This is a genomic window from Lentzea sp. NPDC059081 (assembly GCF_042738015.1).
GTDB lineage: Bacteria > Actinomycetota > Actinomycetes > Mycobacteriales > Pseudonocardiaceae > Lentzea.
In genome coordinates this window covers 114,209-171,879 of the sequence record NZ_JBHYGW010000014.1, presented here as the reverse complement: position 1 = coordinate 171,879, position 57,671 = coordinate 114,209, and the positions used below count along the sequence as shown (strand labels likewise).

The window sequence follows — 57,671 nt, the reverse complement described above, 5'->3', positions numbered from 1 at the left end:
GAGCCAGGTCACCACCTCCAGCCCCGACCCGGACGGACAAGACAGCACCACGTGGTCGACGTCGTCCGCGGCCTCCGGCGCGACCGGAACCCACTGCACCCGCATCAACTGCTCACCGCCGGACACCTGGTCCGCGCTCACCGGCCGCGACCGCACGGCCGCCACCGTCGCGACCGGCGCGCCGGTGAAGTCGGCGAGATCCAGTGACACCTCGTCGGATCCGGTGCGCCGCAACCGGACCCGCAGCGCCGACGTGCCCTCCGCGTGCACGGAAACGCCCGACCAGACGAACGGCAGCCCGACGGACACGTCGTCCGCGACCGCGCCCGACACGTGCAGCGCGGCGTCGAACAGCGCCGGGTGCAGCGTGAACCGGTTCGGGTCGACCCCCTCCGGCAGTGCGACCTCCGCGAAGACCTCGTCCCCGCGCCGCCACACCGCCCGCAGTCCCCGGAACGACGGCCCGTACCCGTATCCGGCCTCGGCCAGCCGCTCGTAGAACCCGTCGATGCCGACCGCCTCGGCTCCGGCCGGTGGCCACTCGTCCAGTGCGACGCCGTCGGCACCGGCCTCCACCAACCGGCCCTCGGCGTGATGCGTCCACTCGATGCCGTCCGCGGACGAGTACACGCCGACGCTCCGGCCACTGGACTCCGCGGCACCCACCAGCACCTGCACGCCCACCGAACCACCGGTGGGCAGCACCAGTGGCCGGTGCAGCGTCAGCTCCTCGACCGTCGAGCACCCGACCTCGTCCCCTGCGCGGACCACCATCTCGACGAAAGCGGTGCCGGGCAGCAACACCCGGCCCGCCACCGCGTGGTCGGCGACCCACTCCGGCGATGTCGGCGACACCCGGCCGGACAGCACCACGCCGCCGCCGTCGGCCAGCGCGACCGACGAGCCGAGCACCGGGTGTCCCGCACCGCCACCACCGGCGGGCGCGGGGTTCAGCCAGAACCGGCGCCGGTCGAACGCGTACGTCGGCAGCTCCACCCGGCGGCCATCGGCCAGGCCGGGCCATGCCACGTCCACGCCGTGCACGAACGCCTCGCCCAGCGACAGCAGGAACCGGTCCAGGCCGCCGTCGTCGCGCCGGATCGACCCGAGCGCCACCACGTCGGCCGTCTCCTGCACCGACGACACCAGCACCGGGTGCGGGCTGACCTCGACGAAGACCTGGTTGCCGTCCTTCACCGCGCACAACGTCGCCTGGTCGAACAGGACCGTGCGCCGCAGGTTCTCGTACCAGTACTCGGCCGTCAGCCCGGCGGTGTCGAGCAGCTCACCGGTCACCGTCGAGTAGAACGGCACCTCGCACGACCGCGGCTCGATGCCGGACAGCACCTCCAGCAGCTCGTCCCGGATCGACTCGACCTGGACCGAGTGCGACGCGTAGTCCACCGCGATCCGGCGCGCCCGCACGCCTTCCCGTTCGCACCAGGCCAGTGCCTCGTCCAGCCCGGCCAGGTCACCGGAGATCACCGTGGACGCGGCGCCGTTGACCGCCGCCACCGAGACGCCGTCCCACCCGGCCAGCAGCTCGCGCACCCGCGCGGCCGGCAGACCGACCGACACCATCCCGCCCAGCCCGGACAAGCTCACCAGCAGCTTGCTGCGCGCGACGACGACCAGTGCGGCGTCCTCCAGCGACAGGGCCCCTGCCACGCACGCGGCCGCCATCTCGCCCTGCGAGTGCCCGATCACGCCACCCGGCGTGACACCGCTGGCCCGCCACAACGCGCCGAGCGACACCATCACGGCGAACAGCACGGGCTGGACCACGTCCACCCGTTCCATCTTCCGCGCACCGTCCACACCGGACAGCACGTCCAGGACCCGCCAGCCCAGCAACGGTTCCAGCACCCGGTCGCACTCGGCCAGCCGTTCCCCGAACACCGGGGACGCCTCGGCCAGTTCCACCGCCATGCCCGCCCACTGCGAACCCTGACCGGGGAACACGAAGACCGGCGCCCGGCCGGACTCGTCGACGACCGCCTGGACCAGGTTCGGGGCGGGCCTGCCCTCCGCAAGCGCTTGCAGCCCGGACACCACGTCGTCCCGCGAGCCCGTCACGACCGCGCGGTGCGTCAACGCGGTCCGGTCCCGCACCAGCGAGGCCGCCACGTCCGCGAGATCCTGTCCCTCCACAAAGGACGACAACCGCGACGCCTGCCCGCGCAGCGCCGCCTCCGACCGGGCGGACAACACCACCGGCACCACGGAGGCGGACCCGCCAGAGGGCACTTCCTCGACCTCGGGAGCCTCCTCCAGCACCACGTGCGCGTTGGTGCCGCTCATGCCGAACGACGACACGCCCGCCCGTCGCGGGTGGCCGTCGCGCTCCCAGGGCTGCGACTCGGTCGCCACCGACACCGCGCCCGCCGACCAGTCGACGTGCGACGACGGCGACCCGACGTGCAGGGTCCTCGGCACGAGGCCGTGGCGCATCGCCAGCACCATCTTGATCACACCGGCGACGCCCGCGGCCGCCTGCGCGTGCCCGATGTTCGACTTCACCGATCCCAGCAACAACGGCTTGTCGCGGCCCTGGCCGTAGGTCGCCAGCACCGCCTGCGCCTCGATCGGGTCACCCAGGCTCGTGCCAGTGCCGTGCGCCTCCACGACGTCCACATCGGACCCGACGAGCCCGGCGTTCGCGAGCGCCGCACGGATGACCCGCTGCTGCGAAGGCCCGTTCGGCGCCGTCAGCCCGCTGGTGGCACCGTCCTGGTTCACCGCGGTTCCGCGCACCACGGCGAGGATCCGGCGGCCGTTGCGCCGGGCGTCCGAGAGCCGTTCGAGCACCAGGACTCCGACGCCCTCGCCCCACGCCGTGCCGTCGGCGTCGTCGGAGAACGCCTTGCACCGGCCGTCCGCCGCGAGCCCGCGCTGACGGCTGAACTCCACGAACGCGTCCGGCGTCGACATGATCGTGACACCGGCGCTCAACGCGAGCGAGCACTCGCCGTTGCGCAGCGCGTTCACGGCCAGGTGCAACGAGACCAGCGACGACGAGCACGCGGTGTCGACGGTGACCGCCGGACCTTCGAGGCCGAAGACGTAGGAGACCCGGCCGGACATGACGCTGGCCGCGCTGCCGGTTCCCGCGAACCCGGCGAGGCCGGCCGCGGGGTCGCGCGCGAGCGTGGCGTAGTCCTGGCTGTTGCTACCGGTGTAGACGCCGACCGTGGTGCCGTGCAACGCGGTGCCGTCGAGCCCGGCGCTCTCGATCGCCTCCCACGACGTCTCCAGCAACAGCCGTTGCTGCGGGTCCATCGCCAGCGCCTCGCGCGGCGAGATCCCGAAGAACCCGGCGTCGAAGTCGCCCGCGCCGTGCAGGAAGCCGCCCTCGCGCACGTAACAGGTCCCGGCCCGGTCGGGGTCCGGGTCGTAGAGCGACTCGACGTCCCAGCCCCGGTCGGCGGGGAACGTCTCGATGGCGTCCCCGTCGCAGGACACCAGGTCCCACAGCTCGTCCGGGGTGCTCACCCCGCCGGGGAAGCGGCAGGCCATGCCGACGACGGCGACGGGCTCCCGCTGACGGTCCTCCAGCTCGCGCACCCGCTGACGGGTCCTGCGCAGGTCGGTCGTGACCTTCTTCAGGTACTCGACGACCTTCTCATCCTGGGTCATGGCACACCTTTTGTCTGGTCAGCGCGGAGAAGAGGGCACGCGGCGGCGGGGACCGATCGCCGTGACCGGTCCCCCGTCCCGCCCGTGGTCACACGCCCGCGCCGACTTCCCGCGAGGTGGCGAGGGTCCGCAGGCCACGTGCCGGAGCGCTGACGAGCGCGGCCATGTTGCCCGGCGGGTGGGCGTTCTCGTACATCAGCTGGTGGGCGTGCCCGACCTCGGACAGGTCGCCGCACCACGACAGGCACGGGTCGAGCTGCCCGGTCGCGACCAGCTGGGTCACCTCGCGGCACTCGCGGGTGTTGGCGTAGTGCGACCCCTGCAGGCGTTTCTGCCGCATCCACAGGTGCCGCAGGTCGACGTCGGCGTTGTAGCCGGTGGTGCCGCCGCAGATGACGACCATGCCACCCGCGTCGCACACGTACATCGAGGTCGGGATGGTGTCCTCGCCGACGTGCTCGAGCACGATCCGCGGCGAGCGCCGGGACCCGAGGACCTCCCAGAACTTCCTGCCGAAGTCCCGTGCGCCGCGCGTCCAGTGGGCCATCGCCTCGGCGTCCATGACCTCGGGCAGCCGGCCCCAGTGGTCGAAGTCCCTGCGGTTGATGACGCCTTTGGCACCGAGCCGCTCGCAGTACTCCGCGCGGGAGTCGTCGGACACGACCGCGATCGGGATGCCGCCGAACATGCGCACGATCTGGATGGCCATCGAACCGAGGCCGCCGGCGCCGCCCCAGACCAGCACCGGGTCGCCCGGCCGCACGACGTGCGGCGGCCAGCCCATCAGCTGCCGGTAGGCGGTGACGCCGGTGAGCATGAAGCACGCCGCCTCCTCCCAGCTGAGGTTCGCGGGCTTCGGGTGGCACTGGTACTCGTCCACGACGGTGAACTGGGCGAACGAGCCGTAGTTGTTCTGGTAGCCCCAGGCCGCCTGCGAGGACGACGAGATCGGGTCCGTGCCCAGCCGGATGTCGGCCGCCGACTCGTCCCACTGGCAGCCCGAGAGCACGACCTCGTCGCCGACGGACACGTCGTGGACGCCCTCGCCGACCGCCCAGACCACGCCGGCACCCTCGGAGCCGCCGATGTGGAACCCGGAGGTGTCGCCCGCCTTGGCGCGCGCGGCGATCACGTCGAGCGGCGACCCCAGCGCGGACCACACGTTGTTGTAGTTGATGCCGGCGGCCATCACGAGCACGAGCACCTGACCGCGGCCGACCTCGGGCACGTCGAGGACCTCGACCTCGAACGCCACGTCCGGCGGGCCGTAGCGCTCGGGACGGATGACCGACGCGTACATCCGCCGCGGCACCACCCCGAGCGGTGGAATTTCACCCGGTTCGTACAGGGTTTTCACCATCGCCGGATCCTTTTCACCTGAAGTCGGCTCCAGCGGCGTTCCCGAACGCGTTCTGGCCTTTGGGAAAACGAACCGGCGAGGGTCTGCCACCAGGACCGCCCCCGCGGGTCCGCGACCCCGATACCGCCGGAATCGCCTGCTGTCTCGGGATTCGACTGTATGGATCGCCCGCACACCCCAGAACCCCTAGATCGTCCCCCTAAACGAACGCCCCGGGAAGAGGTGTCACCAGCTGGGATGATTGTGCATTGACGTGCGGCGGAGGGCTGCGTGGTTGCAGGCCACGGCTAAGCGCGTGTACTGTCGGAAGAGGTTCGCTTGGAAGCGGATGAACGATCTGGGGGTCGTTCTCGTTCCTGTCCGTTTCGCGAATCCATTCCGGTCAGTCCGGTCGCAACGGGGCGGCCACCGTGGGACGTCAGGGGCAATGGGGGCTCTCTGACGGCCCCTGGAGAGGTTTGCCCACGCCCCCCGCCACCGGGTTGCGAGCAACCCGGCCCCAGGGACCGGAGGACCGTCACGCCCCAGCACATCGCGGTTGTCTGAGATTCTCACCCACTCACGCCGTCACCAGGCACACCCGGTTCGCGATCGCGGCGGGACTGGTCGGCGCGGGCATCCCGTCCCGCGCCGGGGCGCGCCTCGTCCTCACGGCACCGGTCACCCACCGGCGCCGCGTCGGCGCACGTCCTGATACCCGGCTGGGTCTCATTTTTGACTTCATGGGGGGTCAATTCTGATGTCATTGGTCGAGCGCGGAGAAGAGCTTTCCGATTTTTCCGGAATTTTCACCGACGTAACGCGGGGAAAAGGCCGGATCATCGTTGTCACCGGAGTGGTCGCCAGCGGCAAGACCGAGCTGATCGACACGTTGGTCGAGAAGGCGGCCGAGGCGGACGTCGACCAGATCATGGTCTCCAGTTCCGAACTCACCAGTAATCTCCCGCTCGCACTGGTCGTCCAGTTCCTGCAATGCCTGAAGCTGCCACCGGACCTGCGCCGAGAGGCATCCGCGCTCTTCGCCGAGTCAATGCTCTCCCCGGCACCGGGCGGCCTGGACGACAGCGTGCCGGAAACGTCCATCGCCCGATACGCCCATTTGCTCAACGAAGTGGTGCTGACGGCCGCCCGCCACCGGCCCCAGCTGATCGTGGTCGACGACGTGCACAACGCCGACGCGGCCTCGCTGCGGTGCCTCGCGCACCTGGCGAGGGCCATCGCGACCGCGCCCGTGCTGCTGATGATCACCTCGCGGACCGGTGCGCGGCTCGCCCACCAGTTCTTCTTCGACGACGTGCTGCGCCAGCCGTTGAGCACGCACCTGCGCCTCACGCCGCTGTCGCAGGACGGCACCCGGCAGCTGCTGGCCCTGCGGCTCGGCGAGCAGACCGCGGCGCGCGTGTCCGGCAACTGCCACGCGCTGACCGGCGGAAACCCGTTGCTGCTCAACGCCGTCGCCGAGGACCACCTGGCCGAGGAGCTCGCGCAGGTGCAGCACCCGCCGCGGCAGCAGACCTACCAGGTCGTCGTCGGCCCGCGGTTCATCGAGGCGTTCCTCACCTGCCTGCACCGGGTCACCCCGGAGGCGCTGCGGCTCGCCAGGGCGGTCGCCGTGCTCGGCGAGTGGGCCAAGCCGACGCTGCTCGCGTCGCTGACCGGGCTGGACGCCACGACGATGGCGGTGGCGTTCCGGTCGCTGAACGAGTCGGGGCTGCTGCGCGACGGCCAGTTCCGGCACGCGACCGCGCGCGCCACCGTGCTCGGCCACCTGAGCACCAAGGACGCCACGGCGCTGCACCTCAAGGCCGCCGCCGCGATCTACCACGAGGGCGGCTCGGTGACCGTGATCGCCGAGCACCTCGCCACCGCGGACACGTGCGAGTACGCGTGGGGCGTCCCGGTGCTGCAGTGCGCGGCCGAGCACGCCAACGCCGCCGACGACATCACGAAGGCGGTCCGCTACCTGCGGCTCGCCTACCGGGAGACGACCGACGAGCAGCTGCGGGCGTCGATCGGCACCCGGCTGGCGGCGCTGGAGTGGCGGCTCGACACGTGCACGGTCACGCAGCACCTGCCGACTCTCACCACGGCCATGCGCAACGGCCACCTGCCGCACCACCAGCTGCCCGACATCCTGCAGTACCTGTTGTGGCACAACGAGGTCGCCGACGCCAGGGCGCTGATCGCCCAGCTGCCGCCGGACGTGGCCGACTCCGACGTCCGCACGATCGCCGCGCTGCACTTCCTGCGCTGGTGGCTGACGCACACCTACCCCGAGCTGGTCGGCGAGGTGCGGGACGTGCACTTCGACCCGTCGAAGCACGACACGACGGCGGTGTCGGAGGTCGTGCGGGCCCAGGCGCGCGCGGCGACGTTGCTGCAGACCCTGCTCACCGGCGGGCCCGCGCACAGCGTCCAGCACCAGGCCGAGCGCATCCTGCAGAGCTGCCAGCTCGGCGACGGCACCCTGGAGCCGCTCCAGGTCGCCCTGCTCGCCCTCACCTACCTCGACCAGCTGCCGGCCGCGGCGTCGTGGTGTGACGCGCTCTACCGCGACTCGCGCGACCGCAACGCGCCGACCTGGCGGGCGATGCTGGCGAGCACGTACGCCGAGATCGCGATCCGGTCGGGGGACATGGCGGCCGCCGCCGACTACGCGCGCTGCGCACTCGGGTCTTCGCCCTCGCAGACCTGGGGCAGCCACATCGGCGTGCCACTCGGCAACCTCGTCTACGCGCTCACGGTGATGGGCGAGCACGAGGAGGCCGCCGCGCTGCTGCGGCTGCCGTTGCCGGAAGCCGTGCTGGAGTCGCGGTACGGCCTGCACTACCTGCGTGCGCGCGGCACCGTGCATCTGAACCAGGACCGGCCGCTCGCCGCGCTCAGCGACTTCCTGGCCTGCGGCAAGCTGATGCTCAAGTGGGGCATCGACCTGCCGGCGATCATCCCGTGGCGCACCGACGCCGCCGAGGCGCACCTGCAGCTGGGCAACCACAAGGCGGCCAGGCATCTCGTGCACGAACAGCTGCACCTGACGCAGGGCAGGTCGCGCGGCCGGGCGATCGCACTGCGCCTGCTGGCCCGGCTGAGCGCTCCCGAGGAACGCCCGCGCCTGCTCGGCGAGGCGGTCGAGATCCTGCACGACTGCAAGGCCGAGCTCGAACTGGCACTGGCGCTCACCGACCTGGCGTCGGCCTACCAGACCATCGGCGAGCCCAGCAAGGCCCGGATGACGACCCGGCGCGCCCGGCGCCTGGCCAGCCGCTGCAAGGCGGAGTCGTTGCGCAAGCTGCTGCACGTCGGCGACCCGGAGAGCGCCGACCTGCCGGAGGCGGACGTCGAGCTGCCGGTCGCGGCCGACTACGCGCAGCTCAGCGAGGCGGAACGGCGGGTCGCGGACCTCGTGTGCGACGGCAACACGAACCGGGAGATCGCGCTGAAGCTGTTCGTCACCGTGAGCACGGTGGAGCAGCACCTCACGCGGATCTACCGCAAGCTCAAGGTGAAGCGGCGGGCGGACCTGGCGACGGCGCTGCAGATGCAGTTGCTGGACAGCAGCATGTGAGTGGTCGAGCGAACCGGCCGCGGCACCTGAACGGGTGTCGCGGCCGGTGTCGTCTCACGGTCCGGTGATCGCCTTCAGCGCCGCCGCGAGTCGGTCGCGGTACCCGGCCACCGCGGCCAGCTTGACCTCCTCGTAGCCCCGCACGCCATCCGGCAGCCCGGCGAGGTCGACGCACGCCGCGTGGTTGCCGCCGTCGAGCACGGCGAGCACCCGCTCGACGGCCGTCCGGTACTCCCCCACCAGCCGCCGCTCCGTCCGCCGGACCTCGGTGTGCCCGAACGGGTCCAGCCAGGACCCGCGCACCCGGCGGCCCGCCACCAGCGCGCGGAACGCCGGTACCGCCAGCCACGGCCGGAGCTTCAGCTTGCGGCGCATGCCCAGTGCGCGCAGCAGCGGTGGGTGCAGGTGCCACGTCAGCGCGGCGCCGCCGAGCTCGTCGCGGTGCCGCAGGTGCAGACGGGCCACCTCGTACTCGTCCTTGTACGCCATCAGCTTGTGCAGGTTGCGCGCCACGGCATCGGTCAGCTCGGTGCCGTCGGTGGTCCGAGCCTCGGCGGCGTGCACCGCCCGCACGGTGTTCAGGTAATCCCCGGCATAACGCTCATCCTGGTAGGAGATCAGGTCCGCGACCCTGGTGAGCACGAGTGCGCGCAGCTCGGCCGGCGCGTCCCAGTCGCCGAGCAGCCGCCTCGCCGCCGTGGTGTCCTCGGCCGCCGTGGCCTTCGACAGCGCGGCGCGGACGCGGTCGGGGCGGGCAACCGTGGCCCTGCCCCACTCGAACGCCGCCAGGTTCGCCTGCACCGCGACACCGTTGACGCGGATGGCCTCCCGCACCGCGGTGCCCGAGACGGGCAGCAGGCCCGCCTGGTGCGCGGCGCCGAGCACCACGACGTTGGCCAGGGCGTGGTCGCCGAACAGGTCCTCGGCGATCCTGGTCGCGTCGACCCAGAGGTCGCCGGGAGCCGTTACCGACGCGAGCCGCTCGCGCAGCTCGCCGGGGGCGACGCCGGTGGTCTCGGCGCCGACGACCACGTGGCCGGTCGGGGTGACGGAGTTGTTGACGACAGCGCGCGTCCGTCCGTCCATCGTGGACACGGAGTTCGGTGCGAGCGCGACCAGCGGGTCGAAGCCGAGCAGCAGGTCGGACGTGCTGACCTTGTTGCCGACGACCTCGGCACGGCTGATCCGGACGTCCGAGACGACCGGGCCGCCCTTCTGCGACAGGCCGGTCTGGTCGAGGCCCGCCGCGTGCAGGCCGTCGAGGAGCGCGGCGGTGACCAGCACCTGGCTGACCGTCACGACACCGGTGCCGCCGACGCCCGCCATCCGCACCGAGTAGACCTGCCCACCGGCCAGCTCGACCCCGCCGGGCGCCGGCATCCTCGTGGGAGGCTCGGCCACCCGGTGGGAGGACTCCCTGCGAACACTGACGAACGACGGGCAGTCACCCTCCACACAGGACGCGTCCTGGTTGCACGACGACTGGTGGATCCTGGTCTTGCGGCCGAACTCGGTGTCGATCGGGTGCAACGACAGGCAGTTCGACTTGCGGGCGCAGTCACCGCAGCCCTCGCACACCCGCTCGTTGATCACGACGTCCGCATCGGCAGGGGCGACGACCCCGCGCTTGCGCTTGCGGCGCTTCTCAGCGGTGCATTGCTGGTCGTGGATCAGCACGGTCACGCCGGGCGAGGAGGCCAGCACTCGCTGCGCCTCGTCGAGCCGGTCGCGCCGCCAGACGACGGCGTTGCGGGCCAGCCGCACACCCCGGTAGCGCTTGCGGTCGTCGGTCGTGACGATCGTGCGCGTGACGCCTTCGAGCTCCAGCAACCGGGTCAGCTCGCCCACCGGGATCACGCCGGGCGGGCGCTGACCGCCGGTCATCGCGACCGCGTCGTTGTAGAGGATCTTGTACGTCATCCGCGTGCCGGCCGCGACCGCCTGCCGGATCGCGAGGTGTCCCGAGTGGAAGAACGTGCCGTCACCGAGGTTCTGCACGAACGACGATTCGGGCAGGAACGGTTGCATACCAACCCATTGCGCTCCCTCGCCGCCCATCTGGGTCATGCCGGTGACCTCGCCGTAGCGGTCCTCGGGCATCCAGCTGACGAGCGCGTGGCACCCGATCCCGGCGCCGACGAGCGTCCCGTCCGGCACCTGGGTGGACAGGTTGTGCGGGCAGCCCGAGCAGTAGAAGGGCTTGCGCGACGGCAGCAACGGCAGCAGCACCGGCTTGCGCGAGGTGCCCGCGACCAGACCCGGCACCCTGCGGGCGACCACGTCGGCGAGCTGCGCCGAGCCGAGCACGCCGAACTGCGGCACGAGCACGGAACCGCGTTCGTCGGTCTTGCCCACCACTCGCGGCGCGGACGGCAGCCCGTACAGCGACTCCTTCAGCCACGTCTCGAGGAACGGCCGTTTCTCCTCCAGCACAACGATTTCCCGAAGACCGGAGGCGAACTCGTGAGCCGTCGCGGGGTCGATCGGCCACATCATCCGCACGTGCAGCAGCCGCACCCCGGCGGCCCGCAGCTCCGCGTCGCCGACACCGCGCTCGGCCAGTCCCTGCCGCAGGTCGTGGTAGGTCTTCCCGGCGGCGACCACGCCGACGCGGTCGGCGGGGCCGGACACGGTGACGGGGTTGAGGTCGTTGGCACGGGCGTAGCGCCGGGCGATGTCCAGGCGGACCGTGTGCAGGTTCTCCTCCAGCCGGTGCGTGACCGGCGGCAGCAGGTTGCCGGAGACCTCGTGCCGGTAGGGCGTGCCGTCCAGCACCGGGACGACCGGCTCGGCGAGGTGCACGGTCGCCGACCCGTCGACGACCTCGCTCACGAGCTTCATCCCGACCCAGAGTCCACTGGCCCGCGACAACGCGACGGCGTGCAGGCCCAGCTCGACCACCTCGGCGACCGATCCCGGCACGAGCACGGGCATCGCCGCGTCGTGCAGGGCGTACTCCGACGCGCTCGGCAGCGTCGACGACTTGGCGCCGGGATCGTCCCCGACCAGCACGACCACCCCGCTGTGCGGTCCGGTGCCGGCGAAGTTGGCGTGCCGCAGCGCGTCCGCGGCCCGGTCGAGGCCCGGCGCCTTGCCGTACCACCACCCCGTCACGCCGTCGACGAGCGCGTCCGGCCTCGCCGCCGCGACCTGCGACCCGAACACCGCGGTCGCGGCCAGCTCCTCGTTGACACCGGGCTGGTGCACGATCCCCAGCTCCGCCGCGGTGGTGGCGGTGCGCTGCAGCTCCTTGTCGAAGCCCGCCAGCGGGCTGCCGGGATAGCCGGAGACGAACGCCCCGGTGCGCAGCCCGGCGGCGCGGTCGCGGTGCCGTTGCTCGATGATCGCCCTGACCAGGGCCTGCACGCCGGTGAGGTGCACCGCCCCCGCGTCCGGCGCGTAGCGGTCGGCCAGCGCGAACGCGACCGGCACTGGCTGCTGCTCTGCCTCGGTGTCCAGGCTCATGACAGGACAATCCCCTTGGGGTTCGCAGACGACGCCTTGTTCGCAGTCCTCTGCGGGGAAAGCTAGGGCGGTGCCCACACCCCGGCAACCCCTAGGCAGGCCCCTTAGCGATTTCCCGCCGGCCGGCTCGTTGTGTCATAGTCGGGTGGTCCCGCGGAATCCGGTGGTCAATTCGGTGCGATCACACCGGGCACCCCTACTGAAAACCCCTAAAAGCAGAACATGGCGCACATCACGGTTCCGGGAATGCACTTTTCCGGCCTTGAGAAAAAACGGTGCCGGGTGTTGGCTCGGACGGGTGGTCATTCAGCAGAACATCGAAGAGGCAGTGACTCTGCCACTGGAACGGCGCTGCCCGCTGGATCCGCCGGAAGGCCTGCGGCAGCTGCGCGAGGACCGGCCCATCACCAGGCTGACCTACCCCGGCGGCCACGTCGGATGGCTCGTCACCAGCTATTCCGCGGTCCGCGCGATGCTCGCGGACAACCGGTTCAGCGCTCGCAAGGGACTGGGCCGTTCCCCCATTCACGACATGCCGTCGGACCCGCGGATGATGGAACCCGGGTTCTTCGTCACGCACGACCCGCCGGAGCACACCCGCTATCGGAAAGTGCTCACCGGTGAATTCACCGTCCGCCGGATGAAGGACCTGGTTCCGCGGATCACCGAACACACCGAGCAGTTCCTCGACGAGATGCTCCGGCAGGGCCCACCGGCCGATCTGGTTCAGTCGATCGGGTTACCCGTTCCGTCGATGGTGATCTGCGAGCTGCTCGGCGTTCCGTACGACAGCCGCGCCACGTTCCAGAGCTCCGCCGCGGTGCTGCTGAACCTCGGCACCACTCCGGAGCAGTACATGGCGGCGATGAGCGAGCTGCGGGAGCTCATCGCCGACCTGGTGACGCGCAAGCGGGTGGAGCCGGGCGACGACCTGATCAGCCGGCTGGTGGCGCCCGGCGACCTGACCGACCTCGAGGTCCTCAACATCTCGTACCTGCTGCTCCTCGCGGGCCACGAGACCACCGCGCACATGCTCACCCTGGGCACCTACGCCCTGCTGACCCATCCCGACCAGTGGGCGAAGCTCGTGGAGTCGCCGGAGCTGGTCGACAACGCGGTCGAGGAGCTGATGCGCTACCTCTCGATCGCGCACATCGGCCCGGTGCGCACGGCGTTGGAGGACGTCGTGCTGGAGGGGCACCTGATCAAGGCGGGCGAGTCCGTCACGGCCTCGGTGCCCGCCGCCAACCGCGACCCGCTGCAGTTCCCCGACCCCGACCGGCTGGACGTCACGCGGTCGGCGTCCGGGCACGTCGGCTTCGGGCACGGCGTGCACCAGTGCATCGGCCAGCAGCTCGCCCGCATCGAGATGCGGATCGTCTACACGGCACTGCTGCGGAAGTTCCCCGGCCTGCGGCTCGCCGTGCCGGCGGAGGAGATCACCATGCGCGACGACATGGTCATCTACGGCCTGCACAGGCTTCCCGTCGCCTGGTAGCAAGGGAAAAGCCCCGCCGACGGCTCGGCGGGGCTCTCCTGGCGCCTCGGTACTAGATGGGTTCCGAGACGGGCACCGCGACGATCACGCCGCTCTTGTCGGGCACGCACACGATGGTGGTGTCCTGGTGCGTCGTCAGCTGGAACTTGTCCGGCGTGAAGGTGTGCACGCCGAGCTTGGTGGGCGTGTAGAGCGCCTTGCCGCCGGAGAGCAGCACCAGGTCGCCCTTCTTCACGTCCTTCGCGTTGGTCAGGCCCTTGGCGGTGGTCGTGCCGGTGCCGGACCCTCCCACCAGGAGGTTGGTGAACCCCTGCAGGGCGCCCGCCGGCACGTCGCCCGGCGAGGGCGAGACGCTGAGCAGGCTCGCCGTGAGGGCGAACTGCTGGCCGCGCCTCGCCGTGAGCGGCGCGGTGACGGTGACGTCGTAGGACGACGACGCCGACCCCGGCCACGGCGGTTCGGTGCAGGTGTAGGTGATCCTCAGCGTGTTGGAGGTCTCCTCGGCCACGGCGACGGCGGACGTCGCCGACGCCACCACCGCCCCTGCCGCGAGGAGCCCCGCCAGAGCTGCCCGCGATGTTCGAGTGCTGCGCACTTCTCGTTTCCCCCTAGTCGTGTGTCATCCGGACTTGGCGTTGAACAGGGAAAGCAGCTTGCCGGTGTGGCGGTCGAGGGCGTCGGAGACCGCCGACGCCGCACCGGAAGCGAGCAGGTCCGCCAGCATGTGCAGCTGGACCTGGACCAGCGCCACGGCCATCGGATCGGTGATCCGGGCCGTGCCGTCCTCGTCGGTGACCAGCACCTCGTGGGCCGTGTTGACCACGACCTCGGGTGCGGGCACGACGACGTTGCGCAGGTGCGTGAACACCTGGTGCGCCTCAGCGAGGCTGCGGAACCCGAACGTGCGGCCGATGGTGGCCACCAGCACCACGACGCCCTTGCCGGTCAGCGCCGGGTCGGCCGGCGGCCGCGACGCCCAGTCGAGGGCGTTCTTCACGACGCCGGGCAGCGCGTGCAGGTACTCCGGGGTGGCCAGGACGATGCCGTCCGCCGCACGGATCGCGTCGCGCAGCTTCGCGACCGCGGGCGGCGGCGGGTCGACGTCGAGGTCCTGGTTGTACAACGGGATGTCGGCCATCCCGTCGAAGAACTCGAACTCCATGCCCTCGGGAGCGAGAGCGGGCAACGCGCGCAGCAGCTGGGTGTTGAACGAACCGGCGCGCAGCGAGCCGGAGAGGGCGAGAACGCGGGACATCAGCTGGTCACCCTGCTTTCCTCGGGGAACGCGTCCTCGATCCGCGGGATCGCCGCGACGAGCGACTTCGTGTACTCGTGGCCGGGTTCGCGCAGCACGTCCTCGACCGGTCCCGCCTCGACCACCTCGCCGTCGGACATCACCAGCACGTCGTCGCAGAGGTGCCGCACGACGCCGAGGTCGTGCGAGATGAACAGCAGCGACAGGCCGAGGTCGGCGCGCAGGTCGGCCAGCAGGTCGAGGATCTGCGCCTGCACCGAGACGTCGAGGGATGACACGGGTTCGTCGCACACCAGCACGTCCGGTTCGGCGGCCAGCGCCCGTGCGATGGCGAGCCGTTGCAGCTGACCGCCGGAGAGCTGGCGCGGCCTGCGGTCGAGCAGCTGCTCGTCGAGACCGACGCGGTGCAGCCACCGGGTGACCTGCGCCCGGCGGTCGCCCGTCCTCCCGATCGCGGCGAGCGCCTCGCCGACGATCCGTTCGACGGTGTAGCGGGGGTCGAAGGCGTCGAGCGGGTCCTGGTGCACCAGCTGGATGTGCCTGCGGTACGGCCTGCGCCGCGACTCGCGCTGTCCCGACCACGGCCGGTCCAGCACCCGCACGGAACCGGCGTCCGGTTCCAGCAGCCCGAGCACCATGTTCGCGACGGTGGTCTTGCCGGAGCCCGACTCGCCGACCAGGCCGAGGATCCGACCGGCGGCCAGGGTGAACGACACGTCCCGCACCTGGGTGCGGCGCACGCCGTCCGGGCCGACGAAGCTCTTCGACACGGCCTCGACCTCGACCACCGGACCGGACCGCGCGTCCTTTGTGGACTCCACCGGCTCACCGGTTCGCGGACCGGCCAGTCGCGTACCCTTGGGGTGCGCGGACGGCACGGCGGCCAGCAGCTTCTTCGTGTACTCGTGGCTCGGCGAGCGCAGCACGGCCTCGGCGGTGCCGCGTTCGACGATCCGCCCGTCGCGCATCACCGCGATCTCGTCGGCGAGCCTGGCCACGACGGCGAGGTCGTGGCTGATCAGCAACAGCGCGGTGCCCTCCGCCTTCTTCGCGCCGAGCAGCTCCAGGATCTGGGCCTGCACCACGACGTCGAGCGCGGTCGTCGGTTCGTCGGCGATCAGCACGTCGGGCCGCGCCGCGACGGCCGAGGCGATCAGCGCCCGCTGCCGCAGTCCGCCGGAGAGCTGGTGCGCGTACTGCTTCGCGCGCCGGGCGGGGTCCGGCACCGAGGCCTGCGCCAGCAGCTCGACGACCTGGTCCGGCATGGTCGACCGGGTCGCCAGCCGGTGGTTGCGCAGCGTCTCGCCGATCTCGGCGCCGATGGTGCGCACCGGGTCGAGCGACGTGAGCGCGTCCTGGAGCACGAACCCGACGCGGCGGCCGCGCACCGAACGCCACTGCCGGTCGGAGAGCTTGGTGAGGTCCTGTCCGTCGAGGGTCAGCGTGGTGGCCTCGACGTCGGCGTTGGCACCGGTGAGGCCGACGAGGGTGCGCGCGGTGACGCTCTTGCCGGAACCGGACTCGCCGACGATCGCGAGGCACCGCCCGGCGTGCAGGTCGAAGCTCACCCCCTGCACGGCGTGGACCTGGCCCCGCGCCGTGTGGAAGCCGACGGTGAGGTCGCGGACCGAAACGACCGCGGTGTCAGCGGACGGCATCCGGCAGCCTCCCTTCGAAACGGCGGCGCAGGTCCCGGCCCGCCACGGTGAACGAGATGACGGCGAGCGTCACGACCAGGCCCGGGATGACCGTGATGTGCCAGACGACGTCGAGGAAGTCCTGCCCGTCGGCGAGCATCGAGCCCCACTCCGGCGTCGGCGCCTGCGGGCCGAGGCCGAGGAAGCTCAGCGCCGACCCGGCGACGATCGCGGCACCGAGGTAGAGCGTGGCGAACAGCAGCAGCGGCGGCAGCGCGTTGGGCAGCAGGTGCCGCAGGTAGATCGCGGGCTTGCGCTGGCCCAGCGTGATCGCGGCGCGGACGTAGCCGGACTCGCGCACGATCATGGCCTGGCCGCGGGTGAGCCGGGTGAAGCCGGGCACGGACGACAGGCCGATCGCGATGATCACGTTCAGCGTGCCGGGACCGAGGATCGCGACGACGAGCAGCGCGAGCAGCAGACCGGGGAACGCGAGGAACACGTTGGTGAACCACGTGATCACGCTGTCGGCGAGCCGGCCCGCGGTCGCCGAGAGCACCCCGAGCAGGACGCCGAGCACCAGCGCGATCGCGGTCGACCCGATGCCGATGCCGAGCGAGAACCGGGCGCCGTGCACGATCCGGCTGTAGACGTCGCGGCCGAGCTCGTCGGTGCCGAAGACGTGGTCCCAGCTGGGCGTGCTCAGCGCGATGGCGGGGTCGACGGCGTCCGGCGGCTGCGGGGCGAGCAGGTCCGGCACCAGTGCGGCGAGCACCAGCAGGCCGATGAACACCCACGCCAGCGTCAGCCCGACCGGCAGCCGCCGCCTCGTCGTGCCGGTGACGCGGGAGGGGACGGTGAGCAGTCCGGTCATCGGGAGAACCTCCCCACTCGTGGGTCCATCACCCGGTACAGCACGTCGACCAGGAAGTTGACGACCGTGAACACGACGGCCGCGATCACGACCACGCCGCTGACGACCGGCAGGTCCTTGTTCGCGATGGCGGTCGCGAGGGTCCGGCCGATGCCCGGCCGGTTGAACACCATCTCGATCACGACGGCACCGCTGAGCAACGCGCCGACGGTCCAGCCGGACAGCGTCACGAGCGGCACGATGGCGTGCCTCAGCGCGTGCCGGACGCGCACGGTGGTCTCGCTGGAGCCGCGGGCCCGGGAGCTGAGCACGAACGGTTCGCCCAGCGCGCGTTCCATGCCCTCGCGCAGCACCTGGGTGAACATGCCGACCATGCCGAGCGCCAGCGCGACGGCGGGCAGCACCAGGCCGGCGATGCCCTGCCCGGCGATCACCGGGAACCAGTGCAGCTTGAACGAGAAGACCGTCAGCAGCAGCACGGCGACCCAGAAGTTCGGGGTGGAGATGGTGAGCAGCTCGACGACGCCGGAGACCCTGCGCAGCGCCGGACGGCGGCCCGCGGTGGCCACGGCGAGCACGATCGACACCAGCAGCGCGAGCGCGAGGGAGCTCAGCGCCAGCTGGACCGACGCTCCGATCTGCTCGCCGATGAGCCGGACCACCGGCTGCTGCAGCTGGTAGGACTCGCCGAAGTCACCGGTCAGGAGGTTGCGCAGGTACAGTCCGTATTGGACGGCCAGCGGCTTGTCCAGGTTCAGCTCCGCCCGCACCTGGTCGATCAGCTGCTGGGACGGGCCCGAGGTGCCGAGGATCGCGCGCACCGGGTCGCCGGGGGTCAGGTGGATGGCGGCGAACGCGACGGTCGCCGCGCCGAGGACGACGAGCAGGGCCAGGACGAGCCTGCCCAGCAGGCGCCGTGCGGTGGTCATGAGCGGGCTCCTGCCAGCGAGACGTCGTAGAACAGCGGTGAGCCGGAGACGTCGAAGCGCAGCCCGTGCACGTCCGGGGACGCGCCCATCAGCTTCGCCGGGACGTAGATCGGCATCACCAGGGAGTGCTCGATGAGGTAGCGCTGCGCCTTGGCGTAGTCGTCCGCGCGCGCCTTCTCGTCGACGGTGGCGTTCGCGTGCACGAGCCACGCGTCGAGCTCCGGGTGGTTGATCTTGAACAGGTTCGCGCCGCCGCTGGCCGCCGTGGAACCGGTGGCGAAGAAGAACCTCAGCACGTCCGGCTCGTTGCGGGTGTAGCTCGAGTTGAACATGTCCATGTTGCCGTTGAGCAGGTCGTTGGTCCACGTGCCGAGGTCGCGGCCCTGGCGGACGATCTCGATGCCGACCTTCTTGGCCTCGGCCTGGATGCCCTGCGCCAGCGTCTCGACCAGGTGGGTGGCCGTGGCGTTGTTGTACGGCCAGCTGATCGTGAGGCGCTCGCCGTTCTTGGTGCGGTAGCCGTCCTCGTCCCTGCCGGTCCAGCCGGCCTCGTCGAGCAGGCGGGCGGCGAGGTCGCGGTCGACCTGCCACGAGCCGACCGTCGACAGGTCGTAGTGGATCGTGGTCGGCGAGAGCGGGCTCCACGCGCGGTCGAGCTGGCCGAACGTGGCGGTGCGGACGAGCGCGTCGAGGTCTGCCGAGCGCATGAGCGCGGTGCGCACCCGTTCGTCGGCGAGCTTTCCCTTGGTGCTGTTGAAGAGCAGGTAGTGCACCATGCCGGGCTCGACGTTGTGGAAGTACTGCCACGCGCCGTCGGCCTTGAGCGACTTGGCGTTGGCGGGCTCGATCGCCTCGCTGACGTCGACCTGGCCGCTCGTCAGCGCGCCGAACCGGACCTTGGCCTCGGACATGAAGACGAAGTCGAGGCCGTTGAGCGCGACCGCGCCCGTGTGCTTCGCCGACGGCGGTGCCCAGGCGTAGGCGGGGTTCCTGGTCAGCGAGATCCGCTCGTTGCGGGCCCAGCGCACGAACGAGAACGGGCCGGACCCGACCGGTGCCCAGCACAGGTTCGCGAAGTTCTCGGAGATCGACTTCGGCGACTGGATGCCGAGGTTCGGGGTGCTGAGCGCCTGCAGCAGCGCGCTGTTGGGCTTGCTCAGCCGGACGGTCACGACGTCCTCGCCGGTGACCTCGGCGCCCGCGTACCCGCTGATGAGGTTCTTGGCGGAGAACGACTTCGTCTTCGGGTCGACCGCGTGGTCGAGGGTGGCCTTCACCGCGGCGGCGTTCACCGGGGTGCCGTCGTGGAACTTCGCGTCGTCGCGCAGCCGGAAGGTGTAGGCGAGGCCGTCCGGCGCGATGGTCCAGCTGCGGGCGAGCCACGGCTCGAACCGGCCGTCCGGCGTCATCTCCACCAGCGAGTCGAACACGTTGCGGTTGATCAGCGCGGTGATCCCGGCGGGACTCACCTGCGGGTCGAGGCAGTCCGGCTGCTGCCCGGTCGAGAAGGTCAGCACGCCGTCGGCCCGAGCGGCCGTGCCGGTGGCGGCGCACCCGCCCAGCGCTGTGACGGCGAGCAGCAAGCCCGCGGCGAACAGCCGCGAACGCAGTCGTGGGTGGGACTTCATGTCCGGCCGCTCCTCAGAGGTTCTTCCGGAATTAGCCGGTAATGCGCCACGCGGCGGCACCTGGCGTCGGCAAGCGTAGGTGGCCGTTCGTCGCGGGGGGACCCCAGAAACGACCCCCTAAACCGAGTCCACTTAGGCCGGTCAGGGGGTCGCGCGCGTAGCGTCCGGGGACATGGGCGACGCGACGCGGATGCTGCGACCGGTAGAGGCGATGCTGGCGATCCTGCGCGACGAGGGCGTGTCGAAGGTGTTCGGCAACCCCGGCACCTCGGAGCTGCCGTTCGTCGACGCACTGGCGGCCGCGGACGACATCGAGTTCGTCCTGGGGGTGCACGAGGGGTCGGTCGTCGCGATGGCCGACGGCTACGCCCGCGCGACCGGACGGCCGGCGTTCGTGTCGCTGCACATCGCGGCGGGCCTGGCCAACGGGATGATCGGGCTGCTCAACGCCTCCCGCTCGCGGACCCCGCTCGTGGTCACCGCGGGCCAGCAGGACCGCAGGCACCTGGCGAGCGACCCGATGCTGTCCGGCGACCTCGTCGGTCTCGCCCGTGCGGCCGTCAAGCACACGTTCGACGTGCAGCACGCCCACGACCTGCCGATCATGCTGCGCCGCGCCTTCGCCCTGGCCGTGCAGCCGCCGGCGGGACCGGTCTTCCTCTCGATCCCGATGGACCTGCTCCAGGAGGACGCTCCTGTTGCCGTACCGGCGAAATCGGTCATCGCCACCCCGGGCGCACCTGATCTGACGGCGGCCGTCGAGGTGCTCTCGTCGGCGTCCCGCCCGGCCGTCGTCGCCGGCGACGGGGTGGGCCGGGCCCGTGCCGTGCCGTCCTTGGTGGCACTGGCCGAGCGGCTCGGCGCGACCGTCTACCACCAGCCGATGCACGACGGCGTCGACTTCCCGGCGTCACACCCGTCCTACGCCGGTGCGCTGGAGCCCACCAACCAGGCCATCCGCGCGCGGCTGGAGCAGCACGACGTGGTGTTCGTCGTGGGTTGTCACGCCTTCATGGCCCACCACTACACCCCCGGACCGGCCGTGCCGCCGTCGGTCCGGGTGGTGCAGCTCGACGAGGACCCGGCGGAGATCGGCCGCAACTTCCCGGTGGCAGCGGGCCTGACCGGCGGCATCCAGTCCACTTTGGACGCACTCACGCCCCTGCTCCCGGCCCGTCCGCCGGTGACCACCGACCTCGCGGAACGACGAGCGGAGACCGGCGCCAGGGCGGTGCGGAGCTACGGCCCGCCACCGTTCGACCCGCTGGCGGCGGTGCACGCCGTCGCCGCGGGCCTGAGCGACGAGACCGTGGTCGTGGAGGAGGCCATCACGTCGGGCGTCCTGCTCCGCTCGGTGCTGACCCTCGACCACCCCGGCTCACTGGTGCACACGGTCGGCGGTGGCCTGGGCTCGGGCATCGGCGCCGCCGTGGGCACCCGCCTGGCCGACCCGCGGCGTCCCGTCGTCGCGGTGCTGGGCGACGGCTGCACGCTGTTCGGCCTGCAGGGACTCTGGTCGGCGGCCCGCTACGAGGTGCCGGTGACGTTCGTGGTGATGAACAACGGCGAGTACCGCACCCTCAAGGAGACCCTGGACCGGTGGGACGCGGGGGCGTCACGCGCGGCGGGCCACCCCGCCTTCCAGCTGGGACCGCCCGCGCTCGACTTCACCAGGGCGGCGGAGTTCTTCGGCATCGAGGCGGTGCGCCCGGACTCGCTCGGCGAGCTCACGGCACTGGTGGCGAAGTCGCTGACCGGGTCGAAGCCGCTCCTCGTGGACGTGCCGATCACGGCGCACAGCTGACCCCGGCCGGCGGACGGCCGCGCGTCAGTCCAGCTCCTCGATCCGCGTCTGGAGGTCCGCCACGAACCGGCCGAGCAGCCGGCCGAACGCGTCCCGGTCCTCCTCCGACCACTCCTCGACCACCCCCGTGAACCAGCCGAGCACCGCCCCCAGGTACCGCCCCGCCGCCCCGTCACCGGCGTCCGTCAGCTCGACCAGCCGGGCCCGCTGGTCGTCCGGGTCGACCACGCGCCGCACCAGGTCGGCGCGCTCCAGGTCGTGCAGGTGCCGCGTGACGTGCGGGCCGGCGACCTGCATCCGGGCGGCGATCTCACCCACCCGCAGCGGCTGGCCGGCCATGCGCAGCGTGATGAGCACCGTCAGGCCCGGCCGGTCCACCGGGAGGCCGACCTGCGCCATCGCCCGCTCCACCAGCTGGCTGCGGTTGAACACGGTGCCCAGCCGCATCAGCTGCGGCAGCACCGCCTCCAGGTCCAGGCCCTCGCTCATCTCACACCTTACTTACCTAACTTAGGTATATGCTTGTGCCAGTCGCGCACCACGGTAGCGATCACCGCGCGACAAAAAAGGATACCTAACTTAGTTATCTGGAGGATCGACATGACAAGCGTCCTCGTCTCCGGCGCCAGCATCGCCGGGCCGGCCCTCGCGTTCTGGTTGCGGCGCCACGGCTTCGACGTCACCGTCGTCGAGAAGTCGCACGCCCTGCGCGGGGGTGGCTACCCCATCGACATCCGCGGCACGGCGCTCGGCGTCGTCGACCGGATGGGGGTCCTCCCCCAGCTGCGGGAGGCGCACGTCGACACGCGCGAGATCACCTTCCTCGACAGCGACGGCGGCGTCGTCACGTCCATGGGTCCCGACACGCTCACCAGGAGCGATGCCCACGACCTGGAGGTCCGCCGCGGCGACCTCGCCGAGATCCTCCACGCCACCATCCGCGACGACGTGGAGTTCCTCTTCGACAACTCGATCGTCGCCGTGGACGACCACGCGGGCGGCGTGGACGTGACGTTCCACAGTGGACTGCAGCGGACCTACGACCACGTCATCGGCGCCGACGGGCTGCACTCAGGAGTGCGCGCGTTGACGTTCGGCCCGGAGGAGAGGTTCCACCGCTACCTCGGGTACTGCTTCGCGGGCTTCACCATGCCCAACAAGCTCGACCTCGCACACGAGGCGGTGATGTGGAACGTGCCCGGCAGGTCCGCCGTGATGTACGCGGTGGGAGAAGCCGAGAGCGTGCACGGGTTCCTGAGCTTCAGCCGCGCCGAGGCGCCGTTCGGCGCGTTCCGCGACCCCGGGGCGCAACGCGACCTGGTGGCGTCGGTGTTCGCCGGCGACGGCTGGGAGGTGCCGCACCTGGTCGAGGCGATGCGGGCGTCGGACGACCTGTTCTTCGACACCGTCAGCCAGATCCACCTGCCGCGCTGGTCGTCCGGCCGCGTCGCGCTCGTCGGCGACGCCGCGTACGCGCCGTCGTTCCTCACCGGACAGGGGTCGAGCCTCGCGCTCGTCGGCGCCTACGTGCTGGCGGGTCGGCTGGCCACGGCCACGACCCACACCGAGGCGTTCGAGAGCTACGAACGCGAGACGCGCCCGTTCGTCGAGGCGAACCAGGCCTTGGTGGAGGAGGGCAACGCGGAGCTCTTCCCCGGCACCGCCGAGGCGCTCGCCGCGCGCAACGCCGGCCTGCGCGCGCTCACGACGCTGCCCGCCGAGGCCGGTCGTCCCGAGCACTCGGCCATGACACTGCCGGAGTTCGCCGTCACCTCATGACAGGAGGCGGCCGGGAGGCGCGGTGCAGTACGCGCGCGGCGTGCCCCAGGCGTTCTGGGCGTCCCTCGACGCGCGGACGTCCAGCAGCGTCAGCCGCGCGACGGTCGAGATGTCGACCTCGACGTGCTGCGGCGCGTCGGTGATGCCGGCCTGACGCGAGGTGATGTCCTGGTCGTCGGCCCTGACGACGAACTGCCCCGCGCCCTCGGTCTGGGTCGAGGCCGCGTCCTTGCCCACCCACACCGACAGCCGGGTGCACTTGCCCGCCGTGGCCCAGGTGCTGAAGTTGCCGGGCTGGGACGCCGGGGAGACCTGGACGCCGCGAATGCTGTGGGGGAACGGTTCCCTGCCGACACCGATGGCGAGCGACGTCACGACCTCGTGTCCAGGACCGGACTCGACGGGCTCGTGCTGCGTGAGGTCGTACCAGCCCTCACCGGAGCGCACCGGCCCGCTGGTCACCGCCGCGACCTGAGCCGTCGTGGTCGGCAGGCCGGTGGCGAGGGTGGGGCTGCTGGCCAGGTCCGCGTCGTCGTCGTACTTCAGGACCCCGGCGAGCACACCGGCCGACCCGACGAGCGCGACGACCACCGCGGCCACGCCGGCGATCTTGAGGAACTGCTGCGGTGCGAACAGGGCGGCGATGCCCGCCACTCCCAGCGCGCCGACGCCGATGACGACCGCCGGTCCGACTCCCCTGTCGTCCAATGCGACGGCGGCGGCCACCACGGCGATCACGCCCAGCGCCGCGAAGATCCATTTCACCGGTCCGCCGCCGCCACCGTTGCTCCGTTCAGACGTCATGACCGGCTTGATCCGCGTCACATTCCCCATCGTTACAGAATTTCTGATTTACGGGCCCAAAGAAACCCCCCGTTGTTCACAAGGTCAACGCGTCTCGACTGGCAAGATCGACGGATGCGCTCGCTGATGGCCCTGGCCGATCTCGCGACCCCCATGGCGATCCGCGTCGCCGCGACGCTGGGGCTCGTCGAGCACGCGGGTGACGGCGCCACCGCCGCCGAGCTGGCCGAGCGCACCGGTGCGGCGGCCGGTCCGCTCGCACGCCTCCTCGACCACCTCGTCACGACCGGGGTGTTCGAAGAGGACGCGGGCCGGTACCGGCCGACCCCGCTGGGGGCGCAGATGCACCCCGGCTCCCCCGAGGGCGTCAAGCCGTTGCTCGACATCAGCTGTGCCGGTGGCCGCGCCGAGCTCGCGTTCGCCGACCTGCTCGACACCGTCACGACGGGCGTGCCCGCCTACCAGGTCCGGTACGGCAGGCAGTTCTGGGACGACCTCGGCGCCGACCCGAGGCTGCGCACGTCGTTCGACGCCCAGATGAACTGGCGCTTCCGCACGCACGCGCCGCGGATCGCCGCGAACTTCGACTGGAGCCGCTTCCCCGCGATCGTCGACCTGGGCGGGGGCGACGGACCGTTGCTGACGGAGATCCTGGCGGCGCACCCGTCGGTGCGCGGCACCGTGGTGGACCTCCCGCCGACCGCCGCCGCGGCCACCGCGCGGTTCGCCGAGCTGGGTCTGTCCGACCGGGCTTCCGCCGTGGCGGGCAGCTTCTTCGACCCGCTGCCCGCCGGTGCCGACGCCTACCTGCTCTCGGACGTCCTGCACGACTGGGACGACGAGGCGTGCCGGAAGATCCTCACCCGGGTGCGCAACGCTTGTGCGCCGCACAGCACCGTCGTGGTCGTGGAAGCCGTGCGAGGACATGGCGCCGACACGGGGATCGACCTGTTCATGCTGATGTGCTTCAACGGTCGTGAGCGCACGGTTGACGAACTGGCGGCGCTCGCGGCGTCGTGCGGGCTGGAGTTCCGGAACGCCGTGGTCGTCTCGGACGGGCGGATGGTGCTGGAGTTCGTGCCGTGACCGGACTGCCGGGTCACGACTGCCGCGCGGTGCCGGCGAAGTAGACGGCGGGCGAGCAGCTCAGCCCGTCGTTCTGGCAGCTCACCGCCACGACGACCGGGGTGCCGGGCGTGACCTGCAGCGGCTGGGTGAAGTGGTAGTCGAGGTGGGTGAAGGTCGCGAGGCTGAACGTGAGCAGGACCGTGTTGCCGCGCCGCACCTCCATCGTCCCCTTGTCCTGCGCCGGGTTCTGCAGCACCAGGTCGGTGATCGACAGCGTCCTGCGGCCGGGGTCCGAGTAGGAGAACGTGCTGAAGCTGCCGACGGCGGACGGCGGTGCGCCCGTCTGCACGCGGAAGTCCACAGCGGACGGTGGCGGCACCGTCGTGGTCGTGGGAGCCGGCGACGAGCTCGTGGGCCGGTTCGACGAGGCCTCGGCCGCGGCGGACGCGGCGTTGTCCTGCGCCTCGCTCGCCCGCGCGTTCGCGTCGGCCACCTGGGACGAGAGAACGGCGTTCTGCGCGTCGGCGGCCTCGCGGGCGGCGGAGGTGACCACGGGCTTGAGCACGGTGAACCACAGGGTGGCCAGCGCGACCGCCACCACCAGGACCAGGGTGACCAGCGGGACGAGCCACCGCGGCAGCACCGGGTCCTGCACCATCGCCGCGTCGACCACGAGCGGGTCGCCGCCCCGCGGGTAGACCTCGACCCGGTACGGCAGCGTCTTGCTCGCTCCGCGCAGGAACCGCCTGCGGGGCTTCACCTTCACCTCGACGACGGTGGCGGTGCCGGGCTCGGTCAGCACCTGCGGGGTCGGGGTGGAGCCGCGCAGCTGGTCCTCGGGGTCGACGACCTGGACGTCGGTGGGCACCTCGTGGTTGCCCTTGTTGTCGATCACGAGGTGCTGGCGGCCGGTGCGCGAGCCCCTGGTGGTGCGGGGCACCAGCTCCGCGTCGATCTCGGTGTACTCCGCGACGACGACCGTGCCCTCGTGCACGGCGGAGCCCTCGGTGTCCTCTGTGGACATGATGCGCACCGCGAACGGCGTCTCCCCCGCGGGCACGTCCGGGGACCTGGGCGGTGAGAACGTGATCCGCGCGGTGCCCTCCTCGCCGGGGAAGACGCTGAGCTCGGCCGGGCTGACGGTCACCCACTCCCGCGCGTCGCCGACGACGTCGAGCAGGAACCTGTCGACCACCTGACCGTCGTTGCGGACGTGGATCTCGCAGGTCGCGCTCTCACCCGGCGTCGCGGTCACCAGGTCGTCGGGAAGTGTTGCGGTGGCACCCATGCGGGCAGCGTCCCCCGCGGGCCCGCAGCGGAGCGCGGGTGATCGGGTACGACCTGCGGGCAAGGCGCGTTGCCCGCAAAGGCAACGGGGACGTGCCCCGCGAGGTGCCTCCGCACGGGCGCCGGTGCGCGCGGACCGGTCGTACGGTCGGCCACGTCGCAGAGGGAGGCCGACCGTGGGCGAGTACCGCCGTACCCGAATCGTTTACGCACGACCGAGAACCCGCACGAGCAGGCGCTTCACCGGCGCCGTCGCCGCGCTCGTGGTGGCCGCGGGCGGGATCGCGGCGCTGTCCCCCGGTGACCGGCCGGTCACCAGGGAGATCGCGCCCGTCGCGGACACCGGCGCCACGTTCTCGTGCACCGGCCAGGCCGCCGACTACCGCGTGCCGGACCACGTGACCTCGCTTCAGGTCACGGCGAGGGGAGCGGGCGGGGAGGACGCCGACAACGGCGGCGCGGGCAAGGGAGCGGTCGTGCGCGCCACCGTCGCCGTCACCCCCGGCGAGACCCTGAGGGTCGCGGCCGCGTGCTCGTCGGGCTACGGCCTCCACAACGGCGGCGAGGGCGGCGGCGACGGCGGTTCGCCGGGTGTGCAGTCGTCCGGTGGCGGCGGTGGCGGCAGCAGCGGCGTGTACCGCCGCGGCGACTTCACGTCGCTCGTCGAGGCGGCCGGCGGAGGAGGCGGGGGTGGCAAGGGCAGCACGGCCGGCCAGCACGGCGGTGGCGGCGGCAACGGCGGGAGCACCGGCGACCACAACGGCGGCGACGGCGGAGGCGGGGACGGCTGCTGCTTCGACCAGGGCGACCTCGGAAAGGGAGGCGGCAAGGGAGGCGGGTCGGGACACGCGCCCTCCGACACGTCCGGCAGGGGCGGCGACGGCGGGAACGGGAGCAGGTACGGCGCGGGCGGAGGCGGCGGAGGTGGCGGCTGCACCAACGGCGGCGGCTACGGCGGCGGCGCGAGCTCCGACGACGGCGGCGCGGGCGGAGGCGGGGGCGGCGGCAAGTCGTGCACGACGTCCGCCAACGCCGACTACTCGGTCGCGGACAGCGTCACCGGCGGACAGGTCACCATCGCGACGAACGGCATCCAGCTCGTCGTCACGCCGGACACGTCGTCGTTCCGCAGCCCGCCCGCCGTCGGCGACACGATCAGCTACGGCCTCGCGGCGACCAACCAGGGGTCGAACGCCCTGACCAACGTCACCATCACGCCGCCGGCCGGGTCGACGCTGCCCGGCAGCGCGCCGTGCTCCGACACCCTCGGCAGCGGGGAGGTGCTGCGGTGCACGGCCACCTACCGGATCACCGCGGCGGACATCGACGCCGGTGTGGTCACCAGGACGTCGAACTCCTCCGGCACCTCTCCCGTCCCGGACTCCGTCACGGTGTCCGCCGCGCAGCAGACCGCGTCCGTCCCGATCGCCAGGGATCCGGGGGTGGCCGTCGAGTTCGCGGCGCCGCCTTCGGTCAACGAGGACAAGGTCACCTACGACCTGAAGGTGACGAACACCGGCAACACCTCGCTGACGAACGTCGTCCCCACCCTCACCGCCGGTGGCACGGCGCAGACGCTGACCTGTTCCATCGCGAAGCTCGCAGCTGGTGCGTACACGAACTGCTACCACGTCTACACGGTCAGACCCGCGGACCTGGAACGGGGATCCGTGGCGGCCCAGGCCGACGTGTCGGCGACGTCGCCGATCGGGCCGGAGGGGTTCGACCCACCCGCCCAGGCGACGACCCCGTTGAAGCAGACCTCGAAGATCGCGGTCAAGCTGACACCGGGCCTGCCCGCGGACAGCAACGGCAGTGGCCGGACCGACGCGGGTGACCGGATCGCCTACACCGCCGAGCTCACCAACACCGGCAACGTCACGATCACCGAGGCGAAGCTCGGGCTGCCCGGCGTGAGCGAGTGCTCCCCCACCGAGGCGGAAACGCTTGCGCCTGCCGCGAAGCTGACGTGCACCGGGTTCCACCAGATCACCCAGCGGGACATGGACGCCGGATCCGTCGTGACGACGCTGACCGGCACGGCGGTCGGCAAGAACGACGAGACGCTGTCCCAGACCACGTCGAGCACGACCACGCTGGACGGCGAGCAGACGCTGTTCGACATGATCACGCAGCACACCGTCGTCGACACCACCAACAACCGCAAGACCGACGCGGGCGACGCCGTCGAGTACCGGTTCAGCGTCACCAACGGCGGCACGACCACGGTCGAGGGAGTGAAGATCACCGCCAAGCTCACCGCTCCGGCGAGCCCGCAACCGGTGCTCGACTGCATCCCGGCGGACGGGGTTCTCAAGCCGGGCAAGACGTTGACGTGCACCGCGCAGTACACGATCACCGCGGCCGACGTGGTCAAGGGAACGATCACGAGCACGGCCGCCGCGACGGCCACGAGCGACGGCACCACGCTGACGTCGCCGGAGAGCGTGGACGTCACGCCACTCGACCAGAACCTGCAGATCGACGGCAAGGCGTCGTTGTCCAACCGGGTCGACATGAACAGCAACGGCGCCACCGACGCCGGTGACCTCCTCGACTTCGAGGTGCTGCTCACCAACGTCGGCACGGTGCCGGTCGAGAGCGTCACGGTTGCGGCCGGAATGAACGGTGCCACCACGGGCCTGCCGGTGACGTGCACGCCCGGTCAGCCGGCGACGCTCGCGGTGCAGGGCACGATGAAATGCGCGGCGCACCACACCGTGACGGCGGGCGATGTGAAGGCGGGCATCGCGAAGTTCACCGCCAACGCCTCCGGGGTCGCCGGGGGGAACCCGGTGCAGGCACCGCAGATGACCGTCGAGGTGGCCACCCAGCCCACTCCCCCGGCACCGACGACGACCACCACGACGGCGCCGGGCGGAACCACCAGCGGGGTGGTCAGCGTGACGAACTCGCTCGGGCAGGTGGTGGCCGTGACGAACGGCGGCACGCCTCCCGCGGGCACGCTGCCGGTCACCGGGTCGAGCGTGCGCGGGCTGCTGGTGCTGGCCGGGCTGCTCGTGGCCGTGGGAGGCGTGAGCCTGGTGCTGCTGCGCAGGCCGCGCCGCCCGAAGCTGTGACAGCCGGGAGATCGGGTCAGTCGAACTTCACGGACTTCGACGACCCGATCTCCTTGCGCAGAATCACCATGAACGGCCGCCGGTAGTCGTCCGACATCGACGTGACCCGCCAGAAGTCGCCGAGCCTGCCCTTGGCGCGGGTGATCGTGCCGAGGGAGGCCGACGCGGGCACGCCGTCCTGCGCGACCGCGGCGGCCTGCAGCAGGCTCCAGACGCCCCGGTGGTCCTGCGGCATCCGCGACATCAGCACGACGTCGCGGAACTGGACGTACCAGCAGGCGTCGCCGCGGTGGTCCAACGACCGCAACGCCTCCTTGTTCACCTCGGCCACCTGCCGCGGCACGAGGCGGACGAAGACGCCGTAGCCGACCTCGCGGTGCAGCCGCCAGCACCGCAGCGTCGCGGTCAGCTCCCCCTGGCCGAGACCCACCTCGACCGGGTCGCCCGTCTTCCGCACCCGGTCGCCGTAGCCCGCGACCGTCTCGTCGCCCGGCAGCTCGTAGGGCAACCCGGCGAGCAGGGCGCGGACGCCGGCCCACGTCTCGTTGTACTCCCACTTCGCCTGCCTCGTCACGACCTGCACGGTGGCGAACGAGGTCGCCAGGCCGCGGGGCGCGGTCCGCCGACGCGTCCGCGGTGCGGCCAGCCGCCGGCAGTCCTCGAGGAAACGGCCGATCTCGGTGCCGTAGACCGATTCGACGCAGTCGAGGTAGCGCAGGCGCCAGCGCTCGACGAGGTCGGTGTCCTGCTCCAGGCGCGCGATCACGTCCACGAACGCTGTGTCCCCATAGCTCGACACGGCCCGCAACGACTCCGCGAGCTCGGGCTCGTCTTCCTGCAGCGCGGCGAAGACGAGCAGCGACGTCTCGGTCATCGGCACATACCCGGCCTCCACCCAGCGCGTCAGCAGCACCGGGGGCTCCGGGTACGCCTGGTCGAACAGGGACAGCCGGACAGCCTCGCCGAGCGCGCTCATCGCCGCGGCGGACCACTTGTCCAGGAACCGCACCATCCTCTGGTCGGAGGCGAACAGGTCGTACACGGTCGCCGCGGTCGGCAGGACCTCGCGCAGCAGGGCCAGGTCTTGGTCGTCGTACCAGTCCATCCGCCCATCTTCGGCAGTGGCGGAGGGGTTCCGGCCGGACGCGCGGGCCGGCGCGAGGGCAGGAGTCTGCCCGACCGGGCAGATCGTCAGCCGGGAGCGTCGAGGGCGTTCCTGAGCGTGCTCAGCTCGACGGCGCCCTCCACGACCATGCTGACGACCGCGTACCGGCTGCGGATCTCGTCCACCACGGCGGCGTAGTCCTCCATCCACCGCCGCACGGTCTGGGCGAAGACGTCGAGGTCGAAGTGCAGGCACCGCCTCAGCTCCCGGCAGCCGCGCCGCACCCGGTCCGCCACGTCCTCGCCCGCGTTCCACGCGTCGGCGTCGGCGACCAGGTCCGCGACGGCGTCCGCGGCGCGGTGCTGGAAGTCGAACCCCGCCTCGAAGAGCTTGAGGTGGCCGCAGAGCCACGACGCCACCGGCACCAGCTCGCGGTCGACCCGCAGCACCGCCCGTGCGTCCTCAGTGGACTCCTCCAGCGCGTCGAGGAGGTTCTCGCACGCGCGGGTCGCCAGGTCGCGGAACGCCAGCAGGGACGGCATCAGCTCGTTCGCGACGACCCGCAGCTGGTCGAGCTTCTGCACCGCGGCGAGATAGAGCGTGCTGAGCGTCCCGGTCAGCGCCACCAGGACGACGTCGGCCTCCGCCTCCAGCGAGGCCGGCGCGAGGTCCTCGTGCCCGTCCCGCAACCTCGTCAGCGCGGCGCACGACCTGCCGTACTCCGCCAGCTCCTCGTCGATGTCCTCCGTGTGCAGCCACGACACCCACCCTTCCGGCGGCAGCGGGGGAAGCGCGATCAGTCGCTGGTGGGTCACGGCACACATGGTCACCGCGAACCGCCTGCCGCTCAAGGGGCGGTGCGGGGTCGTCGTCCCTTTAGGGCAGCGCGTTCGGATGGTCCCGCGCACGGCGATCGGTGCTGGACTGGTGCCAGCCCACCGAAAGCGCCCAGCAGCACCGGAGGTCCGCAGTGGACTCGTCGCACGACCAGCAGGTGACCACCGCCTACGGCCAGTCGTTCCGCGTCGTCGCGCCGGAGCACCTCTTCGGGGAGGTCGAGTTCGGCCACGACCGCGTCGACTTCTGCTTCATCCCCGCCTACCTGACCGACGAGATGAAGTGCTTCGTGCGGATCTTCGACGAACGCGGCCAGGAGCCGCTCGGCAACGTCGCCCACGTGGTGGTCGAGGAGTGGGCGGACGACCGGAAGTTCGTGTGCTTCAGCTCGTTCGGCTGGCGCGACGAGGCGATGCTGCACCCCGTCGGCCGGTGCGGCTACGAGATCTGGCTGGAGGCCCGCGGCGGCGCGACGGTCGACGTCCAGATCTACGTGTGAGTCCGCCCGGTGTCGGGTCTGCACAACCCGAGTGTGCGCCAGTGCTGTGTTTGCACAAAGGGTTCGGGCGGCCGCGGAACTAGCATCTTCTCCAGCCGGGTCACCGTTTTCCGCCGGTGTCCCGACGGCCGTGTCCGCCGTCGTTCCCCTGGAGCTCCCATGTCCCGAATCCCCGTGATCGTCCGCGGTACCGACGCGATGTCGCAGGCAGGTGTGGCCGCGACACTGCGCTACGAGCAGGAGGTGCAGCTGTTCCACGGCACCTCCGCACCGCCGGACGCCGTGGCGGTCGTCATCGGGGACTCGCTCGACGACGACCTGTTGCGGGTGCTGAAGGGGATCAGGACCGAGGGGTCGAGACGGGTGGTCCTGGTGATCAGGGCGCTGGACGACCCGCAGATGCTGGAGGCGATCGAGCTCGGGGTGTCCGTGCTGGTGTGGCGGGCGGAAGCGGAGGCGACGCGGTTGCTGCACGCGGTGCAGAAGGCCGCGGCCGGGCAGCCGGACCTGCCACCCGACCTGCTCACCCGGTTCCTCACGCAGGTCGCCCGCGCCCAGCGCGACGGGTTCGGCGGCCCGGCCGCGCTGCCGTCAGGGCTCGCCAAGCGCGAGGTCGCCGTGCTCCGGCTCGTCGCCGACGGCCTGGACACCAGGGAGATCGCCGACCACCTGTGCTACTCCGAGCGCACCATCAAGAACATCCTCCACGACGTCACCAACCGCTTCCACCTGCGCAACCGCTCCCACGCCGTGGCCTACGCCATGCGCGAGGGCCTGCTCTGAGCGCGCTTCCAGCCGGTCGAGCTCCCTCCCGACGAGCGGGATGAGCACCGCGGTCGCCTCGGCGAGCCTGGGGAGCGTCGCGCGGACCAGTGCCGCCCGGTCGCGTCCGGTCGTGCCGCGCCGCGTCTCCCGGTTCCACTCGCCGAGCACGAGGAAGAGCTGCCCGATCGCGAGCTCGGCGACGGCGAGGAAATCCGTCCCCGCACCGAGAACGGCCAACTCCGCGCGGGCGGACCGGAACGCGTCCAGCGCCGCGTGGTCGACGGCGATCCGCGGCGCGGGCCCGTCGCGGGTGACCTCGCTGATGGTCCGCAACGCCGTGATGCCGGCGTGCACCCAGTGCGCGCCCAGCACCCTGATCACCGCCAGGGCCGTGGTCATCGGCGTCATTCCTCGCGGAAGAACTCGATCTCGCTGAGGTCGATCTCGGTCCCCCTGATCGCCCGGTAGGCGGTCTGCACGTGCACCTCGACCCGCGTCACGCCCTCCGCGTCCGGGATCGGCACCTCCTGCGGATCCGGCTTGTCCTGCAACGGGACGTCCGCGGACTTCCCGTTGGAGTACACGAGGTGCAGCACGTTCGGCCGGTCCTGCTTGCCGAACCCGGAGGACGCGCCGGAGTGCACGATCGCGCGCACCAGCGTGACGGGCCGGTCGAACGTCAGCACGAGCGCCGGGTCCGCGACGCTGTTCGCCACCGCCCAGTGGGTGTTGGCGAACCCGTCGATCGCCGCCGCACCGGGAAAACCGGGCAGCTCGCTCGTCGCCTCGACCGAGGTGGCGTTGACGGGCACGTAGTTCGGCGTGAACACGTCGACCACGGCCCGTTGCGCCGCCTGCGCCCGTTCGTTCACCGCGCGCTGGAACGGGGGCACGAGCGAGTAGAGGACTCCCAGCACCACCAGCACAACGCTGACGGGCACCCGCAACGCGCGCAGCACAGCACCCGCCGAGAACCCGCGCTTGGCCTTCACCCCGTCGCGGCCGGGCCGTTCGCCCGCCTTGAGCACCCGGTTGCGGCGCTTGCGGAACAGCTTGCGCCACCACCGCGTCCGCACGACCTGCGCCTCGGTGAGCGTGGTGCCGCAACGGCTGCAGAACTTGCGGGCAGGCGAGTTGCCCTCACCGCACTCGCCGCAGACCAGGTCACCGGGCTGCAACCGCCTGGTGGGCCTGGTCTTCCTGATCACCTGGGCGCGCTTCCTGGCCTCCTGCGGGGCGACGGCGCCGGGCTGGGTTCCCGCCGGGGTCACGGCCGCGGTGGCCGGGACGGTGGCCGCCGGGGTGGCCGGGAGCGCGGCCGCGGGGAGAGGAGCGACGAGAGCCGACGCGGCCGGCTTCGGCGGGACGACCGGCTTCGGCGGATCCTCGTCGTCCTCGTCGTCCTCGTCGAAGAGGTCGTCCAGGAAGTCGTCGTCCTCGAAGTCGGAGACGTCGAAGTCGTCATCGTCGAAGTCGTCGTCGAAGTCGTCATCGTCGTCGGCGGGCTTCGGCTGGGACGCGGGTGGTTTCGGCAGGCTCGGCAGGCCGCCCGGTCCCGCGGAACCCGGTGGCTTCGGCAGGCTCGGCAACCCCGCCAGACCCGGCGGTCCCGGAAGACCCGGCAACCCCGGCGGTCCACCCGGTCCCGGCGCGCCCGGCAGTCCCGGCGGCTTCGGCAAGCCCGCCAGGCCGGGCGGTGCGCCCAGCCCCGGCGGCGCGCCCACTCCCGGCGGTCCACCGAGTCCCGGTGGTGCTCCCAGTCCTGGTGGCGCCCCCAGTCCGGGCAACCCGCCCAGCCCAGGAGGCCGTCCCAACCCGGGTGGTCCGCCCAGCCCCGGCGGTCCACCCAGCCCCGGCAACCCACCGAGGCCAGGCAACCCGCCCAGCCCCAGCGCCGGCCCCTTCCGCGCCGGCACCGGGTCCCGGTCCCCCACGTCCAGGTACAGCATCGACTGCACCTTCGCGAGCAGGCCCTTGCGCGGCTGCGCCGCCTCGGCCTCCGCCTCCTCCAGCACCTCGGCTGCCACCTGCGGCTTCTCCACCTTCTCGCCGCTCCACTCGAGGAACGTGCCGCAGGTGCCGCAGAACGCGTCCGCGTCGGCGTTCTTGCAGCCGCACTTACGACAGACGATCATCGCTGACCACCTCGAGCTCGTGGGGGACGTGCACGGGTTTCGCCGCGGTGACCACCGCGTCCAGGGTGCCGGCGGAGGCCGACCGGGCCACCACGCGGACGTGCAGCCAGGTCGACACGTCCGGCACCTCGGTGGTCGGGGTGGCGGACGTGCGCACGCCACCGGACTCGGTGACGACGACCTGGCCGCCGGACACAATCTCCAGGTGCGTGCGCAGGCCGGCGACCGTGCCGCGGGAGGAGTGCAGCGCGACGGCGGCGGCGATCGCGGTGCGGCGGCGCAGGTCCGGCCAGTCCTCGTCCGGCTCGACGCCGACCCAGCCGCTCAGCCACTCCAGGAAGTCGCTCGGGGCCAGCAACGGGTCGACGTACGCGGTCAGGCAGTCGAGCACCGTCAGGACGGGCGCGAGCACCGCGTCCAGGCCGCCGGTGAAGCGGACGGTGAACTCGTCCTCCTGGTACACGGCCGGTAGCAGCGTCACCAGCGGGTGCGGGCTGGGCAGTTCCTCCACCACGCCGCGCATCAGTTCTGCTCCACCCTGACCTGGTGCTCGTACGAGAAGACGAGGCTGGACGGGTCGAGCTCCAGCCGGCTCGTCGCCGGACCTCGTTCTCCCGTCAGGGGGTTCGCGCCGAACAGCAGCACCTGCTCGACCATCTCGACACCCCGGATGCGTTGCAGCACCCCGTACACCTCGCCCTCGTGCACCGCGCGGCCGAACGGCCACCCCTTGCCCTCGGTGCCGCCGGTCAGCGGGTTGAAGAACGCGTACAGCGCCTCAGTTGCCTCGTCGTGCACGCGCTCGGCGTTCACGCCCCGGCGTGCCTGCACCCGTGCGACGACGGTGACTCCCCGGTACAGCGGCGGTTCGACCAGCACGGTGGTGCCGATCAGGCGGACCTGGTCCAGCCGGGCCGCGATCGCCGTCAGGCTCGACTCGTGCGGCAGCAGCTCCTCGAACCGGATGCGGCCACCGACCTGCGGCGCGGACGGCACGACGAGCACCTTCACGGCCGCACTGGCCCGCGGCGTCGGCACCGGCAGGCACCGCACGCGGGCGATCTCCGGTGCGGCCTCGCGGGTCAGCTGCTCGTAGTCCTCGGCCGTGACGGCGCGGTTGCGGGTGCGCAGCATGATCGGGCCGCGCGTCTTCGCCTCGTCGAGCGTCTCGCCGTCGACCCCTCCCTGCGCGGCCCGGCGGTTCTCCACCCTGCTGACGAACGGGATGGAGGTGCGCAACGTCGAGATCGCGCCCCTGCCGACGTTCCCGGCCGCTCCCCCACCCGTGAGGTACTGGCGCAGCCGCACGAACGACCCCTGCGGCGGCACCGCACCGTGCTGCCGCAGCCCGCCGTCGGGCGTGCGCACCACCGGTCCGAACTCGACGGTGCCGTTCACCGAGTCGACCACGACGTGCCGGTCGAGCGGTCCGCTGGACGCGAAGTCCTCGACGCGGTCCCAGTCCTCCCAGCCGTCCTCGGAGCTCACCTGCACCATCGCACCGTCCAACGGCGGCAGCACCGGCACGCGTTCGACCGGGAACACCTGTCCCGCAACGCCTTCCGCCTCGCCGAGCACCTCGCTCTCGACGACCTCCGCGTGCACGCACGGCACCGTGCCGCCGATGGTGCTGACACCGAGGCCACCGATGATCGGCGACGCGCTGTAGCCCGTGCTGCCGTCGTCGGGCGTCACCACGCGGGCCCGCAACCAGCCCGCGCGTTCGCCCGCGACCACCGAGGCCTGGTGCGAGGGCGGCACGTGCAGCACGACCTCGCCGGGCCGGTTCAGCCCGCCCGTGGTGTCCGCGGAGACCTCGCACCGCTCCCACCCGTCGCCGTCCCACGCCTCCCAGACCAGCGGCGGGTGGTCCGGGTCGACGCCGATCCCCTCGACCTCGCAGTCGACGTCGAGCTGCACCACGCACCGCGGCACCGGTTCCCCAAGACCGAGCATCAGCACGTCACCGGCCAGCGGCGGGTCGCTGAACGCCGCGAACGGCCGGGAGCGCCGCACGTCGTCGTGGTGGTCGACCGGATCGACCTCCTCCGACCGGCTGTGCAGGTGGGCGAGTGCCGACGGGACGAGCACGAGGTCGTCGGTGGTCGCGAAGAGCACCGCCTCCTCGGTCTCGGTGCGCACCGTGCCGGCCTTCGTGCCCGACTCGACGGTCATCGGCGCGCGGACGGGCGTCGACATCCAGAACGTCAGCGGCACGCGGGCGGGCACCGGGGGCAGCAACCGCAGGCCGATCATCTCCAGGAACTTCAGGTACAGCCGGTCCGGCACGCGGTTCAGCCGGAACAGCAGCTGGTCCGTCATGAACGCGAAGGTCTCGATCAGCGTCACGCCGGGGTCGGACACGTTGTGGTCCGTCCACTCAGGACAGCGCCGCATCACCATCCTCTTGGCGTCGTCGACGAGGTCCTGGAACCGCCGGTCGTCCAGGTTCGGCACGGGAAGCGCCATCACGTTCTCCTCAGTAGTCGCTTCCGTCGTCCGGAATGGTGTAGAAGGGGAACACCAGGTTCCGGTGGTCGTTGGTGTGCTTGGGCGTGTACTCGATGTCGATGTGCACGAGCGCGTGGTTGCCGGGGTCGGGCCGCACGTCGACGCGCTCGACGTCGACCCTGGGTTCCCAGCGCCGCAACGACTCCCGCACGACCTCGGCGAGCGAGCCGGCCAGGTCGACGTTGACGCTGCCGAACACGAAGTCGCGCAGCGGGCACCCGAAGTCGGGCCGCATCGGGCGTTCGCCGGGGTAGGTCGACAGGATCAGCTGCATCGCCTGCACCAGCTCCTGGTGCCCGGTCGCCATCTCGATGCCGCCGGTGCCGCCGACGCCGAGCGGGAACGCCCAGCCGCGGCCGATGAACCTGTCCACCACGGGTTCGGTCATGTCCTGCCCCTAGTTGAGCTTGATCGAGGGTGCGGAGATCTGGACCGAGCCACCGCTGGCGATCTTGACGCCCTTCGACCCCTTGAGGTCGAGGTTCGCGGCGACGACCTCGACGGTGCCGCCCGCGGCGTTCAGGCTGATCTTCCCCTGGCCCAGCACGCTGACCGTGACCGTGCCGCCGGCGCCGCAGCTGATGGTGATCTTGCCGCTGGGCGCCTTCGACACCGGGCTCTTCGGCGCGCAGGCCAGGTCGACCGTGCCCTTCTGGTGGTCGATGGTCAGCGCCAGCTGGTCCTTCGCCCCGCCCAGCACGATCTTCGACGCCTTCACCGGGCCGGTGCCGCCGGACCCTGCCGACGGCGGCAGGTCGTCCTGGAACACCAGGTGCGACCCGGTCGGGGTGTAGAAGCCGCGTTCGACGACCTGGGCCATCTCGCCCTTGCCCGTCACGTGCGGGCCCAGCGAGGGCAGCTTGGTCTGCTCGCGGTTCAAGCCGCCGACGACGTACGGGCGGCGCGGGTCGCCGAGCTCGAACGCCACCAGCACCTCGTCGTTGACCTCGGGCAGGAACATCGCGCCGGCGGTGGCACCGAGTCCGAAGTGGACCGTCCGGGCCCAGTCGGTCACGTAGTCCGCGGCGAGCCACGGCAGCGACACCTTCACCCGGCCGCGTTCCTGCGGGTCGGCCACGTCCGTGACGACGCCGCACACCACGCCGTCGATCCGGTGCTGCGCGGACGGGCCCCGGGAGGTGAGGCCCAGCAACGACCTCTCCTGGCGCCCGCTCACCTCGAAGTGCGTGTAGTACCCGCCCTCGTCGAGGTCGAAGACGTGCTCGGCCCTCGTCACGGTCCAGGTGGCGGCGAACGGGCTGGGCACGCCCTCGACCGTCAGCTTGCACCCGGCCAGCACCTCCGGGTTGCCGTGCAGCAGCCCCGAGGCCTCGGCGAACCCGCTCGCGACGCGTTCGGCGAGGCTCGACGCCATCCGGTCCGCCGACCTCTGCGCGTCCGCGCCCTGGGCCGCCGGTCGGTCCACCACGACCACCGCACTCCCGCCCGCCGCGGCCTCCGCGAGCGCGGCGAGCCGTCTCGCCGACGGCAGCCCGCCCTGCGGCTTCTTCGGCCGCCGGGTCGCCTCGAACTTCCGCGCGAGGGTCTCGGGGTCGAGCCCGTCCAGGGTGGCGGTCTCCGAGCTCACCCGCGCCCTGCCGACGACCGCGCGTCCTCGTGCCGGGTCCCACATCCGCACCTCGGCCGACGACGCGAGGTTCGCCGCCGTCACCCTCGGGTGGAACGTGACCAGGTCCTCGCCGAAGGCGGCGGTCACCCCGCCGAGCAGGCCGAGCTTCGGCCTCCCGCTCACCTTGCGGAAGAAGAAGGCGCCTTCGGCGACCCTCATCTCGTAGCCGATCTCCTGCGCGCGGGCCCGCAGGAACTCCCAGTTCGTCTGCGCCACCTGGCCGAGGTGGTCGTGGATCAGCCCGGTGGGGTCGATCCGGCCGATCGTCAGGCCGGCCTCCAGCGCGAGGTCGCGCGCGATGTCGGAGTCGGTCTGGTTGACGAACGTCCTGCTGTGCCGGGCGCGTTGCAGCCGGTGCGACTTCTCGTACCCGCGCACCACGCTGTGGACGATCGTCTCGACGCAGTGCGCCTCCAGCGCGGTGACCTCGCCGGTGATCAGCACCGTCTCGTCCGCGCCGTCGCTGATCTCCACGACGGCGCCGATCTCCAGCCCGGCGTCGTCGAGCGCGGTGCCGTCGGGATCGGCGAAGGTGATCTCGAACATCCCCGGCAGGTGCTGGTGGGAGTCGACCACCACGCGCACCGGTTCGGGCGCGGACATCGGCAGCGGCATGCCGTTCACGCGCACGAGTGCGGACACCGACACCGAGAGCTCGTCCATCGACATCAGCGGCCTCCCGTTTCCTCACCGGGGTGCGGCAGGTACACGACACGGCCGGGGCGCACGCGCAGCGGGTCGTCGATCCCGTTGGCGGCGGCCAGCTCGCGCCACGCCCCCGGCGAGCCGTAGCGGTCGTGGGCGATGGACTGCAACGACTCGCCGCCGGTGACCACGTGCCCGCTGCGGCCGGGCGGGCCGCCGGAGGTCGGGTTCGTCGGGAAGGTGTCGATGAAGTTGGGCTGCTCCACCATCCTCACGGTGACCTTCGCCCTGATCGGGATGCCCAGCTTCGTGAAGCGGGTGTAGGTGACGCCGACCTTCTTCATCATCACCGTGTGCACGAACGCCGCCATCGGCGGTCCCCACGTGAAGAGCAGCATCGGCATCTTCGCGGCGAGGTTCGAGTCGATCATGCCGAGCTTCTTGACGCCCTTCGACAACCGGTTGCGCGGCCCCGTCGAGAGCTTGCCCCGCCGGCGGGCGATGTTCGCCGCGCTGCCGGCCATCGCCATCGCGGAGTTGCCTCCCGGCGTGGCCCACGCGAGCAGCGTGTCGCAGCGGGCCTTCGTGTCCATGCCGGTGAAGACGAGGTCGCCGAGGCTGATCTCGTTGAAGGACTTCCGGAACTGGCTGCCCGTCGACCCGCGCGCCGTCTTCGACTTCGTGGACGTGGTGCCCTTGGTCTTGAACTCGGTCGAGTGCTCGATCGAGATCTGCTGCGGGTTGTAGTCCAGCACGACGATGCCCGGCATCATCGGGTCGACGCACGTGAGCACGGCCTGCGACCGGCCGGCCCTGATGGAGTCGTAGCCTTCCACCTCACCCCTCCTTCCTCGTCGGGGTCACAGGAACCCCTGGTGCACGAACTCGAGCGTCTCGATCGCGAAGTCCGCCGCCTTCGCGTCCAGGTCGGGGCCCTTCCACGACTTGGGGAAGACGTGCGCGAGCGTCCAGCTCGCGACGTCCACGTTGGACGCGTTGAACAACGTGATCACCGCGGTCGCGCCGTCGTAGGACGCGTCCCCGTTGACCCACTTGCGGACCATCGACCGCAGCCAGTCCTGCACCCGGCGCGAGTCGTGGCGTTCCATCGCGCGTTCGAGCTTGATCGGCGTGTACTTGACCGTGGTCGGGAGGATGACCTGGTAGTCGTAGTGGCCGCCGTCGACGACGGTCTCGACCTCGAAGTCGAGGCCCAGTCCCTTGCAGCTGCGCCACCTGCCGAGGTCGACGCCGTCGACCGTGACGGCGAAGCGCATCGCCATGCCCCAGGCGAGCGCGCCCGCCTTCTTCTCGTCCCCCTGCGCGACGCTCATCCCGCGGCCGCCGCCTGGTCCTTCTTGCCGTACTCGCCGGGCTTGCGGTCGTCGGTGAGGAAGCCGAGGTGCTGGATCTGCAACGTCTCCAGCGCGACCTTGCTGGCGCCCGCCTCGAAGCCCGCGATGCTCCACTTCATCGGGATGATGTTGCGCAGCGTCCACTGGAACACCTCGACGCTGGTGGCGTCGAGCAGGACGATCGCACCCGAGTAGTACGCCGGTTTCAGGGCCGTCTCGTCGAGCCACTTCTTCACGGTCACCGTGTCGTCGCACGCCGCACGTTCCAGCGTGATCGGCGAGTACTTGGTGGCACCGACGGAGAACCACCGGTTGTTCCAGTCGTCGCCGGCGCGGTACTCGCCGACGTCCCACGTCACGTCGAGGCCGCCGACCTTCGACCAGCTGCCGAGGTCGAACCCGCCCTGGTCGATCTTGACCACGAACCTGTTGGCCATGCCGAGCAGCTGGCCAGAGGCGTCCTTCATGCTGTGCTCCTAATATCTGTCCGCGAGCACACCCGCTCGCTCCCGGTCCACGATCAGCTCCCGGCGCAGCCTGCCGCGCAGCCGCGAGTAGATCTTGTCGACGAGCTCGTCGAGGTCGAGGTCCTCCGGGTCGATCTGCGGCCTGCCGGTGTCGGTCCTCGGCCGCTCGTCGCCGGTGCGGACCTGCTGCCCGTCGACCTCCTCGTCCGCCTCCTGCTCGTCGTCGTCCTCCGGTGGCGGCTCAGGGGGAAGGCGGAGGATCTCGCGCTCCACGGCGCGGTCGAACCGGATCCCCGCGAGACCGCCCCACGACTCGGCCAGCCCCAGTCCGGCCTCGCGGAAGAGCTGGGGGTAGGACCGGATCTTCCGCTCCTCCTGATATCGCTCGAGGTCCTCTTCTTCCTCCTGCTGCGCGGTTTTCCGCGGTGCCGGCGCCGGAGCGGCCTTGCGCGGGCTCGCGGTCTTCGGGACGGGCGACGGCGCGCTCGGCCGTGACGCCTGTTCCTTGGCAGGCTTGTCGGCCTTGTCGGCACGCGCTTTCGGTTTCTCGGGAACGGGAGCACCCGGCGTCGGCGGCTTCTCCTCGTCCTCCTCGGGTTCCTCCGGCAGGCGGAGGATCTCTCGTTCGGTCTTGCGGTCGAACCGCATGCCGAGCAGGCCGCCCCAGCTCTCCGCGAGCCCCAGCCCGGCCTCGCGGGCGAGCTGCCCGATCGACCTGATCTTGCGCTCCTTCCGCTCGCGCTCCTCCTCGTCCTCGTCGGCCGCGCTCGGGTCGCCGAAGACCGTCTCCCGCTTGGTGCGCCACAGGTGCTTCGCGAGCGCCGCGACGTGGTCGGGCGTCAGGTAGTTGCCGCTGCCGCTGCGGTTGTACTCGTCCTGGAAGCGGTCGAGCGCCCACCGCAGGTCGCTCTCCCGTTCGTAGGAGGCCCAGTCGAGCGGCACGAGGTCGCTGTGGTTCGCGAGGTACTTGGCGAGCTGTCCCGCCTGCTTCGAGTCGTGGAAGACCTTGGTCGTGTGCTCGGCGTTGATGTCGGCGAAGAGCTGGGAGAGGTCGTCGGTCGTCTCCCCCACGTCGATCTCCGCCCGCTGGACGGAGTCCGGTGCCTCCGGAGCCCGGCCCAGGACGAGCACGCCGTTGTCCCGGTGCGCGAGTCCCCTGTCGACCAGCACGTCCGCGACGCGGTCCGCGTAGTCCTCCGGCGACGGCAGGGCGGGCGGTGGCGGTGGGACGACCACGGGTGTCCGGTGCACCAGCGCGACGTCACCGCCGAAGGCCCGTTCCACCCGCCGAGCCTGGTTCTCCAGACGTCGGCCCTCTTCGGTGCACTCGTGCGGTACCGGCCTGGTCCGTTGCTGGACCACGTGGGTCAGCTCGTGCGCGAGCAACGCCTTGGTGCCCCTGCTCTCCAGAGATCCCGCTTCCTGCGGGAGGTGCACCTCGCCCTTGGTGGTGAAGGCACGGGCGTTCATCGCGGCCGCCCGGACGGAGACCTCCGGTCCTCTGTGGACCGGAACGCCCGAGACGTCCGTCCCCAGCTCTCGCCGGAAGTGGTCCACGACGTCGGCCGGCACCGGTGAGGGCTTCGGCGGCTCGGGGAGATCGAGTTCCTCCGGCACGTCCGGAAGTGGTGCGGTGCGGGAGCTTCCGGGCGTGCGGTAGCGAGGGCGCGCAGGCGGAGGCTCCTCGTCCTCGGTCTCGGGGGTGTCCTGGACGGGGTGGCTCAGCACGGGGTGGCCGAGGCCCACCCTCCTGCTCTGGCCCAGGTTGCGCCGCGGCGCGGGAGCAGGCCGCGGCACCGGCTCCGGTTCGGGCACCACCGGGGCGGGAGCGGTCCGCATCCAGCCCGGGGCGCGGTGCGGCTCGCGTGCCGCCACCGGTTCGCCCACGTAGTCGTCCGCCGCCCGCACCAGCACGGGATGCTCGACCGGTGCCGCGGCGACGACCCGGCGCTCCGGTTCGGGCACCGGCCGCCACCTCGGCTCCGCGAACCGCTCCACGGGCGTCGCGCGGACCCGGCCCCGTGCGAGCGGCACGTCGCGGTGCACGAACTCCGGACGCGCCAGCACGTTCCTCGTCGTCGCGACCACCGGCGGCCGGCGCAGACCGACGGCCACCAGCGGAGTCCGCACGGACACCGTCGTCCGCAGCGGGACCAGGTTCCTCCACTGTGGACTCTCGGGCGCCCGGACGACAGGCGTGGCGGCGCGGCGGCGGAACGGCCAAGGCATGAGGTGCTCCCGCGGAACGTCAGGCGGAGTCGATCGCCTGGTGGATCTTGCCGATCTCCTCGATCACGGTCAGGCGGTGACCGTGCTCCAGGTCGAGGATCTGGTCGAGCGGCCAGTGGAAGTAGTAGGCGACGTACGCGACCTCTTCCCAGAGACGGCCGGCCGCGTACGTCACGATCCCCCCGGTGCATCACCCGCCACGTCGACGGCGAAGTCCGTGCCGCAGGACGGGCAGACGACGCCGATCTCGGTGTGGCCCTGCTGGTTCACCCGGCGGTACAGGTCCTGCAGGAACGCGAGGTCCGAGGCGAACAGGTTCTCCACGACGAACGTGTCGACCGCAGGCAGCGAGCCGAGCTTGGTCACCGTGCGTTCGAGCAGCAGGACGGTGAGGTAGGCCGGGTTCTGCCGGACCCTGCCGTCGTTCTGCGGCGTGAGCTCGTCGCGGGCGGTCGCGAGCCGCATGACCCCCTCGCGGTGCAGGCGGCCCGACTCGTCGACGTAGCCGCGCGGCAACGTGAACGGGTACTCCGTGCGCAGCGCCTGCTCGGTCGCGGTGCTCATGGCGACACCCGCTGCAGGTGCTCGCAGACCAGCGTCACGGTCTCCATCAGCACCTCGCTGGCACCGGCCTTCAGCGCGCCGACCTCCAGCTTCGCCGGCCACGCGTGCTCCAGGTAGTAACGCGCGACCGGTTTGCCGTCGGTGGAGTACATGACGAGCGAACAGCTCTTGCGCGCCGCCAGGACGTCGCCCATCAGCACGGCCTGGTGCCACGCCCACAGCTCCATGCCCGCGGTCTTGCCGCGCTTGAGCACGATGGTCGGCGGTTTCGCCTTGCCGGGCAGCTTCTTGAACGTCACCTCGCGGTCGGTGGAGGCGAGGTAGTCGACGGGCTCGACCTCGGTCGTGATGCCGGAGAGCTCGGAGAACTGGGCGATCTCGTAGCCGTCGATCGTGATGGAGAACCGGGCCGCGGTGAGCGCGTCCTGGGCTCCGATGGGGGTGGGCATCATTCGTCACTCCTCGAGGGCGGAACCGTCGGCGTACTGCGAGATGCGGAAGACCACGAACTCCGCGGGCTTGACCGGGGCGATGCCGACCTCGACGACGAGGAGGCCCTGGTCCCTGCTGTCGGCCGGGTTGTTCTCGGCGTCGCACTTGACGAAGAACGACTCGGCGGGCGTGTTGCCGAACAACGCGCCGTTGCGCCACACCCCGCGCAGGAACATGGTGATCGTGCGCTTCACGGAGTCCCACAGCTTCGGGTCGTTCGGCTCGAACACGACCCAGTTGGTGCCCTGCAGGATCGACTTCTCGACGAAGTTGAAGAGCCGGCGGACGTTGAGGTAGCGCCACTCCGGGTCGCTGGAGAGCGTGCGCGCGCCCCAGACCCTGATGCCCTGTCCCGGAAACGCCCGCAGGCAGTTGACCGAGACCGGGTTGAGCTGGTCGTGCTCGCCCTTGGTGATGGCGAGCTCCAGCGAGATCGCGCCGCGGATCACCTCGTTGGCCGGGGCCTTGTGCACGCCGCGGGTGTCGTCGTTGCGCGCCCAGATCCCCGCCATGTGCCCGCTGGGCGGCACGTGCACCGGCTTGCCGCTGACCGGGTCCATGACCTTGATCCACGGCCAGTACAGCGCCGCGTACTTCGAGTCGTAGCCCGCGCCGTTCACGCGCCAGTCCTTGACCTGCTGGGCGTTGAGCCCCGGCGGGGTGTCGAGGATCGCGACGCGGTCCGCCATCAGCTCGCAGTGCGCGATCATCGCGAGCTGCACGGCCTTCACGCCGTCGAGGTCGAGCCCGCCCTGCGCGTGGCTCATCATCAGGTCCGGCACGCACAGCATGGTGATCTCGTCGATCGCCTCCAGGCCCGCGAACCCGGTGCGGTCGGCGGCGTCGCCGACGTAGTCCTGCGCCCGCACCGACTCCGCCTGAACGGCGGCGGTGAGCGGCACGAGCTCGTTGCGGCGCGGTGCGACCAGTGCGCCGGACGACTTGGTCTCCTCGACGGCGATGAGCTTCGACCGTTGTTTCACCGCGGTGGCCACGTTGTTCTGGCCGCGCTTGAGCGAGACGTTGTCGAACGTCTCCACGACCTCGCCGCCGCGTTTGACGAGCAGCTTGAACGTGTCGTCGGCGTTCTCGCCCGCCTCGGTCACCTCGACCGACAACCCGTCGCCCGCCTCCAGGGCGCGCACGGTGAAGGCGTGCTTGCCCTCGTCGCCGATCGCGGGAACCACGGCACGCGCGGGTTTGCCGTCGTCGGGCTCGGCACCGACGCGCACCACGTAGGCGGCGCCACCGCCGTTGAGGAAGTAGCCGTACACCGCCGGTGCGAGGTACGAACCCGCCGTGAAGTCGCCGAACGTCTGGGTGAACTGGCTCCAGTTGGTCACCAGGGTGGGCGTGTCGAGCGGTCCTCTGGGCGCGAAGCCGACGAAGGCGCAGACGGCGGTGCCGACGCCCTCGATGGGCTTCGACCCGGAGGAGACCTCCTCCATGTAGACACCGGGCGCGAGATAGCTGGGCATGGTCCCTCCTGTCATTGCCGTGATCAACAGCTTTCCCCGGCAGGAACGGGAGATCCCGTGCGAGACGTGCTGCGGCACGGGCAGAGGGCCGCTGCCTGATCAGGCACCGCGGGTGCACCGGCGGGTGCTCGCCCGCCCGCCTCCGCCGCGCGGGCGAGGACCGACGCTGGCAGGCGTGATCCCCGACGTGGACGAAGCGCTGCGGGCGTTGCTGACGGCGTTCCTGCCCGACCGCACCGACATCCGGTTCGACCGGCCTGGTCCGAGACCGGACACCGCCGTGCACCTGCTGCTGCACACCGTGGGCGAGGTGCCGGGCAGCAGACCGTCCGACCCCTGGCAGGACGTGCGCGACGAGAAGGGCGCGGTCGTCGGCCGGCAGCCGGCGCCGTTGTTCTTCCACCTCACCTACACGGTGACGGCACGGGCGGAATCCCCTGCCGTGGAACACGATCTGCTCGACCACGCGGTGCGCGCCTGCGTCACGCACGAGGTGCTGCCGCAGGACCTGCTGCCTCCCGCGCTGGCCGAGACGGGCCTGCCGGTCGGCACGGCCCTGCGCGCCCACGACGACCTCGGCGCCGAGCACCCGTACCTCGTTCTGGACGTGACCGCTCCGCTGGTGCTGCCGGTGGACCACGAGGTGGGCGCGCCGGTCCGGCGGCTGCACCTGGAGGCGGGCCGGGTGGCGCGGACGGGTTCCGAAAGGCGGGTGCGGACGTGGCCCCGGCGCTGAACGAGCCACCGGAGTGGCCGTGGATGAACCAGGTCTCGTTCGCGCTGACGGTCGCCACACTCGGCCTGGCGACCGCGTTCGGCCTGTCCGCGCGCACCCCGCAGGCCGTGCGGACCAGCTCGGAGGAACTGCCGCTCGGACCTCGTGCCACGCCGGTGCCGCCGGTGCCGAGCGAGCCGGTGTCCGCGCCGGACTCCCCCGCGCTCGCCGAGGTCGCACCCGACGCGCTGGCGTCCACCGGCATTCCCGAGGTCGCGTCGCGGGCCTACCACGCGGCGGCCGGCGCGTTGGCCGTGAGCGCTCCCCGGTGCGGGCTCGACTGGTCGTTGCTCGCGGCGATCGGGCGCGTCGAGACCGACCACGGCCGGTTCGGCGGAGCGGTGCTGCGCCAGGACGGGACCACCGCGCCGCCGATCAGGGGCCCGCGGCTCGACGGTCCTCCGTTCGCCGTCGTCACCGACACCGACGGCGGCCGGGTGGACGGCGACCCCGCGTTCGACCGGGCGGTCGGGCCGATGCAGTTCCTGCCGGGCACCTGGCGGGCCGTGCACCCGAAGGGCGACCCGGACAACATCTTCGACGCCGCCGTGGGCGCGGGGCTCTACCTGTGCAGCGGCTCGGCCGTGCTGTCCGATCCGGCGCAGCGACGGGCCGCGGTGTTGCGGTACAACCACTCCGACTCGTACGCGGACACCGTGCTGGCACTGGCCGTCTCGTACCGGGACGGCACGCGGGACGTGCCGCTGGTGATCGCGCTGGCACCGCCGCTCCCGCCGAAGCCGGCGTCCGTGCCGACGTCGTCCGGCGAGCCCTCCACCGCTGTCACGACCATTGCCACGACCACTCCCACGACCGCGCCGCCGTCCACCACCCCGGAACCACCGGCCGCACCGGGCACCCCGCCGTCGTCGGTTCCCCCGTCGTCCAGCGAGCCCGCGCCGCCACCGTCTCTGCTCGATCCGCTGCTCGGCCCGCTGCTCGGGCTGCTGCGGACGATCGTCAGGTGAGGCCCTCGACCTCCACGATCCGGCACGCCATGGCGATCGCCAGCCGTTCGTCCGGGTCGTCGAGGTCCACGTCGAGCAGCTCGCGGATGCGCGCCAGCCGGGCCGTCACGGTGTTGCGGTGCAGCTTCAGCGCTTCCGCGGTGAGGCCGACCGACGACCGGTTGTCGAGGTAGGTGCGCAACGTCTCCAGCAACTGGCCGCCGTTGATCCTGCGGATCGGCGCGAGCATCGAGTCGACGTACGCGCGCAGGTCCGCCGAGTGCTGCCACGACAGCAGGACGCGGGACATGCCGAGCTCGTCGACGTGCTTGACCTTGGTGCCGGTCGACTCGCCGCGGGCGAGCCTGGCCGCGTCGCGCGCCTCGCCGAGCGTGGCCCCGATCCCCGCGATGCCGAGGTGCGGCCGGCCCACCCCGGCGTGCGCGCCCCAGCCCGCGGGCAGCCGGTCGAGCACCCGCGCGACCGTGCGCGTGACCTCCTGCTGGTCCGCGACGGGAGGCGACCCCGCCGCCGTCGTCCACACCGACCAGCCGTCCCGCTGCTCGACCAGCGGGCCGTCCAGGCCCTCGTCGCGCAACGCCTCGCGCACCCGCGCGTACTGCGCCACTACGAAGTCCCTGCTGTCACCGCTGATCGCGGCCGGGCGCAGTCCGATGTGGACACCGGTGTGCCAGCCGTAGAGCCGCCAGCCGGCCGTGACCGCCTGCTGCACCGACTCCCTGCCCACCGCCTCGCCCTTCGCGACGAGCTGGGCCAGCAGCTGGGTGCGGAACCGGTAGTGCTGCTCGGCGGTGAGGCGTTCCTCGGTCAGCCACGCCGCGACCGCGGGCTCCAGCACCGACAGCAGGTCCGCCGCCGAGTCGGCGAGCCGCGGCACCCACGTCGGCACGTGCGTGACCAGCCACGCGATGATGCCGCGCGCCGACTGGGTCTGCACGGGCTGCAGCAGCACCGTGCCGGTGGCGTCCGGCACCTGTTGCGGCACCGCGAGGTCGAGGCGCGCGCCCTTCGGGCACTCCGGCGGGGTGCCGAGCAACGGCGAGCCGTCGGCCGCGATCACCGCCGCGGTGAGGCCCGCGACGTCGTCCAGCGCGGCGAGGATGGCGTCGGGCGAGCGCCGGCGCGACCGCAACCTGCGCACCAGCGACTCGATCTGGCGCGCGGCGGCGATCTCCGGTGAGCGCACCAGCACGGCGAGCGAGTGCCCGAACTCGCGCGAGTCCGCGGTGGACACGGCGATCAGCGGCAGTCCCAGGCGTTCGGCGAGCCGTACCGTGGACAAGACCGGTTCGTCGACGGCGCCCGCGAGCACGATCGCGCTCGCCCCGGCGGCCTCCGCCCGCCGCAGGCCCTGTTCGACGAGGTAGGGCGGCAACGGCTGAAGTCCCTCGTGGACGAGCACCCGGTGCCCGCACTCCGGCACCTCGCCGCCGTCCCACCACGCCACGTCGACGACCTCGCGGCTGGTGCCCAGGCCCCCGGCGAGCAGCTCGGCGTCGCGCAGGAGCGCGGTGGTGAGGAGGTCCCCGACGGTGAGCGGGGTGTCGTTCCGCGTCTTCATCGTCCCCGGCCGGTGGCCGCGGTGTGGGCGAGCGCCATCGTCAGCACCTCCGCGGAGCGGGCCCGCCGTGAACGGCCGAGCGTGACCGAGTTCCCCTTCACTCATTGAGCCACACGAATACCCTTCCTCACCCAATTCGATCCCACGATTGGCCGAAAGGAGTAATGGTCACGCTGCGCATCCGCCTGGCCGCCGGAGTTCTTTCAGGATACGTGCTCATCAGCCGCTGGTGTTTCTTTTGATTGCCGTGATGCGGCCGATGCCGTCGATCGGGGAGACCTTGACGGGCTGGCCGAAAGTCGCGGCGTGGACCGCCCTCGTCCCGTCGATCGCCATCGCGACGTGCGTGACGGGTTCGTGGAAGAACACGAGGTCCCCGGCGCGCACGTCGGCCCTCGCGACCGGCACGCCGACCCTGGCCTGGTCGGCGGCGACCCGCGGGAGGACGACACCCGCCGAGCGGTAGGCGGCCTGCACGAGACCCGAGCAGTCGAACGCGTCCGGGCCCACGCCGCCCCATTCGTACGGCTTGCCCAGCTGCGCGAGGGCGAACGCCACGGCGCGACCCGCGATGTCCTGTCCCACCACGACTTCCGGGGCGACCACCCGTGTCCGCAGCAGGGAGACCTGGTCGGCGGGCAAGGCGTCGAGCGCCGCCCGGACCTCGTCGATCCGCCTGCCCAGCTCCGCGCGGCGAGCGGTCACCTCGGCCGCCGTCGCGGCGGACTTCGCGGTGGCGGCGGCCGCGGCGTCCGATCCCGCCTGCGCCGTCCGCCTGGCCGCGTCGGCGGTGGCGAGCGTGGCCGAGATGCCGGCCCGCACGGTGTCGGCGACCGCACCGGCGAGGCTCGCGCGTTCGGCCGCGAGCTCACCGTCGGCGAACCGGATCCCGTTGTCCCGCACGGCATCCAGCAGGACGACGAACCGTTGCTCGGCCGCGGCAGAGGTGGCGTCCCGCGACGCCCGGTCCCACCGGTCCGCCGCGGCCCGTGCCTCCTCGGCGGCCAGCGCCGCGTCCCGCCGGTGCGCGGCGAGGTCCTCCTCGGCCTTGAGCAGCTGCTCGTTGACGGCCTCTGCGCGCCGGCCGAGGTCGTAGTAGTAGGTGAGCAGGCCTGCGACCGTGGTGGGCGCTTCCTGCGCCACGGACTCAGGCGCGGTGGACAATGCGAACAGGACGCACGCCATCGCCGCACAGGCCCGGTGTGCGATCGGCGGACTCATAAACCGGAAGCTATGCGCTCTCGTCCCGCGAAGCCCCGGACCAGCGGTTGGTCTTCCGGGCAATCCGCGTTGCCTCATCGCGCCGACTAATGCGCACCCGAATTCGCGGCCCGCTTTTCCGCGCGGAATTGTCGCTAAAGTCCGGGGATGGCGTCGAGGCGGGTCGTGCGCGGCCGGGACGTGGTGATCGGTCCCCGGCGCCCCTCGGGCGGCGCGGTCGTGAGCGAGCTCGCGGTGACCGCGGGCCTGGTGCTCGCGCTGCTCGCGGCCTGGGAGGTGTGGGGAAAGGCCGAGCAGTACTCACGACAGCAGGACCGCGTCGACGACCTGCTCGCCCGCCAGTGGGACGACCCGGCGCCCGCGCCGCCGCCCGCCGAGGGGGCGCCGTTCTCCCGCCTGCGCATCCCGCGCCTCGGTCTGGAGTGGACGGTGGTCGAGGGCGTCACCCCCGCGGACCTGCGCACCGGTCCCGGGCACTACCCGGTCACCCAGGAACCGGGTGAGAAGGGGAACTTCGCCGTCGCCGGGCACCGCTCCCCCGGCGTGTTCTGGGACCTCGACCTCCTGCGGCCGGACGACCTTCTGGAGGTCGAGACGCGCACGCGGTGGTTCGACTACCGGGTCAGCGCGGTGCTCGTGGTCAGGCCGGGTGCCGTCGGTGTGCTCGCCCCCGTGCCCGGCGAGCCCGGCGCCACCCCGTCGTGGGCGTCGATCACGCTCACGACCTGCAACCCCAAGTGGGACAACTACCAGCGACTGGTCGTGCACGGACGGCTCGCGGACTCCCGCCCCAAGACGGAGGGCTGACGTGTACGCGTGGGTGTGGCGCAGGCTGCCGGGACCGTTCGCGCTCCGGCTGGTGGTGGCACTGGTCGTGCTGTGCGGTCTGGGCCTGCTCCTGTGGTACGTGGTGTTCCCGCTGCTCGACCCGCTGCTGCCGTTCTCCGACAGCACCGTCGAGGCGCTCAGCCCGCGGTGACGGTGGTGTTGGTCGTGACGAACGAGGCCGTGAAGTTCTTGACCAGCACCGGATCCGGGACCGGCCCGGCGGGGGTGGTCTGGGTCGCGGGCGTCGTCACCGTGAACACCACCGGGAACGGCCCGCCCTTGAGCAGCAGCTTGGGGCCGTTGCTCGTCATCGCGGTCGTGTTGCGGGGCGTGAGCAGGATCTGGACCTTGCCGGTGCCGGGGTTGGTGAACGGCGGCGCGGTGTAGGACAGAGGCTGCCGCACCGCGTCGGGCAGCTCGTCGCCCATGACGCACGCGGGTGAGCCGCCGACCGTCACGGAGGAACTGCTGCCCTTCAACGGAAGCGGGGCCGCCAGCGCCGGAACCACCGCGGGCGGCGCGACCGTGATCCGCAGCACGTCGCCGGACTTGAGCACGAAGTCTCCCACGAGCGCGAGCCTAGGAGGCACCGGTGCCGGTCGGCGACGCCGGCTCGGGCAGCCGAAAGGGCAGCTACAGCACGGGGTCCATCGCGATCTGGAACGCCTCGGGCCCGGACAGCCGCAACGTCTCCGGTGACTTCCACTTCGGGTCGGACGGCAGCCGCACCACGTGCACCGCCTGTCCCCGCCGCACCGTCTCGACGCCCACCAGCTCACCGGACTCGGTGACCACGCAGATGACGTCCGGCGTGGTCGCCACCGCCTCGCCGTTGACCGCGACGACCAGGAACTCGCCCACCATGTCGATCCTGGCGACGTCCCACCGGTTGTCCGCGCCCTCCAGCACCGCCACCGACGGCGAGCTGGTCCGCACGACGTCGACGACCGTGCCGCGGAAGACGACCTCCCCGCCCAGCTCCGCGACCAGATCCGCGGGCGGGTGCGCCGCCGACAACGTCCTGCCGAGCCCGATCGCCCGAGTGACCGAGCCGTTGATCCCGTGCTCGGCCAGGTCGCGGGCGCGCACCGGGGTGGTGGCCACCGCCACCCAGCCGCCGACGGTCGCGCACACCGCGGCCGCGATGCGCGCGACGGCACCGGCGTCGTCCGTCTCGACGGTCACCTGCCCGCCGTCGGCGTCGAGCAGCACGACGGGGGTGAGCGGGAAGCCGGACGCGCTGAGGATCGTCTGGTCGATGCGCGGGAACGCCCTGCCCATCAGGTCGCCGTCGACCAGCGGGACACCGAGGCGGACGGCCGCGAGCACCCCCGCCGCCGCGTTGTGGCCGCCGATCTCGATGGTCGCCACGGCGTCGACGGGCACCTGCCGCCGGTGCGCCACCGCCCTGGCGGCCCTGGCGAGCTCCGTGCCGACCGGCATCGCCTCGCCCGCCGCGAACGGGGCGGCGAGCAGCCCGACGTGCACCACCCACGCGTCCGGCGGCAGGTCCGCCGCCTGGACGAGCGGGACCGCCAGCCCCGGCCCGAGGGACTCGCGCAGCGCCCGGTGCAGGAACCCCGCCCGCGCCGCGTCCCCGCCGGAGCTCAGCACCGCCGAGCCGAGCGCGAGGTCGTCGAGGTGGCCGGAGTCGATCTCCGCGGGGCGCACCCCGTCTGCGGCGCCGGTGCCCGGACGCACATCCATCTCCCCACGTCGTGCCGAGGTGCAGCGGTGGGGCAACGACCCGCGCCCGCACCGGGTTACGCGGCACCGGCCGAACGCGCTCGAATGGCGCAACCACAAGGGAAACGGCGTCGGCACGCCGGCGTCCGCCGCATCGTCCCCCATGGTCCCACGCGTCACGCCGGCCACCCGCGCTGCCCGAAGTGGACGCCGGGCGCGCGGCCGTCCGGCTCATCTTCCCCGATCTTGGTTTGGGCCCGAGCGCGGCTGGGCACAAATCCCCTCAGGCCGGACACGAGCTCGGAGCGGTGGATCATGGTGGAGTCGTACTGGGAGACCGCTCGGACGGGTTTCCTGGCGTTCGTGGGGATCGGGCTGCTGGTGCTCGTTCCCCTCGTGCTGCTGCACTACTGGCGGTTCGGCCGGGTGGAGCCGCGCCGGGCGTTCGTGCTGTACGGCCTGCTGGCCTACGGGCTGGTGGCGCTGGCGTTGATCTTCCTGCCGTTCCCCACGGACGTGTCGAAGCTCTGCCAGGGCGACCAGATGCTGTCCACCGTCCCGTTCCAGTGGGTCACGGACATGCGCAACAACATGGCGGCCTACGGGCGCTCCGGCGTCGGCGCGATGGTGCGGTCGTCGGCGTTCCTCCAGCAGATGTTCAACGTCGCGTTGTTCGTCCCGCTCGGGGTGGTGCTGCGCAAGGCGTACGGCAAGGGGCCGTTCGCCGTCGTGGCCATCGGTCTCGGGATCTCGCTGGCGGTCGAGGTCGTCCAGTACACCGGCAACTTCGGCTACTACCCGTGCCCCTACCGCATCGCCGACGTGGACGACCTCATCTCCAACACGGCCGGCGCGCTGTTCGGGTGGATGATCGCCCCGGTCGCGCTCGTGGTGCCGAGGGTGCCGGACCCGGCCGACTCGGCGGCGCCGCTCGGCACGGTGTCGGTGCCGCGCCGGCTGCTCGGTCTCGTCGCCGACGTGATGGTGGTGCTCGTGATCGCGAAGCTCGCGCTGCCAACGGATCCGCGCTGGGCACTCGGAGTGCTCGCGGTGTTGCGCGTTGTGCTGCCCTCCGCGACCGGCGGTATAACGATTGGTGGATGGCTTGTGGGGTACCGGATTCGCGCCGAGAACGGCTCCGTCGCGAACCCCGCACGCATCGTGTTGAGGGAACTCCTGGGTGTCACCGGGTTGTTGACCTATGCGACTGTCGTATCGCCGCTGATCGACATGGTGCTCGTGGACCTCGTGGCGATCGCCGCGGTCGCATTGTGGACGTTCGTGCTGCCCGTTTTCCGTCGTGATCAACGAGGTTGGCACGAGCGCGTGTCGGGCACCCGCGCCGTCCTGCTCGCCTCGGACAGGTCACGACTGTCCAAACAGGCCTTGCGTACATAGTTTCAGAATGTTTCCATCCCGGGCATGGACATGGGGATGGACATGGGGACGGCCTCGCCGATCACCGCTTACGTCGTGGCTTGTCTTGGCTCTGTGCTTGGTCTTCTGTCCAGTGAACGCGCACGCAACGCGACCGGTCCGTCACGCAAGTGGTGGCTGGTCGTGGCCGCCGTGTCGATCGGCGGGCTCGGCATCTGGGGCATGCACTTCACGGCCATGCTCGGCACGTGGATGGGCGCGACGGTCGCCTACGACATCCCGATCACGTTGCTGAGCATGCTCGTCGCGATCGTGGTCGTCGGCATCGGCCTGTTCCTGGTGCTGCGGCTGGACAACGAGAGCCACGACCGCTGGGCGCCGCTCATCATCGGCGGTGTCGTCACCGGCCTCGGTGTCGCCGCGATGCACTACACCGGCATGGCGGGCATCATCATCGGCGCCACCGTCTCCTACGACCTCCTGATCGTCACGCTCTCCGTCGTGATCGCCGTCGTCGCCGCGACCGCCGCGCTGTGGTTCACGAGGACCGTCCGCGGCCCGCTCGCGGTCCTCGGCGCCGCGCTCGTGATGGGCGTCGCCGTGACGGGCATGCACTACACGGGCATGAAGGCGATGAGGATGACGCTCGACCCGACGGCGCCGACCGTCGTCGACAACTCCTCGGAGCTGATCACGTCGCTGATCATCGGCGGTGCCGGGTTCAGCGTCATCATCATCTTCCTGCTCGCCCTCACCACGTCGGACGAGGAGGCGGCCGAGGACGCCGAGCTGCTCGACCGCGTCATGCGGCGCACCGAGACCCGGCGGCCCGAGCACCGCTGACCCGAGCACCGCTGACCTGGGCACCGCTGACCTGGGCACCGCTGACCTGGGCACCGCTGACCTGGGCACCGCTGGGGCGCTACCGCAGGTGCACCAGCACCATCCCGTCGTTGCCGGGCGCGAGCTCGACCCGGCGGTAGAGCTTGCGCACGTGCGGCTGCTTCAGCATCGCGAGCACCCGGCCGCGCAGCTTGCCCGACCCCTTGCCGGTGATGATCTCGAGCAGCGGCACCCGCTGCCCCGCCGCGCGGAACAGCGCGGCGCGCACGGCCTGGTCGATGTCCTGGTCGTTGCGGAAGACCGGGTGCAGGTCGACGGTCAGCTTGTCCGGCACGGCCCTCATCCTGCCCGAGCGGGCCGGACCGCGCGCGCGGCCGGGACGTGCAGCGCCACCGCGACGACCGCCAGGGTCAGCAGCGCGAACGCCGGGTAGGCCCACCCGAGCGCCGACAGCCAGCCGGGACGGCTGACCGTCCAGATCGTCGGCTGCCGGTCGAGCTGGAACGCGATCACGTCCAGGAACATCACCGGGCACCAGACCGCCAGCAGCACGACCCGTGCCCACGGCACGACTTTCCCGTACGTCAACCAGATCAGCAGCGGCGCGACCCACACCCAGTGGTGGTCCCACGAGATCGGCGACAGCAGCAGCCCGAGGAACTGCACGGTCAGCACGCCGATCAACACGTCACCGGCGCGCACCGCCGAGCGCAACGCGAACAGCGCGACGGCCACGGCCAGCACGGCCGCGACCACCCACGGCCACGACATGCCTACGTCGTGCCCCTCGCTGCGGGACAGGGCGCCGCGCAACGACTGGTTGTGCGCGGTGGCGATCGGCCCGACCCGGCCGGCGTCGCCGAAGAGCACGAACCAGTACCGCTCGGCCTGCTCGAAGTCGACCAGGAAGCCGAGGCCGGCGGTGACCGCGAACGCGACGGCCGACCACACCGCCGCGGCCCAGCGGCGGGTCGCGAGGAAGTAGAGGCCCGAGATCGCCGGGACGAGCTTGACCCCGGACGCCAGCCCGATCCCGGCGCCCGCCACGGGGTCCTCGCGCGCCACCAGCGCGGCCAGCACGACCGCCGCCAGCACCAGGTTGATCTGACCGAACTCGAAGGTGTGGAAGACCGGCATCATCCAGAGCAGCACGGCGGTCCACAGCAGCGCCCGGTCCCGCCACCTCCTGCCGTCCGCCTGCCACGCCTGCCCCGCGACCAGCCGCAACGCCGTGCGCACCAGCCAGTAGAGGCATAGCACCGACAGCACGCGGAAGCTCCACTGGGCGGCGCCCCAGAACAGCCACGTCATCGGCAGGAACACCAGCGCGCCGAACGGCGGGTAGGTGAACGGCAGCGGGAAGTCCGCGGGCGAGTACGGCGAGACCACGTCGTACAGGTCGCCGGTGAGCACGTGCGGTGCCAGCGACCAGTACACGCGCAGGTCCATCGAGTCGTTGCCGAAGCCCGTGACGATCATCCACGTGCGCAGCACCAGCGAGACCGCCAGCAGCCACGGCGCGGCGGTCAGCAGCCACCGCTCCAGCTTCCCCAGGACGTGCAACGCGGTCTGCCTTCTAGTTCGTGCGGAGCGAGGGTGCGCGGTCGCGGAGCAGTCTCGGGACGACCGCGAGGGTGAGCAGCGCCAGCGCCGGGTAGAGCCAGCCGAGCGCGGCGAGCGGCCACGGTCTCGGGATCTCCCAGATCGACGGCTGCAGGTCGATCAGGACCGTGATCAGGTCGGAGCCGATCGCGACCACCCACACCACGGCGAGCACCGGGCTGCGGCGGTCGTAGACGAGCCACAGCACCAACGGCAGCAGCCACAGCCAGTGGTGGCTCCAGGAGATCGGCGAGATCAGCAACCCGAACAGCTGCACGACGACCACGGCCGCAAGCGTGTCCGACGCGCGTACGGCCGCACGCAACGCCAACGCCGTCAGCACCGCCGACACGGCCACCGCGAGCAGCCACGGCCACGACATCTCGACGTCGTGGCCGAGCGAGCGGGACAACGCGCCGCGCAGCGACT

The 57,671-nt window shown here is 71.7% G+C and carries 49 protein-coding genes (2 of these 49 running past the window's edge); 15 read left to right on the top strand and 34 right to left on the bottom strand.

Going from position 1 to position 57,671, the window contains the following annotated elements; genetic code table 11:
* Positions 1-3,636, bottom strand: partial view of an SDR family NAD(P)-dependent oxidoreductase gene (locus ACFWV3_RS28165; protein ID WP_382415337.1) — the 5' portion only. The gene continues 2,472 nt to the left of window position 1, outside the view; 3,636 of the gene's 6,108 nt are visible here — the first part of the coding sequence; the start codon lies at positions 3,634-3,636; the stop codon falls past the left edge of the window.
* A gap of 88 nt (positions 3,637-3,724) precedes the next feature.
* Positions 3,725-4,996, bottom strand: coding sequence for a crotonyl-CoA carboxylase/reductase (ccrA, locus tag ACFWV3_RS28160; RefSeq protein WP_382415335.1), 1,272 nt, complete (start codon positions 4,994-4,996; stop codon positions 3,725-3,727).
* 739 nt (positions 4,997-5,735) lie between these two features.
* Here ccrA and ACFWV3_RS28155 point away from each other — a divergent pair.
* Positions 5,736-8,561 (top strand): ATP-binding protein, encoded by a 2,826-nt coding sequence (locus tag ACFWV3_RS28155; RefSeq protein ID WP_382415333.1) that lies wholly within the window; start codon positions 5,736-5,738, stop codon positions 8,559-8,561.
* Positions 8,562-8,615: 54 nt separating this feature from the next.
* Here ACFWV3_RS28155 and ACFWV3_RS28150 read toward each other — a convergent pair whose 3' ends face one another.
* A complete protein-coding gene (locus tag ACFWV3_RS28150; protein ID WP_382415331.1) occupies positions 8,616-12,026 on the bottom strand; it encodes an indolepyruvate ferredoxin oxidoreductase family protein in 3,411 nt (1,136 codons plus the stop codon).
* Positions 12,027-12,354: 328 nt separating this feature from the next.
* Between ACFWV3_RS28150 and ACFWV3_RS28145 the strand changes: the two genes are divergently transcribed.
* Entirely contained in the window at positions 12,355-13,524 is a 1,170-nt protein-coding gene (locus ACFWV3_RS28145) for a cytochrome P450 (RefSeq protein WP_382415329.1), read from the top strand.
* Between the two features lie 52 nt (positions 13,525-13,576).
* Here the strand turns inward: ACFWV3_RS28145 and ACFWV3_RS28140 are convergent, their stop codons facing one another.
* The 6 genes from ACFWV3_RS28140 to ACFWV3_RS28115 are packed head-to-tail and all read right to left on the bottom strand — an operon-like array spanning position 13,577 to position 19,847.
* Positions 13,577-14,119, bottom strand: a complete 543-nt coding sequence (locus ACFWV3_RS28140) for a hypothetical protein (RefSeq protein ID WP_382415327.1) — start codon at positions 14,117-14,119, stop codon at positions 13,577-13,579.
* A gap of 24 nt (positions 14,120-14,143) precedes the next feature.
* Positions 14,144-14,779: an NADPH-dependent FMN reductase gene (locus ACFWV3_RS28135; RefSeq protein WP_382415325.1), complete on the bottom strand. Its 636-nt coding sequence runs from the start codon at positions 14,777-14,779 to the stop codon at positions 14,144-14,146.
* On the bottom strand, positions 14,779-16,437 hold the full coding sequence (locus tag ACFWV3_RS28130; RefSeq protein ID WP_382415324.1) for a dipeptide ABC transporter ATP-binding protein: 1,659 nt from the start codon (positions 16,435-16,437) through the stop codon (positions 14,779-14,781). The genes ACFWV3_RS28135 and ACFWV3_RS28130 overlap by 1 nt, the downstream gene beginning before the upstream one ends.
* Positions 16,424-17,290, bottom strand: coding sequence for an ABC transporter permease (locus ACFWV3_RS28125; RefSeq protein ID WP_382415322.1), 867 nt, complete (start codon positions 17,288-17,290; stop codon positions 16,424-16,426). The genes ACFWV3_RS28130 and ACFWV3_RS28125 overlap by 14 nt, the downstream gene beginning before the upstream one ends.
* The gene (locus ACFWV3_RS28120; protein ID WP_382415320.1) at positions 17,287-18,219 is read right to left on the bottom strand and encodes an ABC transporter permease; all 933 of its coding nucleotides are present in this window, start codon (positions 18,217-18,219) and stop codon (positions 17,287-17,289) included. Before ACFWV3_RS28120 ends, ACFWV3_RS28125 begins: the two co-directional genes overlap by 4 nt.
* The gene (locus tag ACFWV3_RS28115) at positions 18,216-19,847 is read right to left on the bottom strand and encodes an ABC transporter substrate-binding protein (protein WP_382415318.1); all 1,632 of its coding nucleotides are present in this window, start codon (positions 19,845-19,847) and stop codon (positions 18,216-18,218) included. Before ACFWV3_RS28115 ends, ACFWV3_RS28120 begins: the two co-directional genes overlap by 4 nt.
* Before the next feature lie 172 nt (positions 19,848-20,019).
* On the opposite strand from ACFWV3_RS28115, the gene ACFWV3_RS28110 reads away from it, so the two are divergent.
* Positions 20,020-21,651, top strand: coding sequence for a thiamine pyrophosphate-binding protein (locus ACFWV3_RS28110; protein ID WP_382415316.1), 1,632 nt, complete (start codon positions 20,020-20,022; stop codon positions 21,649-21,651).
* Between the two features lie 24 nt (positions 21,652-21,675).
* Here the strand turns inward: ACFWV3_RS28110 and ACFWV3_RS28105 are convergent, their stop codons facing one another.
* Positions 21,676-22,140, bottom strand: coding sequence for a MarR family winged helix-turn-helix transcriptional regulator (locus ACFWV3_RS28105; protein WP_382415314.1), 465 nt, complete (start codon positions 22,138-22,140; stop codon positions 21,676-21,678).
* Between the two features lie 111 nt (positions 22,141-22,251).
* On the opposite strand from ACFWV3_RS28105, the gene ACFWV3_RS28100 reads away from it, so the two are divergent.
* A complete protein-coding gene (locus ACFWV3_RS28100) occupies positions 22,252-23,430 on the top strand; it encodes an FAD-dependent monooxygenase (protein WP_382415312.1) in 1,179 nt (392 codons plus the stop codon).
* On the opposite strand, the gene ACFWV3_RS28095 is transcribed toward ACFWV3_RS28100, so the two are convergent.
* Positions 23,425-24,234, bottom strand: a complete 810-nt coding sequence (locus tag ACFWV3_RS28095) for an NPCBM/NEW2 domain-containing protein (RefSeq protein ID WP_382415310.1) — start codon at positions 24,232-24,234, stop codon at positions 23,425-23,427. The two genes, ACFWV3_RS28100 and ACFWV3_RS28095, sit on opposite strands and share 6 nt — an antisense overlap.
* Positions 24,235-24,348: 114 nt before the next feature.
* Here ACFWV3_RS28095 and ACFWV3_RS28090 point away from each other — a divergent pair, with 114 nt between their 5' ends.
* Complete coding sequence (locus tag ACFWV3_RS28090) at positions 24,349-25,320, top strand: methyltransferase (RefSeq protein ID WP_382415308.1); 972 nt, start codon at positions 24,349-24,351, stop codon at positions 25,318-25,320.
* Positions 25,321-25,333: 13 nt separating this feature from the next.
* Here the strand turns inward: ACFWV3_RS28090 and ACFWV3_RS28085 are convergent, their stop codons facing one another.
* A complete protein-coding gene (locus ACFWV3_RS28085) occupies positions 25,334-26,590 on the bottom strand; it encodes a hypothetical protein (RefSeq protein WP_382415306.1) in 1,257 nt (418 codons plus the stop codon).
* Between the two features lie 175 nt (positions 26,591-26,765).
* Here ACFWV3_RS28085 and ACFWV3_RS28080 point away from each other — a divergent pair, with 175 nt between their 5' ends.
* Positions 26,766-29,669, top strand: a complete 2,904-nt coding sequence (locus ACFWV3_RS28080) for a hypothetical protein (RefSeq protein WP_382415304.1) — start codon at positions 26,766-26,768, stop codon at positions 29,667-29,669.
* 16 nt (positions 29,670-29,685) lie between these two features.
* Here the strand turns inward: ACFWV3_RS28080 and ACFWV3_RS28075 are convergent, their stop codons facing one another.
* Both ACFWV3_RS28075 and ACFWV3_RS28070 read right to left on the bottom strand, forming a co-directional pair.
* Complete coding sequence (locus ACFWV3_RS28075) at positions 29,686-30,774, bottom strand: hypothetical protein (RefSeq protein ID WP_382415302.1); 1,089 nt, start codon at positions 30,772-30,774, stop codon at positions 29,686-29,688.
* Between the two features lie 86 nt (positions 30,775-30,860).
* Complete coding sequence (locus tag ACFWV3_RS28070) at positions 30,861-31,589, bottom strand: hypothetical protein (protein ID WP_382415301.1); 729 nt, start codon at positions 31,587-31,589, stop codon at positions 30,861-30,863.
* 155 nt (positions 31,590-31,744) lie between these two features.
* On the opposite strand from ACFWV3_RS28070, the gene ACFWV3_RS28065 reads away from it, so the two are divergent.
* From ACFWV3_RS28065 to ACFWV3_RS28055, 3 genes are all read left to right on the top strand, one after another.
* Positions 31,745-32,110 (top strand): hypothetical protein, encoded by a 366-nt coding sequence (locus tag ACFWV3_RS28065; RefSeq protein ID WP_382415299.1) that lies wholly within the window; start codon positions 31,745-31,747, stop codon positions 32,108-32,110.
* A 159-nt stretch (positions 32,111-32,269) separates the two neighbouring features.
* A complete protein-coding gene (locus tag ACFWV3_RS28060) occupies positions 32,270-32,893 on the top strand; it encodes a response regulator transcription factor (protein ID WP_382415298.1) in 624 nt (207 codons plus the stop codon).
* A 40-nt stretch (positions 32,894-32,933) separates the two neighbouring features.
* Entirely contained in the window at positions 32,934-33,311 is a 378-nt protein-coding gene (locus ACFWV3_RS28055) for a hypothetical protein (protein WP_382415296.1), read from the top strand.
* Here ACFWV3_RS28055 and ACFWV3_RS28050 read toward each other — a convergent pair.
* Genes ACFWV3_RS28050 through ACFWV3_RS27990 form a run of 13 tightly spaced genes read right to left on the bottom strand, consistent with a single transcriptional unit; the run spans position 33,280 to position 46,381 of the window.
* Complete coding sequence (locus ACFWV3_RS28050; protein ID WP_382415294.1) at positions 33,280-35,010, bottom strand: NADase-type glycan-binding domain-containing protein; 1,731 nt, start codon at positions 35,008-35,010, stop codon at positions 33,280-33,282. The two genes, ACFWV3_RS28055 and ACFWV3_RS28050, sit on opposite strands and share 32 nt — an antisense overlap.
* Positions 34,994-35,533, bottom strand: a complete 540-nt coding sequence (locus ACFWV3_RS28045) for a phage tail protein I (protein WP_382415292.1) — start codon at positions 35,531-35,533, stop codon at positions 34,994-34,996. Before ACFWV3_RS28045 ends, ACFWV3_RS28050 begins: the two co-directional genes overlap by 17 nt.
* Positions 35,533-37,479 carry a putative baseplate assembly protein gene (locus tag ACFWV3_RS28040; protein ID WP_382415291.1) on the bottom strand — a complete coding sequence of 649 codons (1,947 nt, stop codon included), beginning with the start codon at positions 37,477-37,479 and terminating at the stop codon, positions 35,533-35,535. The genes ACFWV3_RS28045 and ACFWV3_RS28040 overlap by 1 nt, the downstream gene beginning before the upstream one ends.
* 10 nt (positions 37,480-37,489) lie before the next feature.
* Positions 37,490-37,909 (bottom strand): GPW/gp25 family protein, encoded by a 420-nt coding sequence (locus ACFWV3_RS28035; RefSeq protein ID WP_382415289.1) that lies wholly within the window; start codon positions 37,907-37,909, stop codon positions 37,490-37,492.
* A gap of 9 nt (positions 37,910-37,918) precedes the next feature.
* The gene (locus ACFWV3_RS28030) at positions 37,919-39,820 is read right to left on the bottom strand and encodes a phage baseplate assembly protein V (RefSeq protein WP_382415287.1); all 1,902 of its coding nucleotides are present in this window, start codon (positions 39,818-39,820) and stop codon (positions 37,919-37,921) included.
* Positions 39,820-40,632: a hypothetical protein gene (locus ACFWV3_RS28025; protein WP_382415285.1), complete on the bottom strand. Its 813-nt coding sequence runs from the start codon at positions 40,630-40,632 to the stop codon at positions 39,820-39,822. The genes ACFWV3_RS28030 and ACFWV3_RS28025 overlap by 1 nt, the downstream gene beginning before the upstream one ends.
* A 24-nt stretch (positions 40,633-40,656) precedes the next feature.
* Positions 40,657-41,130 carry a phage tail protein gene (locus tag ACFWV3_RS28020; RefSeq protein ID WP_382415283.1) on the bottom strand — a complete coding sequence of 158 codons (474 nt, stop codon included), beginning with the start codon at positions 41,128-41,130 and terminating at the stop codon, positions 40,657-40,659.
* Positions 41,127-41,618, bottom strand: coding sequence for a phage tail protein (locus ACFWV3_RS28015; protein ID WP_382415281.1), 492 nt, complete (start codon positions 41,616-41,618; stop codon positions 41,127-41,129). Before ACFWV3_RS28015 ends, ACFWV3_RS28020 begins: the two co-directional genes overlap by 4 nt.
* 9 nt (positions 41,619-41,627) lie before the next feature.
* Complete coding sequence (locus ACFWV3_RS28010; protein WP_382415279.1) at positions 41,628-43,847, bottom strand: DUF4157 domain-containing protein; 2,220 nt, start codon at positions 43,845-43,847, stop codon at positions 41,628-41,630.
* 19 nt (positions 43,848-43,866) lie between these two features.
* On the bottom strand, positions 43,867-44,022 hold the full coding sequence (locus tag ACFWV3_RS28005; protein WP_382415278.1) for a DUF6760 family protein: 156 nt from the start codon (positions 44,020-44,022) through the stop codon (positions 43,867-43,869).
* Entirely contained in the window at positions 44,019-44,411 is a 393-nt protein-coding gene (locus ACFWV3_RS28000; RefSeq protein WP_382415276.1) for a phage tail assembly protein, read from the bottom strand. The genes ACFWV3_RS28005 and ACFWV3_RS28000 overlap by 4 nt, the downstream gene beginning before the upstream one ends.
* On the bottom strand, positions 44,408-44,863 hold the full coding sequence (locus ACFWV3_RS27995) for a phage tail protein (protein ID WP_382415274.1): 456 nt from the start codon (positions 44,861-44,863) through the stop codon (positions 44,408-44,410). The genes ACFWV3_RS28000 and ACFWV3_RS27995 overlap by 4 nt, the downstream gene beginning before the upstream one ends.
* Before the next feature lie 3 nt (positions 44,864-44,866).
* Positions 44,867-46,381, bottom strand: a complete 1,515-nt coding sequence (locus ACFWV3_RS27990) for a phage tail sheath family protein (RefSeq protein WP_382415272.1) — start codon at positions 46,379-46,381, stop codon at positions 44,867-44,869.
* 175 nt (positions 46,382-46,556) lie between these two features.
* Between ACFWV3_RS27990 and ACFWV3_RS27985 the strand changes: the two genes are divergently transcribed.
* Both ACFWV3_RS27985 and ACFWV3_RS27980 read left to right on the top strand, forming a co-directional pair.
* Positions 46,557-47,117, top strand: a complete 561-nt coding sequence (locus tag ACFWV3_RS27985; protein WP_382415270.1) for a Pvc16 family protein — start codon at positions 46,557-46,559, stop codon at positions 47,115-47,117.
* Positions 47,102-48,124 (top strand): lytic transglycosylase, encoded by a 1,023-nt coding sequence (locus ACFWV3_RS27980; protein ID WP_382415268.1) that lies wholly within the window; start codon positions 47,102-47,104, stop codon positions 48,122-48,124. Before ACFWV3_RS27985 ends, ACFWV3_RS27980 begins: the two co-directional genes overlap by 16 nt.
* Here ACFWV3_RS27980 and ACFWV3_RS27975 read toward each other — a convergent pair.
* Complete coding sequence (locus ACFWV3_RS27975) at positions 48,117-49,685, bottom strand: helix-turn-helix domain-containing protein (protein WP_382415267.1); 1,569 nt, start codon at positions 49,683-49,685, stop codon at positions 48,117-48,119. The genes ACFWV3_RS27980 and ACFWV3_RS27975 overlap by 8 nt on opposite strands.
* Positions 49,686-49,904: 219 nt before the next feature.
* A complete protein-coding gene (locus tag ACFWV3_RS27970) occupies positions 49,905-50,906 on the bottom strand; it encodes a C40 family peptidase (RefSeq protein WP_382415266.1) in 1,002 nt (333 codons plus the stop codon).
* A 147-nt stretch (positions 50,907-51,053) separates the two neighbouring features.
* On the opposite strand from ACFWV3_RS27970, the gene ACFWV3_RS27965 reads away from it, so the two are divergent.
* Positions 51,054-51,713, top strand: coding sequence for a class E sortase (locus ACFWV3_RS27965; RefSeq protein WP_382415264.1), 660 nt, complete (start codon positions 51,054-51,056; stop codon positions 51,711-51,713).
* A gap of 1 nt (position 51,714) precedes the next feature.
* Positions 51,715-51,885 carry a hypothetical protein gene (locus ACFWV3_RS27960; protein WP_382415262.1) on the top strand — a complete coding sequence of 57 codons (171 nt, stop codon included), beginning with the start codon at positions 51,715-51,717 and terminating at the stop codon, positions 51,883-51,885.
* On the opposite strand, the gene ACFWV3_RS27955 is transcribed toward ACFWV3_RS27960, so the two are convergent.
* A complete protein-coding gene (locus ACFWV3_RS27955; protein ID WP_382415261.1) occupies positions 51,872-52,303 on the bottom strand; it encodes a hypothetical protein in 432 nt (143 codons plus the stop codon). The two genes, ACFWV3_RS27960 and ACFWV3_RS27955, sit on opposite strands and share 14 nt — an antisense overlap.
* A 64-nt stretch (positions 52,304-52,367) precedes the next feature.
* On the bottom strand, positions 52,368-53,441 hold the full coding sequence (locus ACFWV3_RS27950) for a DUF917 domain-containing protein (RefSeq protein ID WP_382415259.1): 1,074 nt from the start codon (positions 53,439-53,441) through the stop codon (positions 52,368-52,370).
* A 294-nt stretch (positions 53,442-53,735) separates the two neighbouring features.
* Between ACFWV3_RS27950 and ACFWV3_RS27945 the strand changes: the two genes are divergently transcribed.
* Positions 53,736-54,818 (top strand): VanZ family protein, encoded by a 1,083-nt coding sequence (locus ACFWV3_RS27945; RefSeq protein ID WP_382415257.1) that lies wholly within the window; start codon positions 53,736-53,738, stop codon positions 54,816-54,818.
* A gap of 162 nt (positions 54,819-54,980) precedes the next feature.
* Positions 54,981-55,640, top strand: a complete 660-nt coding sequence (locus ACFWV3_RS27940; RefSeq protein ID WP_382415256.1) for an MHYT domain-containing protein — start codon at positions 54,981-54,983, stop codon at positions 55,638-55,640.
* Between the two features lie 79 nt (positions 55,641-55,719).
* Here ACFWV3_RS27940 and ACFWV3_RS27935 read toward each other — a convergent pair whose 3' ends face one another.
* The 3 genes in view from ACFWV3_RS27935 to ACFWV3_RS27925 are tightly spaced (at most 13 nt apart) and all read right to left on the bottom strand, a layout consistent with a single transcriptional unit that may run on beyond the window.
* Entirely contained in the window at positions 55,720-55,983 is a 264-nt protein-coding gene (locus ACFWV3_RS27935) for a Smr/MutS family protein (RefSeq protein ID WP_382415254.1), read from the bottom strand.
* Complete coding sequence (locus ACFWV3_RS27930; protein WP_382415252.1) at positions 55,980-57,203, bottom strand: glycosyltransferase 87 family protein; 1,224 nt, start codon at positions 57,201-57,203, stop codon at positions 55,980-55,982. The genes ACFWV3_RS27935 and ACFWV3_RS27930 overlap by 4 nt, the downstream gene beginning before the upstream one ends.
* Before the next feature lie 13 nt (positions 57,204-57,216).
* Positions 57,217-57,671, bottom strand: the 3' portion of a protein-coding gene (locus ACFWV3_RS27925; RefSeq protein ID WP_382415250.1) for a glycosyltransferase 87 family protein. Its footprint extends 727 nt past the window's final position; only the last 455 of its 1,182 coding nucleotides appear in the window; its start codon lies off the right edge, out of view; the stop codon is at positions 57,217-57,219.

Coding starts and splice junctions, on each gene's coding strand:
- ccrA (WP_382415335.1), bottom strand. CDS start 4,996: ATGGTGAAAACCCTGTACGAACCGGGTGAAATTCCACCGCTCGGGGTG.
- ACFWV3_RS28155 (WP_382415333.1), top strand. CDS start 5,736: ATGTCATTGGTCGAGCGCGGAGAAGAGCTTTCCGATTTTTCCGGAATT.
- ACFWV3_RS28150 (WP_382415331.1), bottom strand. CDS start 12,026: ATGAGCCTGGACACCGAGGCAGAGCAGCAGCCAGTGCCGGTCGCGTTC.
- ACFWV3_RS28135 (WP_382415325.1), bottom strand. CDS start 14,779: ATGTCCCGCGTTCTCGCCCTCTCCGGCTCGCTGCGCGCCGGTTCGTTC.
- ACFWV3_RS28130 (WP_382415324.1), bottom strand. CDS start 16,437: ATGCCGTCCGCTGACACCGCGGTCGTTTCGGTCCGCGACCTCACCGTC.
- ACFWV3_RS28125 (WP_382415322.1), bottom strand. CDS start 17,290: ATGACCGGACTGCTCACCGTCCCCTCCCGCGTCACCGGCACGACGAGG.
- ACFWV3_RS28120 (WP_382415320.1), bottom strand. CDS start 18,219: ATGACCACCGCACGGCGCCTGCTGGGCAGGCTCGTCCTGGCCCTGCTC.
- ACFWV3_RS28115 (WP_382415318.1), bottom strand. CDS start 19,847: ATGAAGTCCCACCCACGACTGCGTTCGCGGCTGTTCGCCGCGGGCTTG.
- ACFWV3_RS28110 (WP_382415316.1), top strand. CDS start 20,020: ATGGGCGACGCGACGCGGATGCTGCGACCGGTAGAGGCGATGCTGGCG.
- ACFWV3_RS28105 (WP_382415314.1), bottom strand. CDS start 22,140: ATGAGCGAGGGCCTGGACCTGGAGGCGGTGCTGCCGCAGCTGATGCGG.
- ACFWV3_RS28100 (WP_382415312.1), top strand. CDS start 22,252: ATGACAAGCGTCCTCGTCTCCGGCGCCAGCATCGCCGGGCCGGCCCTC.
- ACFWV3_RS28095 (WP_382415310.1), bottom strand. CDS start 24,234: ATGACGTCTGAACGGAGCAACGGTGGCGGCGGCGGACCGGTGAAATGG.
- ACFWV3_RS28090 (WP_382415308.1), top strand. CDS start 24,349: ATGCGCTCGCTGATGGCCCTGGCCGATCTCGCGACCCCCATGGCGATC.
- ACFWV3_RS28085 (WP_382415306.1), bottom strand. CDS start 26,590: ATGGGTGCCACCGCAACACTTCCCGACGACCTGGTGACCGCGACGCCG.
- ACFWV3_RS28075 (WP_382415302.1), bottom strand. CDS start 30,774: ATGGACTGGTACGACGACCAAGACCTGGCCCTGCTGCGCGAGGTCCTG.
- ACFWV3_RS28060 (WP_382415298.1), top strand. CDS start 32,270: ATGTCCCGAATCCCCGTGATCGTCCGCGGTACCGACGCGATGTCGCAG.
- ACFWV3_RS28055 (WP_382415296.1), top strand. CDS start 32,934: ATGAGCACCGCGGTCGCCTCGGCGAGCCTGGGGAGCGTCGCGCGGACC.
- ACFWV3_RS28050 (WP_382415294.1), bottom strand. CDS start 35,010: ATGATCGTCTGTCGTAAGTGCGGCTGCAAGAACGCCGACGCGGACGCG.
- ACFWV3_RS28045 (WP_382415292.1), bottom strand. CDS start 35,533: ATGCGCGGCGTGGTGGAGGAACTGCCCAGCCCGCACCCGCTGGTGACG.
- ACFWV3_RS28040 (WP_382415291.1), bottom strand. CDS start 37,479: ATGGCGCTTCCCGTGCCGAACCTGGACGACCGGCGGTTCCAGGACCTC.
- ACFWV3_RS28035 (WP_382415289.1), bottom strand. CDS start 37,909: ATGACCGAACCCGTGGTGGACAGGTTCATCGGCCGCGGCTGGGCGTTC.
- ACFWV3_RS28030 (WP_382415287.1), bottom strand. CDS start 39,820: ATGTCGATGGACGAGCTCTCGGTGTCGGTGTCCGCACTCGTGCGCGTG.
- ACFWV3_RS28020 (WP_382415283.1), bottom strand. CDS start 41,130: ATGAGCGTCGCGCAGGGGGACGAGAAGAAGGCGGGCGCGCTCGCCTGG.
- ACFWV3_RS28015 (WP_382415281.1), bottom strand. CDS start 41,618: ATGAAGGACGCCTCTGGCCAGCTGCTCGGCATGGCCAACAGGTTCGTG.
- ACFWV3_RS28010 (WP_382415279.1), bottom strand. CDS start 43,847: ATGCCTTGGCCGTTCCGCCGCCGCGCCGCCACGCCTGTCGTCCGGGCG.
- ACFWV3_RS28000 (WP_382415276.1), bottom strand. CDS start 44,411: ATGAGCACCGCGACCGAGCAGGCGCTGCGCACGGAGTACCCGTTCACG.
- ACFWV3_RS27995 (WP_382415274.1), bottom strand. CDS start 44,863: ATGATGCCCACCCCCATCGGAGCCCAGGACGCGCTCACCGCGGCCCGG.
- ACFWV3_RS27990 (WP_382415272.1), bottom strand. CDS start 46,381: ATGCCCAGCTATCTCGCGCCCGGTGTCTACATGGAGGAGGTCTCCTCC.
- ACFWV3_RS27975 (WP_382415267.1), bottom strand. CDS start 49,685: ATGAAGACGCGGAACGACACCCCGCTCACCGTCGGGGACCTCCTCACC.
- ACFWV3_RS27970 (WP_382415266.1), bottom strand. CDS start 50,906: ATGAGTCCGCCGATCGCACACCGGGCCTGTGCGGCGATGGCGTGCGTC.
- ACFWV3_RS27965 (WP_382415264.1), top strand. CDS start 51,054: ATGGCGTCGAGGCGGGTCGTGCGCGGCCGGGACGTGGTGATCGGTCCC.
- ACFWV3_RS27950 (WP_382415259.1), bottom strand. CDS start 53,441: ATGGATGTGCGTCCGGGCACCGGCGCCGCAGACGGGGTGCGCCCCGCG.
- ACFWV3_RS27945 (WP_382415257.1), top strand. CDS start 53,736: ATGGTGGAGTCGTACTGGGAGACCGCTCGGACGGGTTTCCTGGCGTTC.
- ACFWV3_RS27935 (WP_382415254.1), bottom strand. CDS start 55,983: ATGAGGGCCGTGCCGGACAAGCTGACCGTCGACCTGCACCCGGTCTTC.